This is a genomic window from Sphingomonas bisphenolicum (assembly GCF_024349785.1).
Classification (GTDB): Bacteria; Pseudomonadota; Alphaproteobacteria; order Sphingomonadales; family Sphingomonadaceae; genus Sphingobium; species Sphingobium bisphenolicum.
Map to the genome: position 1 here is coordinate 2727836 of NZ_AP018817.1, position 57311 is coordinate 2785146.

A 57311-nucleotide genomic window follows, 5' to 3' on the forward strand; every position below is an offset into this window, starting at 1 on the left:
CAATATCGCCTGTTCGGGGCGCAGGTGGCGGTCCAGCGAATCGCAGTCGGGATCGCCGACCGCGCCGAACAATATGGCGTCTGCGCGCCTGGCGATCTCCAGCGTTTCGGGCGGCAGCGGATGACCGACCGCCTTATAGGCCGCGCCGCCGACCAGTCCGTCCTCATAGGTCAGGCCATCGATCGCCAGCGCATCGAGCACGCGGGTTGCCTGTGCGACGATTTCGGGACCGATGCCGTCTCCGGGGAACAGGGCGATCAACATGGCGAGACTCCTTATATTGCGTGGCTGCCCCTTATGGAGACAGGAGGTTTCACGCAACCGCCCTTTTCAGCCGGTCGACCAGTCTTTCGCGCGCAGCGAGGATGTCGGCGCGCCGATCGATCAGGATGGAGCGTTCGAGGAAGAAGCCGGTGAGGCGCAGCCCGTCCAATATCTGCGTCCAGTCGCCCATGCCGCCTTTGATCAGGAAGGGGGGCAGCGGCAGCAACCGGGCTTCATAGCCGACCGCCGCCGCGCGGCTGACCGCTGCGGCGCTGCGCGGGCTGACATAGGCCAGGTCGTGCACGTCGCCCCCGACAGCGCAGCGCGTCAGGTCGAGTCCGAAGCCCAGTTCGGCAAGCAGCAGCAATTCGTAGCGCACCAGCGCCACCGCCCAGCCGCGCGCCGCCGGGGCCGCCTCCACCGCGCCCAGCACGCCGTCGAGCGCCTGATGCAAGGCGGGATAGGGCGTACCTTCCGGCAGCGCCGCGGCAGTCAGGGCGCAGCTCCAGTCGATCGCCACCGCCGGCAGCGGTTCAGCCAGCAGCGGCGCGCGGCTCTGCGCCAGTTCGACAGTCAGGCCAGCCAGTTGATCCTCGGTGCGGGCGCGGAAATCGGCCTTCACGATATTGCCGGGAAGCAGCACCGGGCGCAAAGCCCGCGACCGACCGCCACGGACATAGCCCGGCAGCAGGCCATGATCGGGCGTCAGCAACCGCACGATCGCACCATGTTCGCCATGATGGCGCACGGCGCAAACGATCGCGGTGGTGCTGAGGCTGGGCATGGCGCCTGTCTGTACGTTCTAGCATCCCGATAGGAAAGCGGTTCGCCGATCATCCGCTCCGATAGACGCTCTTCAAATTCATGAATTCGTGCAGCCCGAACGGGCCGAGTTCGCGGCCATGGCCCGAGCGTTTGACGCCGCCGAAAGGGGCTTCGGGGGCGGAGGCCAGCATCTGGTTCACCGCCGTCATACCGGCCTGGATGTCGCGGATGAAGCGCGCCTCTTCCGTCGCGTCCGTGGTCCAGACCGACGAACCGAGGCCGAAGGGGATGCCATTGGCGATGGCAATCGCGTCGTCGATGTCCGCGGCCCGGAACAGCATGGCGATGGGGCCGAAAATCTCTTCCCCCATCAAGGCGGGGTCGGTGGGCACATCGGTCAATATGCCGGCGGTCATGTAGGCGCCGGGACCGGGCAGCGTTTCACCACCGATCAGGGTCGCGCCGGCGGCCTGCATCTTCCGGACCTGTTCCTGCACGGTGCGGCGCTGTTCTTCGCTGGACAGTGGACCCATGTCGCTGTCCGGGTCGAAAGGATCGCCGGCCTTTACCGCTGCCATCGCGGCCGAGAAGCGGTCCAGAAAGGCGTCATAGATATCGGTATGGACGATCATCCGCTTGCCGCAGATGCAGGACTGGCCGCTATTCTGGACCCGCGCCGTTACCGCCTGCTTGACCGCCGCGTCGAGATCGGCCGAGGGCATGACGATGAACGGGTCCGCGCCGCCCAGTTCCAGCACCACCTTCTTGAGCGCCCTGCCCGCCTGTTCCGCCACGGCGCGGCCCGCGCCCTCGCTGCCGGTCAGGGTGACGGCGGCGACGCGATCGTCGGCGATGATCGCCGCCACCGCGTCCGAGCGGATCGGCAGGTTCTGGAACAGGCCATCGGGCGCGCCAGCCACGCCCATCATCTCCTGCATCAGCGCGGCGACGCCCTGTACATTGCTGGCATGTTTGAGCAGGCCGACATTGCCGGCGAGGATGCAAGGGGCAAGGAAGCGGGCGACCTGCCAATAGGGGAAATTCCACGGCATCACCGCCAGCACGGGGCCGATCGGCAGCCAGACATAATCGGCCTTGCCGCCAGCGGCCAGCGGGATGCTGCCGCCATCCAGCATGGCGGTGCCGGCTTGCGCATAATGGCGGAAGGCGGCGACGCATTTGTCGACCTCCGCCAGCGCGGATTTCAGCGTCTTGCCCATTTCCAGAGTCGCCATGCGGGCGAGGCGGTCACGGTTATCGTGATAGGAGTCGGCCAATGCGGTGAGAAGCGCGACGCGATCCGCGATGGGGGTGGTCCGCCATGTCGCGAAGGTCGCGGTCGCTTGGTCGAGCGCGGCGTCGATCTGCGCTTCGGTGAATTGTTCGTGAGTGGCGATCTCTTCTCCGGTGGCGGGGTTGATGCTTTTCATGATCGGCTCCGGGGTGATTCGGGTGGGGGAAGGCGATGCGGGCCGCCTTTGCAGGGTCACAACGCGGTCATGGTGCCGAAGTTCACACCGTTCTGGATATGGAAAACGCGAGAAAATGGGGCGAATTGTAACGGCGACGCGATCGCCGCGCGACTGGCGCGCGCCGCCTACGCGCCGGTCAGGTCATAGGCACGCGCCCATGACGCGCCGGGTGGGTCATTGTGACGCGCCAATTGGGTCACAAATTTTTCGGTGTAGGCGAGTGGGGCCAAGGGGCGCGCGCGGATCATCCGACAGGTTAGATCAGAGAAAATCCTACATTGTTAGCCCGTGTAGCCGGTTGTCTGCGGGGGGAATGTAACGGGATGCCGGGTCAAGCCCGGCATCACGGGAGCGGCGTTACTGCAAACGACCAGAGGCAAATATATAAGCATCGTCACCCAGAACTTGTTTAAGGGTCCATTCCTCCGGATGGAGCAATGGTTTATTCGGCCTGATGGATGCTGAAACAAGTTCAGCATGACGCCGTGGAAATCTCGCCACCCCCAAAGCTGCCTTAACCACTCCGCCCGCCCCATCATCCATGAAAATAATCATAGACCTGTTGCGCCACCGCTTTTGACACGCCCGGCACGCGCGCAAGGTCGTCCAGCGCGGCGTCGCGGACGGCGCGGGCGGTGCCGAAATGCATCAGCAGGGCCTTCTTGCGCGCGGGACCGATGCCGGGCACTTCGTCCAGCGACGACACGGTGATCGCCTTGCTGCGCTTGGCGCGATGGGCGCCGATGGCGAAGCGGTGCGCCTCGTCGCGCAGGCGCTGGAGGTAGAAGAGGACGGGATGGTTGACGGGGAAATTGATTTCGCGCCCGTCGAGCATGTGGAAGATTTCGCGCCCGTCGCGGCCATGATGCGGCCCCTTGGCGACGCCGATCATGCAGACATCCTCGATGCCCATTTCCTCCAGCATCGTGCGGGCCGCCGATAGCTGACCCTTGCCGCCGTCGATCAGCACCAGGTCGGGCCATTCGCCGCTGTCGCGATCCGGGTCTTCCTTTTGCGCGCGCCCAAAGCGCCGCTCGAACATCTCGCGCATCATCGCGAAATCATCGTTGCTGGTTTCGGGGTTCTTCATGTTGAACTTGCGATAGGCGTTCTTGCGGAACCCCTCTGGCCCCGCGACGACCATCGCGCCCAGGGCATGCGCGCCCTGAATATGGCTGTTATCGTAGATTTCGATGCGGTCGGGCACGCCCTCCAGCCCGAACGCCTCGACCAGTTCGTCCAGGATCTTGCCCTGGCTGGTCGTTTCGGCAAGGCGGCGGTCGAGCGCCTCCACGGCGTTGCGCTGCGCCTGTTTGATGAGGCGGGTGCGGTCGCCGCGCTGGGGCACTTCGATGCGGACCTTGCCCCCCGCCCGTTCGCTGAGCGCCAGCGCCATCAGTTCGCATTCGGCGGGCTGACGATCGGCCAGTATCAGGCGCGGTGGCGGCACTTCCTCGTAAAATTGCGCCATGAAGCTTTCCAGCACCTCATCCTCCGCCACGTCCGCGGTGTGGACGGGGAAGAAGCTGCGATGGCCCCAATTCTGGCCGCCTCGGATGAAGAAAGCCTGGATGCACATCGCCCCGCCCTTTGCCGCCAGCGCGAAGATGTCGGCATCGCCCAGCCCTTCGGCATTGATCGCCTGCGACCCCTGAATGAAGGTCAGCGCCTTCAGCCGGTCACGGATGACCGCCGCCTGCTCGAAATCGAGCGATTCCGCCGCCTGCTCCATCGCAACGCCGAGCTTCTTTTGCACCGCGGTCGATTTGCCGCCGAGGAAATCCTGTGCATCATTGACCAGTTCGGCATAGCCATCGGCATCGATCCGGTCGACGCAGGGGGCCGAGCAGCGCTTGATTTGATAGAGGAGGCAGGGGCGCGAGCGGTTGGCGAAGAAGCTGTCGGTGCAGGAGCGGAGCAGGAACAGCTTTTGCAGCGCGTTGATGGTGCGCGTGACCGATCCGGCGCTGGCGAAGGGGCCATAATAGCAGCCCTTATATTTGCGTGCGCCGCGATGCTTCTGGACGCGGGGGAAGGCGTGGTCCTCGCGCAGCAGGATGAAAGGGAAGCTTTTGTCGTCGCGCAGCAGGACATTGTAGGGCGGGCGATAGCGCTTGATCAGTTGCGCCTCCAGCAGCAGGGCCTCGGCTTCGCTGTTGGTGGTGACGATGGTCATGCTGCGCGTCTGGGCGACCATGCGCTGGAGCCGGCGCGGCAGGCGATCGACCTGGGTGTAATTGGCGACGCGATTCTTGAGCGCGCGGGCCTTTCCCACATACAGTATGTCGCCGCGCGCATCATGCATCCGATAGACGCCTGGCCGGATCGGCAGCGTCTTGAGCGTGGTGCGGATTGCCTCCACCCCCATGTCGATATCCGGCTGGCTGCCGGTGACGGTGAAGCTTGCCTTGTCTTCGTTGAAGCGGTCGGGAGATTGTGGGCCGGACATGCGGGCAGAGATAGCGCCCCCCGCGTCTTTCGCAATGGCAGGGTTGATAGGAGGCGAAGGCGTTCTATCTATACCGCACCGTACAAAAGACTGCGGCCTATCCACAGATCAACAACCACCAGCATCAGAGGGACCACCCAATGAGCGTAAAAGCCTATGGCGCTTATGCGGCCGACAAGCCGTTGGAAGCCATCGATATCGAGCGCCGCCCGGTCGGCGCGCATGACGTGCAGATCGCCATCGCCTATTGCGGCGTGTGCCATTCCGACCTGCATCAGGTTCGGTCCGAATGGGACGGCACGCTGTACCCCTGCGTTCCCGGGCATGAAATCGTCGGCCATGTAACCGCGGTCGGCGACCATGTCGCCAAGTTCAAGGTCGGCGACGCGGTCGGCGTCGGCTGCATGGTCGACAGTTGCCAGAGTTGCGCCGCCTGCGACGAAGGGCTGGAGCAATATTGCGAGACCGGCTTCACCGGCACCTATAACGGCCCGACCGCCGATGCCCCCGGCCATACGCTGGGCGGCTATTCGCAGAGCATCACGGTAAAAGACGATTTCGTCCTGGAGATCAGCCATGCGCCGGAGCAACTGGCGGCGGTCGCGCCGCTGCTGTGCGCGGGCATCACCACCTGGTCGCCGCTGCGCCACTGGAAGGTCGGGCCGGGCATGAAGGTCGGTATCGTCGGGATAGGCGGCCTGGGCCATATGGGCGTGAAGCTGGCCCATGCGCTGGGCGCGCATGTCGTCGCCTTTACGACATCAGAGAGCAAACGGCAGGACGCGTTGGCGCTGGGCGCGCACGAAGTGATCGTCTCGCGCAACGCGGACGAGATGGCAGCGCATGCAGGCAGCTTCGACTTCATCCTGAATACGGTGGCGGCCAGCCACGATCTGGATGCCTTCACCGCGCTGTTGAAGCGGGACGGCACGCTGACGCTGGTCGGCGTCCCCGAACATGCCCACCCCTCGCCCAATGTCGCGGCGCTGATCTTCAAGCGACGGGCGATCGCGGGATCGCTGATCGGCGGCATCGCCGAAACGCAGGAGATGCTCGACTTCTGCGCGGAGAAGGGCATCACGTCCGAGATCGAGATGATCGCGATCCAGGATATCGAAGCGGCTTATGCGCGGATGCAGAAGAGCGACGTCAAATATCGCTTCGTGATCGACAACGCCACGCTGGCGAGGTGACGGGCAGCAGGCGGTTCCGACTGAGCCGCCTGCTCAAGGCCTGATGACCTTAGACGGACTTTGGCAACATCCGAGGTACGGTCGCCATGTCCCAACAATCCACCCAGTCGGCGATTCACATCGCAAGACGGGATAGTTGGAAACGAAAAGGGCCGGCGCGTTACCGCACCGGCCCTTTTCGTTCAGTCCGTTCGAACCGATCAGTTGATCGTGCCGAGCCCGCCGATGGCGCTATCCACCAGCGCCTTGTCCGCCTTGGCGTCATGGCCCTGGGCGATCAGCACCGCGGCGGCGGCGGTTGCCGCGTTCACGGCCTTGGCGCGGATGGCGGTGATCGCGGCGCGTTCGGCTGCGCCGATCTTGTCTTCCGCCATCTTCTGACGACGGGCGACCAGATCCTCCGCGCTGACCTTCGCGTCGGCGATCAGCCCTTCGGCCTCATGCTCGGCCGCCTTGCGCATGGCGTCGGCTTCGCCAGCCGCGGCGGCCAGCCTAGCTTCATATTCGCCCTTGAGCGCTTCGGCTTCAGCGCGCAGGCGCGAGGCTTCCGCCAGTTGTCCCTTGATCTGGGCGATCCGACCGTCCAGCGCGCCGCCGATCAGGGCGGGCACCTTCTTGACCAGCAGGATGACGATGAAGGCCGCCATCGCCAGGCTGACCCAGGCCGTGGCATCCATGCCGACCGCCTTGGGATCGGTATGGGGTGCGACGCCTTCATGGGCGACGGTGCCGACCGGTTCCATGCCTTCGCTGTGGATCGCCTGGTTCAAGTGCGGAACCTCCGATGCGCTATGGGATGCTGCCTCAGCCATGGGCCAGTGCCGCCTTTACTGCGTTGCGGGCCGCTTCGTCCGACGCTTCCACGCCGGAAATACGCGCCACCATGTCGCGCGCCGCATCGGCCGCGACGGTTTCGATTTCTGCCATCGCGGCTTCGCTGGCGCCCTTGATCCGGGCTTCGGCGGCGGCGATCTTCGTCGCGACGTCCGCATCGGCGGCGGCGAGACGGACTTCCGAAGCCTTGGCGGCTTCGCTCTTGGCCTTGGCCAAAGTCGCCTGGGCCGCGGTGCGGTTGCCGGCGTCACGAACGCGATAGTCCGCTTCCGCTTCGTCGGCCCGCGCGAAGGCGGCCTTGGCGGCATCCAGGTCGCCACTGATCTTCGCGTCGCGCGCGTCCGCCGTGCCCTGCACCTTGGGCACCATGCCGAGGCCAATGACGAAGAAGACGAGGCCGAAGGTCAGCAGCAACCAGAAAATCTGGCTGGAGTAGGTATCGGCAATTTGCGCGATTTGAGGCATTTTACGGTCCGTCCGATCAGAGGGCGGTCAATAAGGGAAGCGGGCAGGATATGGCACGAAGCCGCCCTGCCCGCTCCTAATTTCGTGTGTTAGGCCACGAACACCAGGATCATGGCGATAACGAACGCCAGCAGACCCAGAAGTTCCGCCGCGGCGAAACCGATGAACAGGCGGCCCTGCTGGCCATCAGCAGCGCCCGGATTGCGCAGCGCGCCTTCGAGGAATGCGCTGAACACGTTGCCCACACCGAGGGCGGCGATGCCCGCACCGATTGCGGCCAGGCCAGCACCGAGCAGCTTTGCGGCTTCTGCGTCCATGTCGTAAACTCCCTTGTTAAATCACTAAAAAGTTGAGGAAAATTCCAGGTGAAACTTAGTGCAGATTCTCGGCGTCATTGAGATAGACCGAGGTCAGCAGCGCGAACACATAGGCCTGGATGACCGCGACCAGCATTTCCAGCGCGCTGATGCCGATCATCAGGATGAAGCTGGCGGTGCCGACGGTCAGGCCCAAGGCCGGCGAGGCGTTGGCGCTGTTGATGACGAAGCCTGCGAGCACCTTCAGCAGCACGTGGCCAGCGGTCATCGCGACGAACAGTCGCAGGCCAAGGCTGAACGGACGCACCATGAAGGAGACGAGTTCGATGAAGAAGAGCGGCACCACCATCGCGATCGGCGTGCCGTGCGGCACGAACAGCGAGAAGAAGTGGAAGCCATGCTTCCAGAAACCGACGATCAGCACGATCGAGAAGCTCATGATGGCGAGCACGCCGGTCGCCGTGAAGTGGCTGGTGAAGGTGAAGGGGTGCATCCCGATCAGGCCCAGCGGCAGCAGACCCAGCAGGTTCGCCAGCAGGATGAACATGAAGAGCGAGAAGACGTAGGGAATATATTTCTTGCCGCCTTCGCCTATGTTGGCGACCAGCAGGTTTTTGATGAAGCCGGTCATATATTCGACCGCCATCTGCCAGCGACCGGGGACCAGTTCACGCTTCATCCCGCCGATAACGAAGATCCACAGCACCACAGCGGCGAGCACCATATAGAGCGCGCTGTTGGTGAAGGCGATGTTGAAGCCGCCCAGCGACCAATGATCCGTACCGAACAGGGGTTCGATAGCGAATTGGTGCATCGGATCGATCTTGCCGGATTCTGCCACGTTGACCCCTGTAACGCCTAATGTCTTCGGACCAGGACGAAACTGCCTTATTCTTTGGGCGGCTTCGTCGTCGTCAATCTGATGATGTTCCTGAACGCCGCCACGATCCCGAGACCGAGGAAGATGAGCAGGAGCCAGGGTGTCGTGCCAAGCAGCCGGTCGAGAACCCAGCCGATCAACGCACCACCGACAAGACCGCCGATCAGTTCCGCTAGCACCCGGTTCCCAAGCCGCGAACCATCGTCCGCGGCCTGTTCCGTGGCGCCCTGCCTGACCTTCTCGACATGCTCGGCCTGCGCGATCCGCTCCTCCAAGGAAGCGATCCGCGAGTCCTCGCCCGCCTGGTCCTGTCCGGGTGTGTCCGCTGCCATACATCGTCTCCATCAGGCTTTACAGCCCGTGGCGTTCGGCATGGCGCTTGCGGCTGCACCCGTCAAGGCGAGGCTCCTCTAGAAAGGGTTGGCAGGAGTGTCAACCCCGCGCAAAAGCCGGGAAATCAGCCTTTCGGACTATGATGGGCGACAGACTTGCATTTAGTCATTTTCCTATTTAGCTAAATAAGAATGGACAAGATCTTCAAGGCCCTGGCGTCCGAACCGCGCCGCCGCATCCTGGAATATCTGGCGGTCGAGCCGATGACCGTGGGCGAGATCGCCGACAATTTCGAGATGGCGATGCCGTCCATTTCGCGGCATTTGGCGGTGCTGAAAGAGGCCGGCGTGGTGCGCGAACAGAAGCGCGGGCAATATGTGCTCTATACGCTGGTGGTGGAGGCGTTGACGGGGCAGTTGTATGATTTTTTGGCGCCCTTTTGCGAGCAGGCGCGCGGGATTGTCGAGGCGAGGCCGAAGCGGCGTGGGCGGGATTGAGAGGTCGCAGCGGGCCAAAATAGAAACAGCGCGGTGACCATCGCCACCGCGCCTTTTCTTCATTCTCTAACCCGCTGCAATCAACCAGCCGTCGCGCAATAGCCGGGCAGCGCGATCGCGCCTGCGCCCTTGGTCTGCCAGGCGCCGGCGCCGATGCGATAGGCCTGGCCTTGTTTCACCCGGCTGCTGAGCGTCTGGCAACCGGTGGCGGCCGCGACGTCCTGTACCGTGACGCCGCGCTGGCCCGCCAACTGGGTGTAGGCGGCACGGCGCTTGATGTTGATCGATTCGACTTCGGAGCGAACATCCGCGCCGACCGTCCCGGCGATGCCGAGATAGCCGTCCGCCTGCTCGCCCACCGTGCCGGCCGCCATGGCGGCGGCTACGGGGCCGGACTGGGCGCGCGCGGGCGCGGTCATGATGAAACCGCTGGCCAGCGCAACTGCGGCGCCGGCGGCCAAGATCAGTAGCTTGCGTGTCATTGCGGGAACAACTCCGGATTATTCTGGATAAGATCCTGCGCGTCGCGTTGCAGCTTGACGACGACCTCCTGCTGCACCTTGACGTTCAGGTTGATTTCGATCGGCTTGTCGGGCGCCTTCACCTGAATGCAGCCCCCCAGCGCGGAAGCGGTCAAAGCCGCTGTCATGATTGCCTGTATCTTCATTTCTGCTCCCCGTTTGGCACAGTTTCGCTTTCCGCAGGCTGAACCGCAAGGCCGTTGTTGCTGTTCGCCTTCATCTCCTGCTGCACCTTGTCGCCGATGCTGTTCTGAATGAGCTGCGACGGGTCGATGAAGGATTGGGCGGTGCCGAGCAAGCCGCGGAAGGGCGCCGACACGCGAACGTTGAAGATGAAGGGCAGGCCGATGAAGCTGCGGCTGATGCCCGACGGCGCATCGCCCAACTTGCCGCGATTGACGCCGTTGAATACGACGTTGGTGACCATTTCGCCGTCCAATGCGCCGTCCATCAGGATCGTCAGGCATTTATATTGGAGATCCTTGAGCGCGTCGAACGCCATCTTGCCCATGACGCCAAGCTGTTCGTTGGACACCGGGCCGACATAGGACAGCACGCCGGACTGGCGCGTGGGGTCGCAGGGGATGGTCGGCAGCACGCCTTCGGGCATGATGAGCGGCGGCATACCCTGTTGCCGCGCGACCAGCACGCCGCCGGCCACGCGCCCGCCCTGCGCGTTGAAGATCAGCGGCATGATGCCGTCGAACGTGCCGGTGGCGGAGATATTATCCAACTCCATCGCCTGGATGAAGGCGCCCGCGTCCAGCCCGACCACCCGGAAAGTCAGGTAGCGGTCGACATTGGCGCTGAAATCCATGGTGGTGGGCAGCAGCGTGAGTTCGCCGCCGGAGAAGGGCCAGCCGCCGCCCTCTATCCGCACCTTCTGCCCGGCCTCCAGCCGATAGCGCACGACGCCGTCGCGCACTTCGACGCCCGGATTGACCGACTTGATCCGCACTTCCTGCCCCGGCGCAGTGACCAGACCGATCAGGTCGGTGAAATGGATTTCGCCCGACAACCCCTCCACCGGGCCGAAGGCGGCGGCGAGATTGGCATTGTCGGTGCGGAAGGTGCCGGTCGATGTCACGGCCGACCCGGTCCAGTCGATACGCCCCTGCCCCGCCACGGTCGCGTTCACATTGGCGACGACGCCGAGTGCGAGCGGGGTCACATCCTCTGGCTGTAAACCGGGACCGAAGACAAGGTTGGAGACGATCAGGTCGGCATGGCCCTTCCCGCTCGACAGGTCGTGCGCGATATCGGTGCGGGCGACTGTCGCGCCATTGCGCGGCGCATGGAGCGTGCCGGTCGCGGCGATGCGGCCGTCCTTGAGGCTGAGCCTGAAGTCGGGAACCGAGAGCGGGGTGAAGCGCGCAGGCGCCTGCGAATCGCGCATGGTCATGGCGGCGCTGAAAGCCAGCACGCCCTTGGCAAAGTGCCAGTCGCCCGCGCCCTGTTCGAGGATCAACGGCACGCTGCCGATCTGGCCGCCCGCGCCCGTCACCTTGCCGCCGAAACCGTCTTTGGTCAGCGCGCCGTCCAGAGCCGCGGCGGACAGGCGCACCGGCGCGTCCTGCGGTCCGATCGTGAGGGCCGGATTGGCGAGCGCGAATCCGGTGCGGCCCAGCACGACCCGCGCCTGATCGGCGGTCAGGCGCATCGGGCTGTCCCCGCTGCGGCCGTTCAAGTCGAGGTTGCGGATTTCCGCGCCGCCACTGGTGCCGCCCGACCCAGTCGCGAACATCGCGCCGCCGCCGACCGGACAGAGGGTCTGGCGGGTCTGGCCCAGCGCGAAATTGCCGTAACGCGCCTCGACCAGCGAAACGGGGACGCAAGCGGAGTTGACGGTCAGCGCGCCATTAGCGGCCATGCGCCCTTCGACCGGCAGGCTGAGGCCGCGCAGGCGTCCGTCGGGCAAGGGACCGTCGAGCCGGATTGCGGTGGAAAAGCGGGTCGCGCCACTGGCGTCGGCAGTGAAGCGCACCCGGTCGAGCGCCAGGCGGGCGTCGCCGGCGGCATAGGGATCGACGAATAATTCGCCGCCGAAACCGCCGCCCGGTCGCCGCGCCAGGCGCAGTGCGCCTCTGGGCAAGCCGCCGCCGTCCGTGGTCAGCGCGCCGTCCAGCGACCAGTCGAGCCCGCCCATCTTGCCCGGCCAGGCCAAAGTGGCGAGTGCCCCCGATGCGAGGCCGACGCGCGCGCCGCTACGCGCGTCGAAACCGGCATCGGTAATGACGACGCTGCCCCTGCCCTGTTTCTGCACCAGCGCAAAACGGGTGTGGAGGCGATTGGCGACGCCGGCCTGTTCGACCGCGTCAGCCAGACGCGCAGCGAGCGGACCCAAAGGCGTTCCGACGGCAGCGGCGCGTAAACCGGCCAGGGGATCGCGCCCGGCGAGATGGATATCCTGCCCCGACAGCGCGCCCTTCAGGCTCGTCCCTTCCGCGCCGACGACCCAATCGCCGGTCAACAACGCGTCGCGCAGCAATGTCCCGCGTCCCGTGACCGCCTTCGCGCCCAGACGAACCTTGCCGCCCGTGCGTGCGGCGGTGCCGTTGAAATCGATGCGGCCATCGGGCGACGCCAGGACGAGGCCATTGCCCTTGAACGCTTCGCCCGAAAGGTCGACATGACCGCTCCAGCGGTCGAGCGCCTGCCCAAGGCTGAGGTCGATGGCCGCGACGGGCCGGGCGATCGCCGCCCCCGCGCCTCGACACGCAACGGCGTCGGCGCGCAGCGGACCGGACAGACGGGGCTGCCCCTGCCGCATCGCGACATCGAGCATGGCCGTCGCCTGCGTCAGGCCACAGCCCGCCAGCGACGCGCGGGGCATCGCCGCGGCCAGCTTGCCGCGGAAGCCCGACTGGAGATTGCCGTTGCCGTCAATCTGCATACCCACGCGCCCAGCGTCGGTATCCAGTGTCAGGCGCGCGTCGGCGAGCGCCACGATGATGTCGGGCAGACTGAAGGGCGCAGTCGAATCGGGGTCGCGGAACTTGTCGAGTTCGCCCAGACGCAGGACGCCGTCATGCAGGGAGCCGCGCATCCGCACGCCCCCTGCCCGCACCGCCGCGACCTGCGGCGTCAGGCCGACAAAGGCGATGTCGACCTCCACCCAGCGTGCCGTCAGATCCGGCCTGGCCGGATTGCCCAGCACGATATTCTCGATCCGCTGGGTGCGCAGGCCCACGTCGACCAGATCATAATTGGCCTGCACCCCGCGCCGGTTGAGTTCGCGACTGACGAAATTCTCCGCAATCGGCGCGCGCTGCGTCCACAGCGCCACCAGCACCAGCGCCAGCGACCCGGTGCCAACGCCGAGCCAGCGCAGCCATGCCCGGCGAACCGTCTCTTCGCCGTTCTGTTCTTCCATGCTTATGGCCAACCCCGGCTTGCTGCGACACTGATGGTCCGTAACGGGACCATAACGTCTTCAGCCTCTTAAATATCCTTGCTCCACGATTCCGCAACGCATAGCGTCGCAAAGCCGGTGAAGGGGATGAATGTTTGTCGGAACAGGACGAAAAAGCCCCGCATGACGGCGCCGGCCATCGCGCCCGGTTACGACAGAAGCTGGCGGACGGCGGCGGCGAGGCGCTGCACGATCACGAGCTGATCGAATATCTGCTGGCGCTCGCCATACCCCGGCGCGATACCAAGCCGCTGGCCAAGGCGCTGTTGCGCGAATTTGGCGGGATCGGCGGACTGATGAGCGCGGACTGGCAGGCGATCGCCCGCGTGCCCGGCATGGGCGACACCAGCGTCGCCGCAATCAAGATCGTGCAGGCGAGCGCGCTGCGGATGCTGCGCAACGACGTGGCGGCGCGGCCGGTACTGGCAAGCTGGCAGGCGCTGCTCGACTATCTGCGCGCCGACATGGCGCATCTGCGTGTCGAGCGGGTGCGGGTATTGCACCTCAACAGCCGCAACATGCTGATCCGCGACGATCATATGGGTGACGGATCGATCGATCAGGCGGCCATTTATGTGCGCGAGGTCATCAAGCGGGCGATGGAACTGGGGTCGGCAGCGCTGATCCTGGTGCATAACCACCCGTCGGGCGATCCGTCGCCCAGTCGGCAGGATATCGACATCACGCGGCAGATCGTGGAGGCGGGCAAGCGGCTGGGCATCAGCGTGCACGACCATATCATCATGGCGGCGAGCGGTCACGCCAGTCTACGGGCGCAAGGCTTGTTATAGAGCGCGTAATAGCCACGCGGCGCGACCAAGCAGGCGGCAGCGGAAATAGGATTTCCGCTGCTTAACTTCGCACATTTCCCGCTCATCTTGTCATTTCGTTGCGCGATCGCGATCCTATCGGAAAGCCATGCGCCCAGAGAATGACAGGCACATCATGCCATGACGCGGGAGAATAGGACAGACTTTGATGTCCGTCCCATTCCAGACGACCTCAGCCGTCGAAGCCAAAATTGAGGAATTCCGGGACCGGGCCGTTCCAGCCGTCGTCCGGGCCGTCATCGGCCTGTTCGTTGCGGCGGCGCGGCGGCGGGGCGGATGCGGCGCGATCGGGCCGCAAACCGCGCGAACGATCATCACGAGGCCTGTCTTCCCGCGGCGCTTCGTCGCGGGGGCGCTCTTCGCCGGCGCGATCTTGCCGGGGCCTCTTTTCGTTTGGCCCATCTTCGCGCTGCCTGTCTTCGCGCGGTTTGCGCTCCGAACGGGCGCCGCGGCCTTCGCTGCGCTTCTCTTCGCGCGCAGGTTCGGGGCGCTCTTCGACGGTCGGCGCGTTGATATATTCGATCTTCGTGCCGATCAGCTTCTGGATATTGTCGATCGCCTCGGCATCCTCCGTCGTGACGAACGTATAGGCGGTGCCGGTCGCGCCTGCACGGCCGGTGCGGCCGATGCGATGCACATAATCGTCCGGGTGCCAGGGGGCGTCATAGTTGAAGACGTGACTGACGCCCTTGATGTCCAGTCCGCGCGCGGCGACATCCGACGCGACGAGGATGTTCACGGTGCCGTCGCGGAACCGCTCCAGTTCAGCGATGCGCGAGCCCTGGTCGATATCGCCATGAATCTCGCCCGACTTGAAGCCCGCACGCTGCAGGCTCTTGTTCAGGTCGCGCACGGTCGTCTTGCGATTGCAGAAGATGACCGCGCTGGTCACGTCCTCGGCTTCCAGCATGTCGCGCAGCGCATCGCGCTTCTTGCGCGAATCGACCTTCACCAGCCGCTGGGTGATGTTGGTCGATGCGGTGGCTGGGCGCGCCACTTCGATCGACTTGGGGTTGGACAGGAATTTGTCGGCCAGCTTCTTGATGACCGGCGGCATGGTTGCGGAAAAGAGCAAAGTCTGGCGCTGCACGGGCAGCTTGGTGCAGATTTCCTCGATATCCGGGATGAAGCCCATGTCGAGCATCCGGTCGGCCTCGTCAATCACCAGCAGCGAACAGCCGTTGAGCATGATCTTGCCGCGACCGAACAGGTCCATCAGGCGGCCCGGCGTCGCGATCAACACGTCGACGCCCTTTTCGAGCGCGGCCAACTGGTCCCCCATCGACACGCCGCCGATCAGCAGCGCCATCGAAAGCTTGTGATATTTGCCGTATTTCTCGAAATTTTCCGCGACCTGCGCGGCAAGTTCGCGCGTCGGCTCCAGGATCAGCGAACGCGGCATCCGCGCGCGGCTGCGGCCATGGGCGAGGATGTCGATCATCGGCAGCACGAAGCTGGCGGTCTTTCCCGTCCCCGTCTGGGCGATACCGATAATGTCGCGCATCATCAGGACGGAGGGAATCGCCTGCGCCTGAATGGGGGTGGGCGTGTCGTAACCGGATTCGGTTACGGCCCTGAGCAATTCGTCGGAAAGGCCGAGATCGGCAAAAGTCATTCAATGGTCCGGGAACAGGAGGCTTATCCGTCCTGCGCGGATGCGAGACGGAAATCGGCCGCGCATTGCGGAAATATCGGCCTCTTGTCAAGAAAATCGCGCGGTTGCCGGGCTGTGGCGACCGATCAATCTTCTTCTTCGACCGGGATCAGGCGACGAAAACTGTCGATTGCGCAGCTCAGGCCGCTGCGCGCCTGCAATTCGTCGCGGCCCGAACATAGCGATCCATCCTCGTCCGGTTCGACATAGAAGCCGGAATAGAAGCCGATTGAGTCGCAGCCTTTTTCCAGCCGCGCCCGATAGCGATGATTGTCGGCGAGAATCAGGTCCACGCCATTGTCCACAACGATGTTGGCGCCCCGTATCGAACGCAAGGCGACACAGCGCGGCCCCTTCTTTTCCTGCCATGCATCGCGCGCATCGGGCGCGATCCGGGCGGGCGCGCGCCCCTTGCGCACCATCGGCACGCGAATGATGACGCGCTGCTGGATAGACAATTGCGCCCATTGGACCGGATCGCCGGTCGATGCGGAAAGCAGCAGCAAAATGGAATGAACCAAGACGGACCCCTTTATGGGATGCGGATGCTATCGAGCGATGGTTGAACCGTCGATGAATTCCGGGGCATAAGCCCGTCCCATGATTGGACAAGATAGCATCGACCGCTTCATCGCCCTGCTCGGCCCCAAGGGGGTCGTCACCGATCCCGACGACATCGCTCCCTGGGTGAGCGACTGGCGCGGCCGTTATCATGGCGCGGCCGCCGCCATCCTGTCGCCCGCCTCCACGCAGGAGGTCGCCGCGACCGTAGCGCTGGCCGCGGAACTGGGCGTGGCGCTGGTGCCGCAGGGCGGCAATACGTCGATGGTGGGCGGCGCGACGCCACCGGCGGACGGGTCGGCGCTGATCCTGTCGCTGCGGCGGATGAACCACATTCGCATCCTGTCGCCGGACGACAATCTGGCGGTATGCGAGGCGGGCGTAATCTTGAGCGTGTTGCACGACGCGGCCGAGGAACAGGGCCGGCGCTTTCCGCTGAGCCTGGGCGCCAAGGGGTCCGCGACGATAGGCGGGCTGGTGTCCACCAATGCCGGCGGCACGCAGGTCTTGCGCCACGGGACGATGCGCGCGCTGGTCGAAGGGATCGAGGCGGTGCTGCCCGACGGCAGCATATTCGACGGACTCGACGCGCTCAAGAAGGACAATCGCGGCTACGACATCAAACAGTTGCTGATCGGCGCGGAGGGGACGCTGGGCGTCGTCACCGCCGCAGCGCTGCGGCTGGCGCCCGCCATCGCCGCGCGGGCGGTGGGCTGGGTCGGGGTGCAGACGCCCGCGGACGCGCTGGCGCTGCTGCGGCTGGCCGAAACCATGCTGGGCGACAGCGTGGAGGGGTTCGAGGTGATCGCCGACGAGACGCTGGGCTTCGTGCTGGGGCATATCCCCGGCACCCGATCGCCGATCGAGACGCGCACGCCCTGGCATGTGCTGATCGAGGTCGACCATGCCGACCTGTCCGAACCGGGACCGTCAGAGCGGCTTGAGGCTGCGCTGGCCGAGGCGTTCGAGCGGGGCATTGCGATCGACGCGGCGCTCGCCACCAACGAAGCACAGGCCGACGCCTTCTGGCGCATCCGCGAGGCGCTGTCGGAATCGGAAAAGGCGCAGGGTCCGGCGCTGCAATATGACATCAGCGTGCCGGTGGCGAAGATGCCCGCCTTCATGATCGACGCGGCGGCGGCGGCCAAAGCGCGCTTCCCCGGCACCACCGCCTCTTCCTTCGGCCATCTGGGCGATGGCAACGTCCATTTCCACGTGCGCGCGCCCAAGGGGACCAGCGACGGGCCGGCCTGGATTGCCGCGCAGGGCCAGGCGATCAACGCCTTCGTCCATGATGCGGTGGTCGCCGCGGGCGGCTCCATCTCCGCCGAACATGGCATCGGCCAGATGAAGCGCGCTGAACTGGGGCGCCTCGCCAGCCCGGCGCGGATCGGCGCGTTGCGCGCGATCAAGGCGGCGTTCGATCCCCGCGGGCTTTTCAATCCGGGCAAGCTCATTCCGCTGCCCGACGAAGGTTGAGGACTTCAGGCTGAAGACCGCCCGCCGACAAACCGATTGCCTCCGACCGACAAGGCCATTATCGCCCTGCCCCAATATTCAGCCCGCGGTGCGCAGGTAAAGGCGGCCGCAAATTGACAGAATGGACCCGGACCATGGCCAGCGCGCCCGCCAACAACCTGCCGATCTTCTACAATGATCTCCTTCCGCTGAGCAGCGTGGACCATGTCGATTATCGCACCCGTCAGGTCGAATCGGCGCCGTTCCTGACGACGCAGCACGCCATTCCGCTGACGATCGACGAATTCGTCCCGGCCCAGCGCTTCGCCCCGATCATCTTTTCGGCCGGTGGCGATCCCGTGCCGCTGCTGCTGATGGGCCTCAACGAAGGCGTCAACACCTTCGTCGATGACGAAGGCAAGCTGCGCGGCCCGGCCTATGTCCCGGCCTATGTCCGCCGCTATCCCTGGATGCTGGCCAAGCTGCGCCCCGACAGCGAGGATCTGTCGCTCTGCTTCGACCCCACCAGCCCGGCGATCGGCGCGTTCGACGACGGCCAGCCGCTGTTCGAAGACGGCAAGCCCAGCGAACTGACGCAGGGGGTGATGAAGTTCTGCGAGGATTTCGAGCAGGCCGCGGCGCGCACCGGCCAGTTCGTCCGCGACCTGCAGGACATGGACCTGCTGATGGACGGTGAAGTCGCGATCCAGACCCCGGTCGCCGAACAGCCCTTCGTCTATCGCGGCTTCCGCATGATCAACGAGGAAAAGCTGCGCGACCTGCGCGGCGACCAACTGCGCAAGATCAACCAGAACGGTATGCTGCCTTTGATCCACGCGCATCTTTTCTCGCTGCAGTTGATGCGCGACATCTTCGAGGCGCAGGTCGGCCAGGGCAAAGGTCCGATAGCCCTTCCCGCCGCCGCGGCCGAGCCGGCATCGGAAGTGGCCGGCGCCTGAACGAGAAATTAACCCGAAAGGGTTTGAAAAATTGATGGAAAGGGCATCGCATCCCCCTTGTAAGGCGATGCGACCTGCCCTATCTATCAATCATGCGATGCACCTGCCCCCCTTTCGGGTGTGTCGTATGGGCGCCTCCCCCTTTGGAGGCGTCTCCTCCCTGAACCTTGGCCACCCCATGCATCGCATGGGGTGGTTTTTTATGTGGGAAACCGGCGCATGTTCTGCATGAAATGGTTTTACAGGCCCCGGCGCAGACACGCCAGTTTCGCTTGACGCAGCCGGCAGCCATGCCTAAAGGCCACCCCCTGCCGACCGCCTAACGCGGTCCATGGCCCCTTCGTCTAGCGGTTAGGACGCGGCCCTCTCACGGCTGAAACACGGGTTCGATTCCCGTAGGGGTCACCAATCAAGCGATTTGTCGCTTTGATATTCTTTGATTTTCAGAAATCGCTGCCACGGCCATTCCACATGCTGATCGGGACGTTCCGGTAGGACCGCGCGATATGAACCTGCCTATCTTACGTCCAGGATGCACAATAAAACATCCCGTATATGGCACGAACTTCATTCCACTTATCGTTGACCGAACGACCTTTTTTCGGCTCGAATAAGCGCATAGCGTCGCCGTCTAGCCAGCGCACCCCATCAGCAACGGCGAGCGCTGGCTTGGAATGAAGGCCAGGGCATAACACTCCAATCATGTCCGCGACGGCGGCAAGTCGCCTTTCCGCCTTCGGCCGACATCCGAAGCGCGGCGGCGCTTGCCACTGCCCCCCTCCCCCGCCAGCCCCGGCGCGACGCCAAAATCCAGCTCCCGATCTTCCGCCATCATCGCCGCTGAAAGGTTGGTGACAGCTTGCGTCCCTAACTGCACCGACAAAGCCGGTGCTCATCTGGCGCAGGACAATGGCCCGTCTGGACAGGCAAGAGACAGCATGAACGACATCTGGCAGCATATCGTCGCCGACTTTTCCAATATCGGATCGCCGTCCGCGCTCGCCGCCTTCGGTCAGGTGGTGCTGATCGACATCATGCTCGCGGCCGACAACGCCATCGTCGTCGGCGCGCTGGCAGCCGGCCTTCCGCCCGCATCGCGGCGCAAAGTGATCGCGATTGGCGTCATCGCTGCATTGGTGCTGCGCATCGCCTTCGCCCTGCTGGTCACCCAGTTGATGCAACTGGTCGGCCTCGTCTTCGCGGGTGGCCTGCTGCTCGTCTGGGTCGCGTGGAAGATGTGGCGCGAACTACGCTCGGGCGGCGCGGCAGAAGAAGGCGATGACGTCGCCGGCAAGGCCGCGCCCAAAGGCTTCGCGCAGGCCGCCTGGGCTGTCGCCATCGCCGACGTCTCCATGAGCCTGGACAATGTGCTGGCCGTCGCCGGCGCCGCCCGCGAGCATCCCGGCATTCTGGTGATCGGACTGGTCCTGTCGGTCGCACTGATGGGCATCGCCGCCAACTTCCTGGCCCGCGTCATCGAACGCTATCGCGCCATCGCCTATGTCGGTCTTCTCGTCATCCTCTATGTAGCCGGCAAGATGATCCATGAAGGCTTCATCGATCCCGCGACGGGATTGATGACGCTCTTGTAGGGCCGCGTCACTGCGCGGGTTGCTCCAGCGCCACCCCACGACCGCGATCGGCGATGTTCACGATCCGGCGCAGCAGGGCCGGTGCGTCGGCCTGCGTGCGGATGCCGTTGCGGTCGCCCGCGGCCACCAATGTCGGCGCGGCGATAGCGCCCGGCAGGTCATCTGTCGCCAGAATCGGAAGGCTTTCAGTCCCCGCCGCGCGACGCTGCATTCTGCCCTTGAGTGGCGGTCATAGCCACTATGCGGCCATTGCCAATGCCGGTCCCTCGCCGCCGCCCCAGAGTGAGTGGACCAGAACGATATGTCGTGAGGTAATGGGACGCAGCCGGGTGCGTCATGAGCTCAAATGAAAGTCGTGATTATGAAATTTGGCGGGCCCGGCAGCTCCCAAAAAAGTGGTGCTAAACACCTGACTTTAGTAAGAATTTCTGCTTTCTCGTTGTTGTCACCGTATGCGTTTCTGACCCATGACGAGACGCCCGGTCCGGAGATGCGGTTCGAGTTTTCCGTCGAGCAGGACGGCACGACGATCACCACCACCAGCAATCATATCAACGGCAAGAAGACGGGCTTCACCCAGTTTGTCTGGCCCGAGGCGCCGGATAGGTTCGACGGCTATGGCGGCGTCCGTTGGGAAGCGCCCGCCAATATGCGTCTCAAGATCATAATGACCACGGCTGGCGGCACGCCGGCCGAAGGGATCGCCGCCTGGGGCGCGGAACTCGTCACGCCGGAGACGGAGACCAGCTGTCACTATTTCTGGTCGTTCGCGCGCAATTTTCGCCTGGATGAACCTGGATTTGACGAAATCCTGAGCAGTGCGATCGGCGGCGTGTTCGAAAATGAAGACGGCACCATGATCGCGAAGGTACAGGCCAATATGGGATCGGAGACCGATCTGATCGCGCTTCGCCCCGTAGTGCTGCCGACCGACAATGCCGCGATCCGTGCGAGGCGGGTGATGCAGGCATTGTTGAAGAAGGAAGAGCTTGAAGGGACCGGGCCGGAGTCCTGACCGGCGCTTTCATGCAAACATGCTCGCGCCAGCGCCAGCCGGGTATGGCCGACAGACGGTGGAGTCTGCCGGCCATCGGAGCGTCTATCTTTGTTCGCCCCTGAAATCAGACCGAATAGGCTGCGGTGGTCCTGGCGGCGATGTCCTCGGCGGTGACGCCGGGGGCGAGTTCAACCAGCTTGAACGGGCTGTCATGGTCCGAACGCTGGAAGACGCACAGATCGGTAATAATCATATCCACGACATTCTTGCCGGTCAGCGGCAGGGTGCAGGCCGGGATGAACTTGGGATCGCCATTCTTGGACGTGTGCTCCATCACGACGATGATCTTCTTGACGCCTGCGACCAGATCCATCGCGCCGCCCATGCCCTTGATCATCCTGCCGGGGATCATCCAGTTGGCGATGTCGCCATTTTCGGCGATCTCCATCGCGCCCAGCACGGTCAGGTCGATATGCCCGCCGCGGATCATCGCGAAACTGTCGGCCGAACTGAAATAGGCGGTCTGAGGCAGTTCGCTGATCGTCTGCTTGCCCGCATTGATAAGGTCCGCATCCTCCTCGCCCTCAAACGGGAAGGGGCCGATGCCCAACATCCCGTTTTCCGACTGGAGCGTAACCTCGACGCCGGCGGGGATATGATTCGCAACCAGCGTCGGAATCCCGATGCCCAGGTTCACATAGAAACCATCCTTGAGTTCCTTCGCCGCACGCGCGGCCATTTCATCACGTGTCCATGCCATGATTATGCGGCCTCCCTCTGGCGAACGGTGCGGAATTCGATTTTCTTCTCATAGGGCGCGCCGAGGATCATGCGCTTCACATAGATGCCGGGCAGATGGATGCTGTCGGGATCGAGGCTCCCGACCGGTACGATCTCCTCCACTTCCGCGACGCAGATCTTGGCGGCGGTCGCCATCGGCTGATTGAAGTTGCGAGCGGTTTTGCGGAAGATGAGGTTGCCGCTCTCGTCAGCCTTCCAGCCCTTGATGATGGCGAGATCGGCGAAGATGCCGCGCTCGAGGATATAGTCCTGCCCGTCGAACGTCTTCACTTCCTTGCCCTGCGCCACCTCCGTGCCGACCCCTGTCTTGGTGTAGAATCCGGGTATGCCTGCACCGCCAGCGCGGCAGCGCTCAGCCAGCGTGCCCTGCGGACAGAATTCGACTTCCAGTTCGCCGGACAAATATTGCCGCTCAAATTCCTTGTTCTCGCCGACATAGGACGAAATCATCTTCTTCACCTGCCGCGTCCGCAGCAGCTTGCCCAGGCCTTCGCCGTCGATCCCGGCATTGTTCGATGCGATCGTCAGCTTCTGGACACCATTGTCACGGATCGCATCGATCAGCCGTTCGGGAATGCCGCACAGGCCAAAACCGCCCGCGCAGATCTGCATGCCGTCAAAAAGCAGGCCCTCCAAGGCCGTGGCCGCATCGGGGTATATCTTTTTCATCTATGGGCTACCTCGCTTGATTGAGAATGCGTTCTGCCAGCACGAGATGCGGCCGGTCGATCATCTTGCCGTCGAGCTTGAGCGCCCCTGCGCCGGGATTGGCGGCGAACGCGTCCACGACCGCACGCGCATGGTCCAGTTCGGCTTCCGTCGGTGCAAAACCGCTGTTGATCGCCGCCACCTGCGCGGGATGGATCGCCATCATGCCGGTGAACCCGTCCCCCCTGCCCCGCGCGATGTAGACGGCAAGGCCATCGGGATCGTCGATCCGGGGATAGACGGTCTCGACCGCGGAAACGCCCGCGGCGTGCGCGGCGAAGAGCGTGAGGCTGCGCACCATCTCCAGCGGCTGGGTGTAACGTCCGTCCGCCTCGCGCGAACGCGATGCGCCGATCGCGGCGGGCAGGTCTTCGGCCCCCCATGTCACGCCGCAAAGATGGTCGCTGACGGCGCGGTAGCTGCCTAGCTCGAAGATGGCGGCCGCCGTCTCCGTAGCGATCGGCAGGATAGGCGGAACCGGCGCGCCACCCGCCATGGCCAGCAGTGCTTCGATGCTGGCCGCGCCTTCCGCCTTGGGCAGCAGCAATCCATCGGGCCGGGCCGGCAACACGGCATCCAGGTCTTCACGCGTCAGACCGCCGTCCAGAGGATTGACGCGCACGAAGGCGGTGCCGGTGCGTGGTTGGCCGAGCCAGTCGCGGATCGCGTCGCGGCCGAAGCCCTTGCGTTCCGGCGCGACCGAATCCTCCAGGTCGAGGATGATCGCGTCGGCTCCGCTGGCGGCCGCCGTCTCGAAGCGTTCGGGCCTGTCCGCGGGAACGAAGAGGAGCGAGCGCAATCTCATGCCCCGGCTCCCTTCAGCAAGGCCATGCGCAGGCATTGGCAGACGATTTCGTCGCGCTGGTTGATCAGGCGATGGGTGAAGGTGACGATGCCCGCACCCGGCCGTGATTTGCTGGGCTTGAGTTCGGTGATCTCGGTTTCCGCGCGCATCGTGTCGCCGAGAAATACGGGTTTGGGATGGACGAGCTTATCATAGCCAAGGTTCGCGATGAGCGTACCCAATGTTGTGTCCCCCACCGACAGGCCGATCATCAATGCGAAGGTGAAGGTACCGTTGACGAGGATCTGGCCGAATTCCGACGCCCTCGCCGCCTCTGCGTCGATGTGCAGCGGTTGCGGGTTATGGGTCATCGTCGAGAAGAGAAGATTGTCGGTTTCGGTGACGGTGCGGCGAACCTCGTGGACGATGCGGTCGCCAACCTGCCATTCGTCGAAATGCCGTCCTGCCATGTCAGTTCTTCCTTAACTTCGCACTATTCCCGTCGATTTCGAATTTCTGATCGGGACTTGGGAATGTAATTATTTGGCCGATAGCCCACGCGTGGGCGCGCCATAGGACCATGCCATATCGGCGATGGTGTAGGACAAGATGTTTGCTAGTCGGCCTTGTCTATCTTCACCAGCAGCGTGCCCTCGCTCACCTGCCCGCCTTCGGCGGCGTTGAGTTCGGCCACGGTGCCATCGAAGGGCGCAGTCAGGCTATGTTCCATCTTCATGGCTTCGAGCGTCACCAGCTTCTGGCCTTTCGTGACGCTGTCGCCCGCCACAACGGCTACGGCGATGATGCGGCCGGGCATGGGAGAGAGGATCGCGCCGTCCGACGCGCCGCCCCCTGACACGCCTGCCACGCGCCAGGGCGCCAGGCGCCAGACCTGGCCGCCCTGCGCGACCAGCACATCGTCCTTGTCGTCTTGGGCCTCGCCCTGCCGCGGATCGAACGTGACCGTGATCGCCGCGCCGTCGAGGAGGAAGCGCGCCTCCCGCTTCAGCGGCGCATTGAGGCGGAAGCCGGAAAGCCCATCGGCCTCCACCAACGCGATCGCGGCGTCGGCCAGCGCTTCGTCGTCGGGACGAGCAGGCGGCATCAGCGCATCGCCTTCGCGGCCGATCAGTCCGGTGTCGAGCCGCGCCGCGACGAAATCAGGGTGCTCCAGCGCCTTGACGAGGAAGCCTGCATTGGTGCGGAGCGGCCAGATCGCCGTGTCGTCGAGCGCGGCTGTCAGGGTTTCGCGCGCAGCATCGCGCGTTGGACCGTGTGCAATCACCTTGGCGATCATCGGATCGTAAAAGGGCGAAATGACGGCCCCCTGTTGCACGCCCGTGTCGATGCGACAGCCTTCGCCCAGTTCGAAGGTTTCCAGCGTGCCGATGGACGGGAGGAACCCCCTGATCGGATCCTCGGCATAGAGCCGCGCTTCCATCGCCCAGCCGTTGATCGACAAATCCTCCTGGCGCCTGGGCAGTGGCTCCCCCGACGCTACGCGAAGCTGCCATTCGACCAGATCCTGGCCGGTAATCTCTTCCGTCACCGGATGTTCGACCTGGAGCCGGGTGTTCATCTCCATGAACCAGATGCGGTCGGCGCGCAGCCCTTCCGATCCATCGGCGATGAACTCGATCGTACCGGCGCCGACATAGTCGACCGCCTTGGCCGCCCGCACCGCCGCCTGGCAGATGGCAGTCCGGGTATCTTCGTCCATTCCCGGCGCGGGGGCTTCCTCGATCACCTTCTGGTGGCGGCGCTGGAGCGAGCAGTCGCGTTCGAACAGGTGAACGACATTGCCGTGGCTGTCGCCGAACACCTGCACCTCGATATGGCGCGGATTGGTGACCCATTTTTCGAGCAGCACCTGATCGTTGCCGAAGCTGGACGCCGCCTCGCGCTGGCAGGAGAGAAGCGCGTCGGCGAAGTCGGCCGCGGCGTCTACCTTGCGCATCCCCTTGCCGCCGCCGCCGGCGACCGCCTTGATGAGGACGGGATAGCCGATCGCGTCAGCCTCCGCCTTCAGCCGTTCGGACGCCTGGTCATCGCCCAGATAGCCGGGCGTGGTGGGAACGCCCGCCGCCTGCATCAGCGTCTTGGCGGCGTCCTTGAGGCCCATGGCGGTGATCGAGGACGGGTTGGGTCCGACCCAGATCAGCCCGGCGTCGATCACCGCCTGCGCGAATTGCGCATTTTCGGAAAGGAAGCCGTAGCCGGGATGGATCGCCTGCGCGCCCGTCGATTTCGCGGCAGCGATGATCCGGTCGCCCAGCAGATAGGATTCGCGCACGGGCGACGGGCCGATATGCACGGCTTCGTCGGCCGAGCGGACATGCAGCGCGTCAGCGTCCGCGTCCGAATAGACGGCCACGGTACGGATACCCAGACGGCGGGCGGTCCGGATGATCCGGCAAGCGATTTCGCCGCGATTGGCGATGAGAAGGGATTGCAGCATCGACATCACATCCTGAAGATGCCGAACTGCGCGCGGTCGGGGACCGGGGCGTTCAGCGTTGCGGCGAAGGCGAGGCCCAGAACATCGCGGGTCTGGGCGGGATCGATGATGCCATCATCCCATAGCCGTGCGGTGGCGTAATAGGGATTGCCTTCGTCTTCATATTTCTGGCGCACGGGGGCCTTGAAGGCTTCGGCTTCCGCCGGCGACCATTTGGCGGCGTCGCGATGGACGGTCGCCAGCACGCTGGCCGCCTGTTCGCCGCCCATCACGCTGATGCGGGCGTTGGGCCAGGTGAAAAGAAAGCGAGGATCATAGGCCCGGCCGCACATGCCGTAATTGCCCGCGCCAAAGCTGCCGCCGATCAGGACGGTGATCTTGGGCACCTGGGCGGTGGCGACCGCCGTGACCAGCTTGGCGCCGTTCTTGGCGATCCCCTCCGCCTCATATTTGCCGCCGACCATGAAGCCGGAGATGTTCTGGAGAAACAGCAAGGGTATGCGGCGCTGGCAGGCGAGTTCGATGAAATGCGCGCCCTTGACCGCACTTTCGCTGAAGAGGACGCCATTGTTGGCCAGGATCGCGACCGGCATGCCCCAGATATGGGCGAAACCGCACACCAGCGTCGTGCCATAGAGCGGCTTGAACTCGTGAAACTCGCTGCCGTCGACGATCCGGGCAATGACTTCGCGCACGTCATAGGGCGCACGCACATCCTGCGGCACGATGCCGTAGAGGTCCGTCGCGTCATATTTGGGCGGGCGCGGATCGCGCAGGTTGAGGTCGGGCGTCAGGTCCGGCTGAAGCGTCGAGACGATATCGCGCACGATGGTCAGCGCATGTTCGTCATTTTCCGCCAGATGATCGACGACGCCGGACTTCCGGGCGTGGAGATCGCCGCCGCCCAGATCCTCGGCGGTGATGACTTCGCCCGTCGCCGCCTGCACTAGCGGCGGGCCGGCGAGGAAGATCGTGCCCTGGTTACGCACGATGATGGTTTCGTCCGACATGGCGGGGACATAGGCGCCGCCGGCGGTGCAACTGCCCATGACGCACGCGATCTGCGGAATGCCGCGCGCCGACAGATTGGCCTGGTTGTAGAAGATGCGGCCGAAATGCTCCTTGTCGGGAAACACCTCCGCCTGGTTGGGCAGGTTCGCGCCGCCGCTGTCGACCAGATAGATGCTGGGCAGGCGGTTTTCGAGCGCGATCTCCTGCGCACGCAGATGCTTCTTGACCGTGACGGGATAGTAGGTGCCGCCTTTCACGGTGGCGTCGTTGCAGCCGATCATCACCTGCCGCCCGGACACGCGGCCGATGCCGGCGATGAGGCCCGCGCCGGGCACTTCGTCACCGTACAGCCCATTAGCAGCGAGCTGGCCGATTTCGAGGAAGGGGCTACCGGGATCGAGCAGCCGCTCGACGCGCTCGCGGGGCAGGAGCTTGCCGCGGGATGTGTGCTTGTCGCGCGCGGATTGCGAGCCGCCCTGCGCGGCGGCCGCGACCTTCGCACGCAGCTCTGCGGCGAGGGCCAGATTATGCGCGGCGTTGGCGCGAAATCCCTCGCTATCCGCAGAGAGCTTCGTATCGAGAACAGGCGCGCTCATGCCCCGATCAACTCCCGGCCGATCAGCATGCGGCGGATTTCGTTGGTCCCGGCACCGATGTCGAGCAGCTTCGCGTCGCGCATATAGCGTTCGACCGGCCAGTCCTTGGTATAGCCCGCGCCGCCCAGAGCTTGTACCGCCTCCAGCGCGGTCGTCATCGCATTCTCGCTGGCCAGCAGGATGGCCCCGGCCGCGTCGAAACGGGTGGTGCGGCCCGCGTCGCAAGCGCGCGCGACGGCGTAGACATAGGCGCGCGCGGAGTTGAGCGCGACATACATGTCGGCGACCTTGGCCTGCATCAACTGAAAGGCGCCGATGGGCTTTCCGAACTGCTTGCGCTCGCGGATATAGGGCAGGACCACATCGAGGCAGGCCTGCATGATGCCGAGCTGGATGCCCGACAGCACGGTCCGCTCATAATCCAGGCCTGACATCAGAATGCCGACGCCGCCGTTGAGCGGCCCCATGACATTCTCCTCCGGCACCTCGCAATCGTCGAACACCAGTTCGGCGGTCGGCGATCCGCGCATGCCCATCTTGTCGATCTTCTGGCCGATCGAGAAACCCTTCATATCCTTTTCGATGATGAAGGTCGTGATGCCCTTCGACCCCTCGCCCGTCTTGGCATAGACGATCAGCGTGTCGGCATAGGCCGCATTGGTGATCCAAAATTTCGTGCCATTGAGGACATAGCGATCGCCGCGCTTCTCTGCCTTCAGCTTCATCGACACCACATCCGACCCCGCGCCCGCTTCGGACATGGCGAGGCTGCCGACATGGTCGCCCGAAACCAGCCTGGGAAGATATTTCGCCTTCTGGGCGTCATTGCCCCAACGCCGGAGCTGGTTGACGCAGAGATTGGAATGCGCGCCGTAGGACAGGCCGATCGACGCGGAGGCGCGGGCCACTTCTTCCTGTGCAACAACATGCTCCAGATAGCCGAGGCCAAGGCCGCCCCATTCCTCCTCCACAGTGATGCCGTGCAGGCCGAGTGCGCCCATTTCGGGCCACAGCTCGACAGGGAACCAGTCCTTGGCGTCGATCTCGGCGGCCAGCGGCGCGATCCGGTCGGTCGAATAGCGGGCGGCGCTCTCGCGGATCATGTCCGCATTCTCACCGAGTGCGAAATCGAAATCTGTCATGAGCCTCTCCTTTGCCGCGAGTGCTATCTTATTATCGCAACAATCGAAAATTGATATTTTTAGCTACACATCATAGACTAAATCTATGATCGACCGCTACCAGCTCCGCTATTTCCTCGCTGTCATCGACAATGGTAATTTCTCCCGCGCTGCCGCGCAATGCAACGTTTCCCAGCCGACATTGTCGGTCGGCATATCGAAGCTGGAACGGACGATCGGAACGCCGTTGTTCCTGCGGACGAACCGGCGCGTACAGTTGACCCAAGCGGGCGCCCGGTTCCTCATCCATGCCCGCAAGATCGAGAGCGAATTCAACCTCATCTCGCAGGAGATGGCGGATGCGAACGGCGCGGCGCTGGTGCGCGTCGGGATGTTGAAGAGCATTCCGGGCGATGTCCTCGCGCAGATCGTCGCCACATTGCACGTGATCGATCCCCTGAGCCAGATCGAGTTTGTCGAAGGGACCGAACGCGAACTGACAGGCCATCTGGCCCGCGGGCGCGTCGACTGTGCCCTGACATTGGTCGGGAGGGGCGCGGACCGTTTCCTGGAGGAACCGCTTCTCAACGAAGGCTACAGTCTGGCCATGGCTCTGACGCATCCCCACGCGGACCAGTCCGTCATCCGGGCTGAGGCGCTCAACAATGACGTGATGATCGTCAGGCGGCACTGCGAAGCGCTTTCCGAAACGAGCCGCCACTTTACCGAGCGCGGAGTCAGGCCGCATTTCGCCTATAAGGCTACGAATGACGAGCGCGTGATGCAGCTTGTTGCGGCGGGCCTGGGCCTCACTGTGATGCCCGACAGCTATCGCGCGGACAATGTCGCCCGGCCACGCCTTGAAGGCTTTACCCTCAGGCGCACGATCGGACTGGTCTATGAAGCCTCAGCCGAGTCCTACGCCGCGTCCCCGCCGCCAATTATCCAATCCATCCGGCGCGTTTTTCAGTCGCCGCGCTGACCGATGCCTCGGGGATCGATGCAAAGCCATTTTGCACCCTGCCCCAAGGTCAGGCCCAAAAGCCGGGATGCCAGTTTCGTGAGAAGATTGGAGGTTGATCGATCGACACAGCGCTGGAACTCGATGATATCAGCGATCTCGGTTAGCGCGGGCTGACGTCGCCCCCGCCGCGCGGGCTTCAATACGCTTTTGATCTCATCGATTTCCATGAGATGGGAAGGTCGACGAGCCGTTCCACCTTTGCCCGTTTGAAGATGCTATGGACATAGCCGCGCACCCGCTTGGCGGTCTCGATCGATCCTCTTGCCTCGATCCTTCGCAGCGCGCGCAGGATCGCCTCGCTTCCTATGTCGCCGACCGGCATGGTTCCAAATTGCGGATAAAGATCGCGTTCCAGGCGATTTCTGACGCGTTTGTAATTCGCGATTGACCAGGCCGGCTCCATGTCAGCCAGCCACTCCTCGCCGAGTTTGCGGAAGGTCGCCTCCGCCGCTGCACTGCGTTGCAACTTCACCTTCTTTTTCTCGATGGCAGGGTTTTTGCCCTGTGCGAGAAGTTCGGCGGCCTTTGTGCGAGCCTCCCGCACGGCGACCAAACCGAGCTCAGGAAACTTACCCAGGGTCAAAAGGCGCTCGCGCTCGCCGAAGCGATATTTGAAGCGCCATGACTTTCCTCCCGCTGGCGAGACGATCAGGAACAAGCCTTTCGAATCAAACAATTTATAATCCGCGATGCGGGCTTGGCGTTTGCAACTTATTGTGTGTGAGTGCCATCGGAAAAATACCCCAAAATCGGAGCTCCGATACCCCCAAATCTACCCCTCGATTCGCGAACAGTTTCAAACTGCTACGGACTATTCTGAACGCTCATGGCTGTATAATCCTTTGTTTTACAAGGGATTATTGATAGCATGGAATAGTGCTGGATGGTAGTTTTGGTGGGCCCGGCAGCAACCGAAATTGCCTATTAAGTTGTTGAAAATAAACACATTTTTTGAACACACTGCGATCGTGCCCGCAATTATGCCCGCAGCTAAAATCCGGTCCGCAAAAGGCAACTTTCTCCTTATTTAACAATATTTTACCTCTACAACCACCCTTCCTCCCCTTCTTGTCTGGCGGTATTCAGCTAGGTTGCGAAATTGGTTGGCCCGAGCCTTGACAATACCAAGTGATTATCTCTGGCTCTTTGCGGAACATCGCGCAGGTATCGGATCAGCGCAAGTGGACGTTTTCATGTCAGGATCAGCCCGATCAGCGTTCCGCTTGACCGCACTTGGCGGCTTGCAGTATCTTGATTTTTATCGGAAAATATGCTACGCGCGTTCGCTGTCCGCTGAGGACAGAGCGACTTCGCAGAAGTTCGCCGCAAAGCGGCTTCGCTCTGTCCTCAGCGGACAGCGAGGCGATTTTTTTCGATCATTATTTCAATGGTATAGATTGCTGTCACCTGCACGTTCATTGACCGGAAACCGTTACGCACGTATCTGAGGAAGCATGATCCAGATTGGCCATTATGATGTTCTGGAGCGGCAGCGCGAAAAGCAGCGCTCGCGCGACCAGGATGATCGCGACCTGCGCAGTGGCGCAGTGTCGATGGACCAACTCGCGCATCAGAACGGCTTCTTCGACGGCCTGCCGATCCGCCGCGCCCGGATAGGTCGGCGAGGTTCTGTCGCTATTTGACGGACGGCCATCTCCCGCCTCGGGCGGTACTCGACATAGCAAAAATCCTCGGCGACGATGACCGTGCATTTGTCGTAGGCGGTCAGGCGCTGAACCTTTGGGCAGAATATTATTCGGAAGGCGCAGCCGAACTTCTGGAATTCAGACCCTACACGTCGAAGGACATCGACTATTTCGGGCAGCGGGTCGTTGCGGAAAAGCTGGCGGCAGGCCTGGGCGGGAGCATAGACGTGCCCTCCCCCGATGACACCACGTTCCAGACGGCCATCGTGCATGCGACGGTACAGGGCATCGATATCGATATCGACTTCCTCTCCCACGTCAAAGGCGTCCAGCGCGGCCTTGAGGCGGGCGTCGTGGATCTCCTCCTGCCCTACGATCATGAAGGTAAGGAAGCGGAGCTGGCCATCCGGCTCATGCACCCCCTCCATTGCCTGCAAAGCCGTGTGGCTAACGTGATCGATCTTGGACGCAATGACGGCACTTCACGCCGCCAGCTTGCAGCGGCACCGATCGTACTGCGGGAGTATATCGCGCAAAGCCTCACTGACGGGGAGGAACGCGAGGCGATCGACATCCTGCGAGCATTGTTCGAATATCTTCGATCGGATATCAACGGACGCAAGGCGCATCGGATCCTCCGTTACGATCCAATCGACATATTGCGTCATTTCCTTGCCGACGAGCGGCTTGATGCACGCTGGCGGGAAAAGAGCCTTGCAGGCATGATCGCGCAGCTCGAAGGGAAGCGCACATTCCTCGGACGCATGCTGACTGCACTGGGGCGACCGGACAGCGAATTATCCACGCCTGATTAATCGGCGAGTCGCCACATCCCTTGGCTTCGGCGTCCGATCCCACTGAGACTGGCTTTAGATCCAATAGCCTCTTGCCGACGGAACAGATTGGCAACATAAACTTCCGATGCCCGGAGAGAATATAGACATCGCATCCTTAGAGGCCATGCTCGCGGCGACCGCCCCGCCCCGAACGCCGGCCCAGATCTTCGAAGCCTGCCCCGGCATCGTGCAGCGCATCGAAAGCCTTGAGCCTCTCCAGGCAATCGCGACCTTCTCAGCCCTATCCACTGAACCAGGCTTTGGATCGAACCTTGTCCGACTGGACATGGCCACACGCCTCGCGCTTGCCAGAGCACAAGGAGACAACAGTCCCAGCCGCTCCAGCCTTTTTCGTCTATTGAACAGTGACTTGGCCGATTGCGGGGTCAGCCTGCTAGAAGACCCGCCGGAACATTTCTTCATGTCGACGATCGCCACGCGCCGGGGCCCCTATCGGCTGTTTCAGGGCATATGGGAAAAGGCTGCGGCGTTCAGCGAAGACATGCTGGAAGCCTTTGGACAGTTGCCGCCGTCGCGCTGGGGGGCGGCTGCGTTCGACAGCGCCTACGCCTTGCTCACGCTTTCGGACCTCCTGGCCCATCGGGCAGGGCTGAAACACAATATCGTCGCTGAGGATAAGTCCGCGCAGAAACTCGAATTGCCCAAGGAGCGTCAACTTTCGCCCCTCGCGACCAGGGTACTCATCAGCTGGGCTGACCTCGAACGACTGGAGCTGACGGAAAACGATCTGGCGCCCTTTTTTCTTGACCCCGAGCTTAGCGATGATTTTCTCCATGCAGAGCCGGGCGACAGCGAACTGGAGCGCCAGCCACTCATCGCCTTTGCAGAAGGCATATTGGTTGTTGCCCCCCATAATCTCTCCACGGCGCTTCGCGCCCACCTTATCGAAACGGCTGTCGCAAATGGCGCGAGCGAGCAACTTCGCATGCTCCTGCTCGATGCACAAAGCGAGCGAATCGCTCTCTCGGGCTTCGCGCAGCTGTGGAAACAGCCCGTCGAAATCGTCGACGGACATCCCATCCGGCAGCTTCTATTCGAAAGCGCGGCAGGCTGCCCGCTGCACATCCTGCAGATCGTCGACGGATTCGATGGTGTACCTCCTGCGCGGTTTGGTCCGACGAGCGCATCCCAATCCATGGAAGCCATGATCGGCGACTCGGTCGCCTTCGCCCATGAGATGATGGCGAAGCGCGCCGAGTTTCGCAAAGGTCTCTCGATCGTCCTGCTGGGCGGCTGGGGGAGGTCAGGGAGCGTCGCACTCGCTTCAGTCGAGATACCAGACTGGGAGGTTATCGCCCTTGAACCTGCAGATGCGTCGGCGATCGCCTTTGCAGGGATAGGCATGCCAGTGGACATGTACCGCCTGCATGAACAGCTACGGATGGTCGAAGCCCAGGGCTTTTTTCCGCGGGCTCCCAATGGCTGGATGAACCTGTGCGCCCTATGGCAGGAAACAGATCAGAATCTGATCCCTGAGCATCTCTCGGAGATAGAGCCTCCGTTGGATTTCAACTATCCAGGCAATCTCCTGCTCTCGATCCGGACAGAAGCGGTACAGAAGGAAGGGCGCTGGGCTTTTCCGCTCCCCAACGGCCGGTACGAAATTGTCAGCCGGTTAGACCGCGAGGATTATTTCGAGACGGCCAAGCCCTCCTACATCGCGACGAGCGGCCTGCGCAGACGCGAGCTTCTCGGGGTCGTCGTCGGCAGGCGACCGGTTTGGCTGGAAGCCATCCCGGCCAAAAGGGGTGGCCGTTCGTTTGACACATATGAGACCTGGAAAGCCGCGATTCACTGGCTGGAGGTCGCCCTACCCAAATTTGACGCCCAGTATCCCGGTCTCGATCGCAAGCCCGTTTCAATCCTGCTGGAGATCGATTGGCCGCCCGACCGCCTGGGTAACTCCGTCGACGATGCCACGGTTCTCACCTCCATCACGACGACAATGGATCGAGATAAGCGCAGCGCCATTTTGCATATGGCTCCTGAGTGGCAGCATGGGCTTCACCGTGCCAATAATTTTGCCGAGATGGTGCTCGCAGCTTCGATGCTTGAAATCGTGTCGACGCTGGCGGGCGGGGTCGCCGGGCGCGAAGAACTCCTGGCGTTCATGACCGCCGTGGTCGGATCGGACGATATAAGGTGGCGCCATTCATTCGTCGCGGATCGGCCACTCTCGATGCTCAAAGCGCACGGACTGATCGATGATTTCAACGAAATACCCGATTCGGCCTCCGCGCTGGCCCGGTGCGGTTCCACTTTTCTCTCGCGTGATCGCTCGCTCGGTTTCCATATCGTCGGGGCCGACCAGTGCTTTTCGTTTCTGATGGAGCACCATGGCGCCCTGATGGATCGCCTCATCAGCAACATCCGCGGCTTCGATCGAGTCGCGCTTGTTGACGCGTCCATAAGGCGGCTGACAGCTGCTCTTGCGGAAGAACAAATGTGGCAGATTTCGGCGCGGGCCATGCGCGCCGCTTACGGCGCAAAGAAGGATTTCGATCAAAGCCTTAAGCGGCGCAGCGAGATCAACGCCGTCATACGCGGCGCCTCAATCCTCATTGAGATGGGTTCCTGCGAGGCAGCCTTGAGCGATGGCGTGCATCCTGGTGCAGCGGACATCGACGATTTGCTCGCACAGGCACTCCTCATTTTCCAAACTGCGGAGATAGTTCCGCCCTTTCGCGCCGGCTTTCTCGACGCGGAAATCAAGATCAGCCCGACCGGCAACTTGCTCTACGATCATGATTTCACGCGAACAGCCTTGGTTTCCAGTGTGCATGCGCACCATTTTGAACACCGTCAAAGTGCGGATAAGGCTTACCGATCGCTGTTCGAGACGGGAGCGACCGATACCGCTCTTACGCCGGCGTTGGAGGCAGCCGTGCAGGCCGAATATGCTCTCTCTTTCGATCAGTTTGCCTCATTCAGTGGGGCGTGTGCCAAGCTGGCGATTGATAGCGGCAACGCTGTGTTGAAGAAGAGATGGTCAGAACTGCTGTCTGCCTTGGCTGATCTGGAAGGCTATGTGGCCACCGATCTTGCGCCCGCGCTGAAGCAGCTGACGCTGGGATCGAGAAGCAGCTGGTCCTCATATCCGAAGGGAGCCGGTCCGTCCGACTTCGATGTGAGCCGGTTCGACCGGCATTTCTCCCTCATTCGCAGACCGATCGTAGCCCTGGACGCGACGGATGATCCGTATCTACTCGTCTCACCCGTCCTGATTGAGCGAGCAGCGCTTCACAATCTTGCCGGCGCATTACAAGGAGGGCTCCAGGGCAGGTTCTGGAGCAGTCCGCAAATGCGCTCCTTCGTCGGCGCGATGGCGGAACGAACCGGGCTAGATTTCAACGTCCGGGCGGCGGAGGCAGCGAGGCAATCGGGTGCCCGGGCGTTCGACTCCGTGCCGCTGAGCGACGCTCTCCAGCATAAGGGAACAGACACCGTCAAACGCCTTGGAGATATTGATATCCTCGCTTTCAGCCAGGATGGCCTTCATGCCTGGGTGATCGAGGCGAAGGACATCCGATTCTGCAGAACGCTTGGAGAAACTACCAGCCGGCTGTCTGAGTATCGCGGCCAGACTGACAGCCGGGGACGCCGTGACAACCTGCGCAAACATCTTGATCGTGTCGACTATGTGCGGGCACATGCCGCCGATCTTGCTAAGCGCTATGCCTTGCCGGCTACCCCCACAATCCATGGTCTTGTTCTCTTCGACAGCCCACAACCGATGAAGTTCATGCCGCGACATGCGTCGCCTGACGCTCAGTTCATGATGCTGGATGAACTCGCGTCATTCGAATGGTCGCCAGGCAAGGAAGGGCGATAGCGTTTCCATTACCGATCTCGGGCGTCAGCTTACCTTGTCGCTGCCGTTGATGCGCTCCATGATGGCCTTGCCCGCTTTGAAATGAAGCCGGTCTTTGGCAGGCACTTCAACGGCTCCGCCTGTCCTTGGATTGCGTCCGGTGCGGGCCTCATAGCTCCTCACCGAGAACGCACCAAAGCCCCGTAACTCAACACGCCCCCCAGCGTTAATTTGAGCTATGATGCTGTCGAAGAAGAGATTTACGATCTTGTCGACATCCGCGTCCGCCAAACCGGGAAAGTCTTCCTTCATTTTTGCGATCAGCTCGGATTTGATCATTGTCCCCCCAAGGTCCGGCAGGGTCGCTCGGTCACCTACCTTGCCATCTGCTTTGCCAGAAGGGCAGCCGCAGACAAATCAAAACCACCATCTCCATCCTTGATGATGCCGTCCTGCATCGGACGGAAGAGAGAAGTGAGAACGATTGTCTCATTGGCGGGGTCGACCGTGGTGTCTTCCTTCAGCGCCATGAAAGTTTCGGCAAAGGCACGCTTTTCGTCAGCATCGAGAGATAGGTGACGCTCGCTAAGGAAGATGCGATACTGCATCTTGGTCGCCCAAAGGATCAGCGAGGTCATCAGCAGCACGCCCGCCACGGTCAGCGGTCCCTTTGCCGAGAACACTCTTGAGCAGCTTGGGGTCTTCCCAGGCAGACAACTGACCTTGGCGAAGCTGTCAGCAATGTAGTCCCCCGCCAGCCAGGGCACACCTAGCCCCAGAATCACAGCGACGACTGCGGCAATCCAGAAGTTTCGAAGCGCCTTGCTCGCGCGCGCTCTGTGAGATTTCGCCCGTTCCTCCCAAAGAGCAACTGGTGCCCTGAGGCGCAATTGGGTGTAGAAGAGATCCTTCAGCGCTTCGAAGGCGTCGTCCCGCTTCTTCTGCTTTTCCTCCGCCAGCCGATCAAGTCTGGCGATACGTATGTCTGCCTCGGCGAAACGGCGCTCTACCTCCAGCTCGATTTCAGATCGCCAAGCTCGATAATTCCTTGTGCGCCCGCGCTCGGCACCCACGAAAATTGCTCTTAGTTTCATGGCGTGCTGGCCGATTCGATCCCGGGTCGCCCGGAGGCTGGCGCCATGCTGCGCATTAACCTGAACCGCCTCGCCTACTGTACCGTCGAGCGCCTTCAAGACCGCTGTGGCACGAACCCTGGCGGACCTGAGGCCATCGGACACAACTTTATGGCCCGGCACGACCGAAGCTGCGTGGGCAGCTGCGATCAGCAATTCACCCCGCTCCATCGGCGCTCTTAATACTTCAGGGCCGTTACGGTTCAACGGTACGCCAGCCTCAATCGCAGCGTAACGAAAATAGGCAGCGACGGCGTCCTGTGAACGACCCGTATGATACAAGCCGAGGACCAAACGTCCTTCCACGCTCTCCGACGGAGGCGGAAGGATGTTCGAACGACGGAACGACGCCCTGCTGAACGAATTGAATTTGCCGGCGTCATCGACAAGTTTGCCAAGCTGATCGAGGGACTTCGCCAAACTGGCGCCATTGTGGCTCACCTGCCCGATCTGAAACGTGAGTTGGCCCGCTAGGGAGGGGAGTTCTGCCAGAAACGACAGCCATTCCGCTGTCTCATGATCAATGTATGATCCAATCGTCTTGCGACTAGCTCGTTCGATGTTTGGAACGCTATTATACTGAATTATGTACGCTTCTTGCCCCACGCCGATGCCCCCTTTATTCGGACGAAGTGCTTAGCTTTTCCAGCTACGCCAATAAACCCTCCAGCGCCCTAATCGGTTGACCTGCTCAGGTTCACCGGTGCCGTCCCGATCCTGAAGGGAAAACTGTCCCGCCGAACCGACGCCTGAGATGGTGGGCAACGCTGATGGCATACCCCCGCTGACGGTCAGAATTGGGGCTGTGATAGACGCCCACCGCCGTCCAATAGCTGCCCGTCGATGCCAGGGCTGTAACGAAAATCCAGCGGGCCGTGTTTGTATTGAAACATGGATCATAACGCAGCCAACGGCGAACGTCCTCGGGCCGACGTTCCAACATTTCAGCGATTTTGGGCACCCACCAGCTGTTGATCTGGAGAGGTCCCAGATCGTGGCTACCATCCCGGTTCGGCACCGCAGCACCAATCCATCCTCCTTCCTGGTCGCGCAGTCCCCACAGGGTCACTTCGAGCCATTTCCGTCCACCCGCTGCTTGCCTGATGCAACTGGCGACCCTCCGTTCATCGGCCGCATCATGACCTGACGTTGCTGCAAGACCCTCCGATTGCCAGATGATCAGCGCCATCAGGGCGGCTATCCGCTTACCGATCGTGACCATGCGATCGCTCCTCAATGTTCCGGTCTGTGGCACGGTCCTCCGCCTTGGGCGCACGGGCTTGCCTATTCGCCGCAAGTGCCTGCAAATGACGATCGAGGGTCTCGAACAGCGATCGGGCATTGCCTGCAAGACGTCCGGCAATTCCGCGGTCCGGCTCTCGCTGATCGAGTTTGCGCGCGAGCGCCCTACCCTCTTCCTTCCGCCGCTCCTCAACCTGTTCGAGCCTTAGACCCTTCAGCCGTGCCTCGTTCCGTGCGGCAAAGCGCCTGCTGTGATCGCGCTCCAGACGGCCCAATCCTTCGAGCGCCGATGTCTTCTCGCCGGACCGCTCTTCGAGTTTTGCGACGAGCTTCCTGGTGTCTTCCGTCCAGAGTTTGACACCGTACCGGGCGCGCGTGATGGCGGTATAAAAGTTCTGCCCATTGACGAGCGGGGAGGCCACAGGGGCCAGCACATAGACGCGGTCATAGGTCTTCGACTGGGCGGAATACACCGTCTCCGCATAGCCATGGTCCCAAGTGGAGTGGCGTCCAAGATCGATCTGCTGGACCCGATCCCCGCGGTCCCAGCGAACCGTCGCCATGATGCCATCGAGCCGCTCCACCGTCCCGCGTTCCGCGTTTTTGAGATCAAGCTCCTTGGTTGCCAGCCGCCACTGAATGCGATCGCCAGCGGCGAGGTTGCGATGCTCGGAAAGGAACACGTTGACCTGCGCCGCGTTGCTCGTTCGGGGATCCCAATTGTGGATGCGCCCCTGCTCATCTGCCAATCGCACAAGCTGTCGGCCCTTCGCATCGCGGACCACGGAGACGACCCTATATTCGCCGTCACGCGCGAGGCCAGCACCGACCTGATCGCGGTTGAATTTCAGAACCTGGCCGCCGGAATAGAAGCGGGCCATCTGCTTCTCTTGGTCGCTGAGGCCGGCCGGCGTCAGCACCCCAAGTCGGGTGTCCTCGGCTGCGACGACGCCTTCCCGTTGCAATGTCTCGCGGATCTGACTGTTGACGATGAGGCGTGTCGCATTCTCCAGAACGAGGATATTCGTGGTTGCCCGGCTTTGAGGCTTGAGGCGCGTCCATTCTCTCACCAGCCCCTTGGCCAGTTCCTCCGCATCGCCGCCGCTGACCACCTTATCGAGATGGCCCAGCGAACCGGCATAATCACCCGCCCGCGCCTGGGTGACGGCAAGCTTCATCGCCCTGGTTTCCTGCCGCCGCGATTCAACCAGTTCGGCAGTCGCGAGCCCAAGCTTCTGCATCAGCCAGAATGCCTTTCCCTGCTCGATCGCGCCGGTCTGCCGATTGTCACCGAGCAGGATAAGCCGCGCGCCGGTCATGCGGCTGATCTCCAGCACTCGCAGCGCCTGGCGGTTTCCAAGCTGCCCCGCTTCATCGAGGATCAGGACATCCTTGCTGCTCAGGCCATGCCCGCCGCTTGCCAACAGGCTGGCGACGGTTCGGGACGCAATCTCCGCGCGATCACCCAGTTCAGCAGCAGCAGATGACGTCGGCGCAAGCGCCGTCAGCACCATCCCCGGATGCGCGGCGTCCTTGAGGGAGCGAACCAGCATGGATTTCCCGGCCCCGGCCACACCACGCACTGCCGTTATCCGATCTCCCGACAATGCCATGTGCACGAGGGCCTGCTCCTGCGCAGGAGATAGGCCAGCACGTTCCAGAACGGGCAGCAGCCGGTCTGCGCTGGCTACCTCTCTGCCGTCTCCCAACGAGAGCGCGAGATGCTGGGTCAGCGCCTGTTCCAGCCTTACCGTCCTGCGGCTGGTTCGCCCTCGCGTGAGGATTGCGTCGCCGGTCTCCCCCCGAGTAGCGAGCAGTTTGCGGCGGCTTTCATGGTCAATCAGGAGCGGTCTCAGGTCTTCGAACCGAACCTCTCCCACATGGGAGGCAAGGCCTACGGCAATGACGCGACCAAGTGGATTGACCGCCTCGCGCCCTTCCGATTGCCTGATCCCGAACAGGGCCGCCCGCGCTGCGTCGGCGGGTTCCACCGGGACGGGGCGCTCACCAGCCTCCATGGCCTGGGCGAGGACAGCTACAAGTTTGGGCTCATAGGGGATGAGCCGTGCATCCCAGCGATCGTGCAGCTCGTCCAGCCCGACTTTCACCTTTGGGCCGCGCGTTTCGTAAAAGCTCTGCCTACGCGCGGCCTGCCCGGAAAGGCCATGCTCAGCGGCATGAGCGTTGATCTGCTCGGCACGCTGCGACATCTCTTTGATCAATGCCTTTGGGACGCCCCTGATTTCGAACAATCCTCGGCGCGGATCGAAGTCGATCTCAAATCCATATTCCCGCAAATGGTGGGCAAGGGCGTTACGGTAGATTTGGCCGCTGGCCATCTGCTCGGCATACATGGCCCGCGTTTCGAGACTGGCCATCGGGTTGCCCGGATCGCGGTTCGTCATGTTGAGGATCACGATATGGGTATGCAGATGGGGGTCGAGTTCGCGGCTGGCATGCTCAGTAAAGCGTGCCCACAGGAGCCGCCCCGTCGTCTCATGAACGATTTTCCCTTCTTCCCGGCGGCGCAGCTGGGCATGTTCTTCAAGATAGGAAAGCGCTGCGTCGACAGCCTTCTCATGCGCCGCGACCATCCTCTCATCGCGAAGGGCAAGCGCCATGATCGATACGGATTTGGGGGCGCTGATCGCAAAATCCCATCCGGGATGGTGGTCGATCCCGTCTGCCCGCCGACGCCCTAACTGCTGGTCGTCGACAGCGCCGCTGAGCAGCGCATTGAGCTGCGCGGAATCCACCTCTCCGTGCAAACCAAGCTCGCCAGCGAGCGCTCCGCCCCAGGAAGATGTCTCCGCATCTCCCTTCGTGTAATAGTCCCCGACGGTGTAATAGCGGGCGATGTTGCCCGGGGAGCCCTTGAGGCGGCGCGGATGCATCATGCCGGCCTCGCATCGTCACGCTCACCGTTGGAACGGCTATGCTTGTGGAGGTTGAAACCACTCCTTGGCCCAAGGAGCTTGGGCGGTTCGGCGTTCGAGGTGTCCCCATCCTGCTTCGGAATTTCGTTGCCCTTATGCGCAGGCGGTTCACCCGCAGTTGCTTCTTCGGGTGAGCTGCCGTCCAAGGGCAGCTGCGGTGTGGGCGGCGCTTCCTTTTCGGCGCGACGGCGCTTTTTCTGCGACACCTTTTCGGGGTGGGGTGGAGCGTTGCCCTCGTCGAACCTCCTCGCAGGTTCCGTTCGCTCGACGAACGCCGGCTCAATCGTTGGCAGCCCATTGTACCGATCCCGGAAATGAACGACGGGCAGATTTCTTCCGAACCGGAGAAACCCAGACAGGTTGGGAAGGTTCGTGACCTCAGTGTGCATGACCAGCGGGCGGGTGACCTGCATGCGGGAGAGATTGACGCCGTCCCGCATGTCGTTGACCCCATAGGACATCCCCTCATTGGCCTCGACCTGCTCGACCTGGCCCAAATTCTCCGAAACGTGCTTGGCGGTGGGGGTATCGTTCGCCCGCAGCGCCACCCAGGTCGAACAATAGCCGGTGATCGCGGCCGCGTCCTGGATGCCATAGGTTGCCTCCAGCTGCGGGTAGGACTGGAACCCCAATATGCCGCATCCGCCATATTTGCGGGCGCGCGCCAGGAAATCGCTGAGCGACGGCAGCCTTTGGAGCGTCGGCAACTCGTCGATGACGCAGTAGAGGCGGCGCTTCTGATCAGGCGGAAGGCTCATGATCGCGCTGATCGCGATGTCGAGCCAGACCGTCACGAGCGGTCGCAGGGAAGGGAGTTGATCGGCTTTCACCGTGATGAAAAGCCAGCTGTCATCCTCTTCATTGGCCACCCAGTCGCGCACCGAGAAGCCATCCAATGTGTCGTCGAGATAAGAGAAGCTGCGCATGACAGAAGCCAGCTCCGCGCGAATACCGGCGGAGGTCCGGTCCCCCTCCATCGAGATGAAGGCGGCGGCATCCGTTCCTTCGGCGAAGGCAGCCAGTGTCTTCAAAGGACTGCGCAAAAGCGTGTCGAGCAAGACCGAAATGAGCATCTGCTTGTTCTTCGCAAGCTTGCGGAAGACGGCGACCAACGTACCTCGCGCCGCCTTCGCCCAGAACGGATCGCCCCCCTTATCCGGTATCGTCGATTCCGCAATTTGATCATAATGATAGTCGCGCGGCACATCGACCCAAGGGGACCAGCTGTCGGCTCGGGCGTCGAGCGGGTTGAGCAATATGTCATGCCCGGGCCGGTAGAATTTCTCGACGAAGGTACCGGCCGTATCGAACACGATCGCCCGGCAACCTTTCCCACGCATCCCCGCCAGCATCTTGACGATGATGTTGGTCTTGCCTGTTCCTGGCGCCCCGCAGATCAAGATGTGCTCAGGCTCAAACTCTTCAGGGACCGGCACGCCGCCGATGGCGAAGCTTCCCCGCTTCGATCGCCACAGCAGGCGGCGGAGCTGCCGGGCCGTCCCGAACCGGGCGCCGCGGATGAACTGATTGGAACCAAGTCCCTTCCCCGTTCGCGTGAAATAAAACCAGGCCCACAGAAGCATAAGCGCTGCGAAGGCACCTGATAGCGCGGCGCCATAGATCAGATGCTGCTCCATCGCCTGCATGGTCTTCTTCGCGATAGGAGAGGCCAGCAGCGCGTCCGAGTTCGTCCAGTATTGGCGCCCAGCCGGGGTCCTGAACAGGATCGGCGCACCACCCGGCACGTCGCTTTTCAGCGTAGCTTCGGCGATCTTCATCGCGACGAAGCGCTGATAGTCGCTGGATTTTTCGAGCACATACCATATGATGCCACCGACCCAGATCGCGAGACCGGCAATCGAAGTCTGGAAGAAGACCTGGGTGGTCATCCTCACATTGTGGACGATGGCCTGGCCACCCCGGGTCCAGGAGCCCAAAGTGTCGTTGCGAAAGATGCTCATAGCGCACCATCCTCGGGCGCGAGCAGGCCCCTTTCGAGGAGCAGGGCGCGGGCATCGTCCATGCCCTTCTGGAGGATGTCGGGGCGCCGCGTTCCGACCGATGCGGCCAAAATGGCGAACACCTGAATGAGGGTCGCCTGCACCTCATCGAAGCGACCATGATAACCGCCGGCATCAATGCCTTCGAAGCGATCAAGGATGTCGCGGACATATTCGGGGAGGCTGAGCCGCGCCGATCGGGCGCCGGCGACGAGACGCCCGTGGAGAGCGTCCTTCAATCTGATATTGATCCTGGGCAAGCGCCGAACTCCTGTTCGTTGCCTGTCCAGATGGGGTGAAGCCCGGGCGTTATACGCCGATTTTCAGGCGATCTCAACGCCTTACGATGAGCAAACGCGGCACCGACATGGTGCCAAAGCTTATCAGTCACTTAGCCCTGAATTGCCTTCATATGGTGACCATTTGGTGCCAGCTCCCTATGAAGAAAGCGACATCGGCACCGGCTGGCACCTGGCCGAAACCCGCAGAAAACCTAGCGATTCGCGCCCGCAGCACCCGTGCGTACGGTGCATTACAAAACGCCCCGGGCGTGAGTACCCCTTTCGCAGCGCCCCGCCGCTGCGCCAGCCTCGTGCCGGAAGGCGCGGGGCTTCCCCGAAGGGGTCTCTCTCCCCGGCGGCACGCCGGCCGATTCCCCGATTGTCGCAACGAGTTGCGTTCATGGCCATGATCCTCGATATTGGAATTGGCGGGCAGACCATCCGACTTGAAAGGATGATCAATGCCAAAGTTGAATGACCGCGACCGGCTTGCCGACCTCGAAGCGCGCCAGACGAAAATTGCGGAAGAGATCCTTGATGCCCGCCGCGCTCTGCGCGGCAAATATGCCTCCATCCTGAGCGATATGGCGGTCGAGAAGCTAAGCGAAAAAGACTTTCGCGAGCTCGTCCAGCACGCGATCCGGCTGGGTGGACCAGCCTCTATTACTGCGCTGAAGGGCATTGCACCGACGGCAAAATCTCAACCGGAAAAGCGCCCGTAGGGCGTCCCTGCGACGAGCACGGCGAAGCCGCGCGCAGAAGGCCCGCGTTCCTTGAGAGCGCGGCATCGTTGCCCGACGGGACGGGCGCGCAGCGCCTGTCCTTGAGGGCAACGACATAGAGCGACAGACAAAAAAAGCGGGAGCTATCGGGCATGACCCCGACTGCTCCCGCATCCTTCGTGACTTCAGGAAGCCCAGTGCGCAGGGCCTCCATAAAGCGAGAGCAGCACCGGCGCGACACCGATGGAACGCATCACCCTTACCAGTTGAGCCTGAACGCCGCTTCCTTCCGCGACGATCGCCTCGACGGGTCGCAGCCGCGCAATCTGGTCGTTGCGCACGAACCCGGCGCGGTTGCCCCACCGTGCCTTGTCGATGCCCAGCTTCACCACCGGCGTCTTGGTCTTTGCCGCCCATGCCTCGGCAATCGCGTCGCCGCCGCTATTCTGCGCGGTGGTGAGCAGCACCATCTGGGGCCGGGTCGCCTTGGCCCTCGACAGCGCCTTCCAGATCGGCTCGGAGTCCGCCCACTGGCTACCGCCCGAGAACACGACCAGCGGACCTTCAGGATGATGCTGTCCGATACGGCGCTGGCGGCGCGCGGCCAGATAGTCTGACCCGTTGATGACGCTCGCAGTCCGCTTGGAAGACACCAGCGTCGCCCTTGGCGCAGACCAGGGTTTGCCGGTTTCGTTATGATACACCGCCGCGGCATGGTCCCGCATACAGGCCAGTGCGTCCGCAGCCTCGTCGAGAAACGCCAGTTCCTCGTGCGCGCGCTCCAGCTCTATGGAATGGATTTCGCTGCCATCAGCCTGCCGGAGAAGGTCGCGCATTTGCCTTGCTGCGCCGTCGGCTTGACCCGCCGCCTGATCGCTCACTCGGTGGAAACTGTGGACGATGCCCCATGCGATGCGTCCTGCCACTTTGTCCAGCCTGCTGTCCCGCAGAACATCGAAGAGCGTCGTGACTATCAGCTCGACCGCGAGTTGGACTTGCGTTGCGTCAGGCATTTGCTCGGTGCGTCCATCGTCGTCCCTGCTGACCCGGACGCCATCTAGGTCCGTCTCGAATGCTTCAACAAAGCTGTCGGACGTGACCGCGCTTTCGTCGGCAATGAAGGCTGCAATCTCGGTGAAGCTGCGGACGGAACGGAATGCCTTGGTCATGAGAACCTCCTTTGATTGAAAGAGGTCTTCCCCCTGCACGGGCTCCGAGTGACGGGGTCAAGGATCGGGGCGCAGCCCCGACCGCAAAGCGGCGATGGGGGTCACGATTTTTTTCGGCATGCGCCCCGGTAGGCATGAACGGACTGCCGCCCGCCTGCCGAAAAAAATGGTGGGGCCCCGTCGTCCTTGAGGCCGGCGCTGTTCCCGTGCCACGATTAAAAGACTTGAGAGAAGAAGTGTGGCAGCGCCCCAGGGGGCTCGACGCCCCCTGGGGCGCTATGATCCTCGCGCGACATGTGCCCAAGCGCCCATCTGACAGTGCCCAGGCACCTGCATCGACAAAAAAACGGACCGCTCGTCCAAATGGCTGCGGTCCCGAGGTCGATCTGGACGTCGTCGTCCGCCGTCAGATCGGCGGCCGGTAGGCGTCGTAAGGGTTGCCTTCCGCGAGATGGCCGAACGGGGTCATGAGATAGGCCCCCTCCTCCCGCCCGACTGCGCAGATCACGTAACGCGGTTCCCCTGATGCTGCGTCCTGGCATTCCATAAGGGCGAGATTTCCATCTTCCGCAGCCCGAAGAAGCGTCTGGAAGTTAGCGCTAAGATAGTCAGGTATCGCCATGCTATCCTCCCTCATTGGCCCCCGCGGGAAGCGCGCGTTGGGAACCTCACGGCGTCAGCGGCCTGGTCTGCCTTGCGCAACGCGTGGATCGGAACATTGGCCTGGCGGAGCAGCTGGTAGAGATTGGCCTGGACGCCTGAACCCTCGCAGAGCACTGCCTCGACCGGCTTCAAATCAAGGATCTTGCGATTGCGGGTAAAGGCGGTCTTCCGCCCGGTTCCATATAGGCCATAGCGCACGACGGGCACTTCAACGCCGGTGCGAGCAGCCCAGGCCGCAGCAATCTGGTCCACGCCGCGACGCTGCCCGGTCGTAACCAAAGTCATATGGGAAACCCGCGCGTGGATGGCGTCGAGACGCGACCATATCGCCTGCCAGTCGTGCCAGTCGGCAGGACCGGTGACAACCACGATCGGCCCCTGTGGCAGGTGCCGTTCTCGCTGTTCCAGCTGTCGGGCACGTAGGAAGTCGACCGCAGCGATCTGGCTGGCGCTTGATGCAGAAGAGGCTCGCGTGCCTTTAGCCGGCGACCAAGGCCAGCCTGACTGCGCCCGGTACATTTCCGCGGCATAGTCGCGCATGCATTCAATGGCCTGCCGCTGCTCGGCGACCGACTGACACTGAAGCTGCTTTTCTTCGAGCGAGCGGGCATAGATCTCGCTACCTTCAGGGTCTCGCGCCAGTTCCCCCAATTCCCTTGCATAGCTGTCCTCGCGCTTTTCGAGTTTCCCGGCGAGAAAGTGGAAGCTGTTGACGAAACCCCATGCGATATCGGGTGCCAATGGCTCCAGACGAGTACCGGTGAAGAGGTCGAAGATCGCAGCGATGATCCCGCCGCATTCGGCCTGGGCCGCGATTGGCTCCGGCATCTCATGCTCCGCGGGCGCGTCTCCGGGCTCGGCGATTGTAAGCGGCATTGGGTCGCCAAAGGCCGCCTGATACTCCGGCGTCGCGACCATTTGTGCGTAGAGGGTGGGCAAGTCAGCAAATCGATCGATGCTGTGGCGCAGGGCAGTAGCCATGATGCGCATCCTTTCCAAAATCGGCAGACAAAAAGAAAGGCCGGAGGAGGCTGTGCTCCCCCGACCCATGACGCACAAAGACCTCAGTGAGGCACTTCGTCGTCGAAATCACTTCCGCCCATGTAGCTGCCATCCATGCCGGCGGTGCTCGCACCGAACCCGCCCATGGCTTCGCCGCCCATCGCCGGACGTTCCGAACGCTGGCCGCCGCCAAAGCCACTCAGCGCATCCCGACGGCGCCATGCGACCCGATAGCCTTCAGCGTCGCTGCCGAAGAGAGCGATCGGCAGCGGTTCGGCCAGGCTAGGATCGTCGAGCGATCCCTGGAGGAAGCATTCGCCGGTTTTGTTGGCGGTCGCCTCCCACAGCGCACCGATCTGTACCCAGCGCTGCCCGACATTAAGCGCGACGATCTCGAAGACCGGCGCGCGCTCATTGGTGCTTTCGACAGGCCGGAGCCCCAGGCGCGGCAAGTCGATCGAACGGGTCGCGATATGTCCGATAAGACGACCGTTCACGGGCTTGATTTCACCGATATTCATAACCTCAACTCCTTGGAAAAGCCGCTCTCGACCATCCGAAAGCGACACTCTCCAAGATCCTTCTCCCCTCTCACACGCGGCGCGTTCGTCCAGCCCGACCGCCGTTCCCGGAGGAGCCCTCCTCGCCCCGACCGCCAGCCCGGCCGTCGCCTCAAAGAGCCAGACAGATTCCGCACGCCCCTCGCCATTCTGATTGACTGGCCAGAAAATTGCCGCCGATCTGGCGGCGATTGCAGGTGCGCAGGCACAGTGCGCCCGATATCCTCCAATCTGGAGGCATCACTGTGGATCATCCCCCAAAACGCGAATTGCCCGACGAGCTTGCAGAGGTTCGAGATACGCTGGTCAGGTGCCTCGAAGTCTCGACCGATACGATATGAGCGCCTGATCGGCGCGCCCTCAACTATGGAACAATGGTATATGATGACCGGCCGTGGCCCAGACGGCGAGAAACTTGAAGGTGCGGATCAGCATTGACCTGCGCACAGGTTTCTTCTCCAGGAGGAACACACGCCGCGCGGTGGTCAATGGGCAAATGCACCATGCTCCCAACTAACGGCTTCAAACCCGGGATCGGAGCCACTAAAGCAAACGCCTCTCAATCTATAAGGATGCGACATGAACAATAGCGATCTGGCCGAAGCCCTTGCCGGCGAACATGGCCTGACCAAGGCGGATGCCCGCAAGTACGTCGATGCCGTCTTCGCGCAGATCACCGGAGCCGCTGCCAAGGGCGAGGAAGTCTCGCTGAACGGCTTCGGCAAGTTCAAGGTCAAGGACAGCCCGGCGCGCGAAGGTCGCAATCCTTCGACTGGCGCGACCATTCAGATTGCCGCGTCGAAGAAGCTCACCTTCACGCCCGCCAAGGCGGTGAAGGATCAGCTCAACGGCTGATGTTCCTGGAGGCGTCCCGAATGCGGGACGCCTCCACTTCCTGAAGGTTCCGCAGGAAAGCTTTCCTCGCGTTGGGATTAAAAGACGGCTTCCTCGCAGAACCACAGTTTCGGGACAAAGCGACCATTCCTTACGGCCCAACTGCATGACAGATTTCGGTGCATAACCCGCCGTCGGTTAGCGGCCCATAATCGTTCGTCTCGACGTTCTCCTGATCGACCCGAAAGCAATCGCTTGAACGGCCATCGGTCAAGGCGCCCGCAATAGAGCTGCGCGACTGCTTCCACGATGCGGCTGAAGGTAGCCCTGAAGGTTTTCAGTGCGATCCTCGTGCGGGGATGATAGTCACCCGGCATGACCCTACATTCGACGGAAATCCCAGGCAAATCAATGGATGAAGGTTGGTCTGAAACTGAACGCGTAGCTTCACTCGAAAGCTACGGAATCCTGGATACCCCGCAAGAAGCCGACTTTGATGTTATCGTCAGGCTCGCGGCTGAAACCTTTACAGCGCCGATTGCCGTCGTCAATTTGGTCGCGAGTGATCGCCAGTGGTTCAAGGCCGAAGTCGGCATAGGCGTGCGCGAACTGCCTCTCGATGTATCGATCTGCGCCCACGCCATTTTGCAGAATGATTTTCTCGTCGTGCCTGACACGCTTGAGGATCCTCGCTTCGCGTGCAACCCCTTGGTGACGGCGGAGGGCGGCCTGCGCTTTTATGCGGGCGCAATCCTGCGGGACAAAATGGGGTTGCCGATCGGCACGATCTGCGTGCTGGACCGTGCGCCGCGCCCTGATGGTATCACATCCTACCAACGCCACGTGCTTGAGGTTTTGGCGCGGCAGGTCATGGCCCAACTGGAACTTCGTAAAGCCCTTCAGGCCCAAGCTTCACGGGCTGAGGAATTACGCGTCGAGGTCGAACAGCGTGCTCGCGTTGAGAAGGCATTGAGAGCCATACGGGAGCGTTATCGCCTCGTGAGCCGGGCGACGAACGATGCCATCTGGGACTGGGATTTCGCCACCAATCACGTCACATGGAACCAGGCTCTGGAAGCGACACACGGCCATAGGCTCGCCGATATCGAGCCAACGGGAGAGTGGTGGATCGAGCATATTCATCCCGACGACCGCGATCGTGTCCATCACAGCATTCATGTTGCCATCGATGGTGAGGCCGAAAGTTGGTCGGACGAGTATCGTTTCCGCCGCTTCGACGGCAGCTATGCCGCTATTCTCGACCGTGGACACATCATCCGCGATCCGGAAGGCAAAGCGGTCCGGATGATCGGTGCCATGCTCGATCTGACGGAGCAGCAGCGCACCCGCGCCGAACTGATGTTGAATGAGGAGCGGCTGCGGCTCGCCACGCAGGCTGCTGAGGTGGGTTTCTGGGACGTGGATGTCGTGCATGACATTCTCATCTGGCCGCCCATCGTCAAAGCCATGTTCGGGATTTCAGCCGATGCGCCGGTGTCCATGGCGGATTATTACGCAGGTTTGCACCCTGATGATCGAGATACGACGGTGAAGGCCTATGCCCGATCCGCTGATCCAAGCCAACGCGCGGTTTACGATGTTGAGTACCGCACCATCGGCAAGGAAGATGGGTACGAACGTTGGGTAGCAGCCAAGGGCAGAGGCATTTTCAGCGAGGATGGTCAGTGTCTGCGCGTCATCGGCACCGCTATAGACGTCACCGAGCGCAAACGGGCGGAAGTGCGGGTTCTGGAGCTGAACGAGCATCTGGAACGGCGCGTAGCGCAAGCGATTGCCGAGCGCGAGCAGGTCGAGGAAGCTCTGCGGCAATCCCAGAAGATGGAGGCGGTCGGCCAATTGACTGGCGGAATCGCGCACGACTTCAACAATATGCTTGCCGTCATCGTTGGGTCACTCGATCTCCTTTGCCGCCGCCTTGGCGACGACGACGCGCGCGCGAAGCGATATGTCGACGCAGCCCTGGAAGGTGCAGGACGCGCCGCCACTCTAACCCAGCGGCTCTTGGCTTTCTCACGCCAGCAGCCGCTCAATCCCGAGGTGTTGGATGCCAACAAGCTTCTCCCTGGTATGTCTGAACTACTCACCCATTCTTTGGGAGCAGATGTGCGCTTGGAAACCGTCCTTGCTGCTGGACTGTGGCGCACGCATGCCGACCGCAATCAGCTTGAAAATGTCGTTCTCAATCTCGCCGTGAACGCGCGCGATGCGATGCCCGAAGGGGGGCGACTGACGATCGAGACGCAGAATGCGCACTTCGACGAACGCTATTCGGCAGCGCATCTTGGTGTTCCGCCCGGGCATTATATCCTGATCGCCATTTCCGATACCGGCTGCGGTATGCCGCCGGAGATTATTGCCAAAGCCTTTGATCCCTTCTTCACGACCAAAGAGGTCGGTAAGGGCACAGGGCTCGGGCTCAGTCAGGTCTATGGGTTCGTCAAGCAGTCGGGTGGCCACGTCAAAATCTATTCGGAACTGGGTCAGGGGACGACCGTCAAAATCTACCTCCCGCGCTTCATAGGCGACGAGCTCGAGGCCGAACCGCTTTCACCCACTGACCTTCCATTGGGCGAGGAACAGGAGGTCATCCTCGTAGTCGAGGACGAAGCGGCGGTGCGCCAATTCAGCGTCGATGCGTTGACCGAACTTGGTTATCACGTGCTCGAAGCTGATGGCGCTGTGGCGGCGCTACAGCTCATCGACGCGCATCCGGAAATCACGCTGCTCTTCACAGACATTGTCATGCCGGACATCAACGGCCGTAAATTGGCAGACGAAGCCCAACGCCGGCGACCCGAACTCAAGGTTCTTTACACTTCGGGCTACACCCGCAACGCGGTTGTGCATAATGGCGTGATCGATCCGGGCGTGGAATTGATCGGCAAGCCTTTCACCATCGAACAGCTCGCCACCAAGGTCAGGAACGTTCTGGAATCCTGATTGCAGAGACATCAGCGCCGGTGCGACCGCCCAGGCCGGCAATTCGTAAGCGGCGGCGGCCCGCTGTCGGGGGCGGGCTAGCGAAATAAGATGCCCCGCTCGGCGATATCATTGCGGATAGTGACGGCGGCGACCCCGGCCTCGCCCATTGCATGGCTGATCTGATCGAGACCTTTGGCAACATCTCCCGCCGCGTAAAGGCCAGGAATGGAGGTACGCTGATGATCGTCCACGATGAGACACCCATCGCCGGTGCCTTCCGCGCCGATCGCCGTCGCCAGCTCGGACCGGATAACCGAGCCCAGCGCTGTGTAGACGCTATCGAATTCAAGCTCGCCGCGCGGCGTCGGTACAACAATCTTATCATCTTCGGTCCGCAGCGGTGCGCAGGGGCCATCGATCAGTACTACACCTGCCATAGCGAGCCGATGCTTCTCGTCATCTGAGAGGTCGTGCTCCCCATCGGTAGCGATCAGCGTCACATCGCGCGTATACATCCGCAGGAAAATTGCTTCCTTGAAGCCGTGGGTACGGGTGCCCAAAACACCAACCCGCTTATCGGTGACCTCGTACCCGTCACATATCGGGCAATAGCGAAGCAGTCCGCGGCGTACCGCTACATCGTGGATGTCCGGTGCGATCTGGGGGCGATTGTTGACTACGCCAGTGCAGAGCAGGACAGTGCGCGCAGACCATTCACGGCCCTGTGCACGAGCGACAAAACCCCCTTCGGTCCTCTCCAGTCTCTCGATCAAACCTTCGGCTACAACCGCCCCAAATTCTGCAGCCTGATCCCGCATCAACCCAAGAAGTTCGGTGCCAGCTATCCCGCCTGGGTATCCCGCATGATTGTGCGTCCGCGGGATCATGGCCGCTCTGCTATGCCCCGCATCGACGATCGCGATCGAAAAATGAAAACGCGCGAGATAAATGGCGGCCGTTAGCCCTGCGGGTCCTGCGCCGATAACAAGACAGTCAAGCGGCTCTTTCATTGGGTGCGCAGACGGCGATGCGGCATGCCGGTCCCCTGTTCAAGACAACCTTGCTGGAACTCGTGGCCCTGGCACGGGTTGCAAAAACAGGTAGCTGTGAAAAGGAAGCGCAACATGGCAGATGATAAATCTCAGCGCGGAGGCTCCGACCGCCGCACTGTCGCCGGCGGCGAGGACTATGAGGTCGACTATTTCGCCCGAAAGCATGGTCTAACTGCCGAGCAGGCCCAGGATCTCATCGACCGATTTGGCAATGACCGCGCGACGCTGGACGCTGAGGCGGCAAAGCTCACTAAGGAATGAGCCTAATGGGGTCGGCCAAGGCCGACCCCGATTTCATGGCAGGTTTCTATGGGTTCCCAAGACAAGCAGGCCGCAGCCACTTCGCCCAAAGCTGGTGACCGTCCGGCCTTGTTGATCCTGGATATGGTCAATTGCTTTGATTTTGAGGGGGCCGAGGCCCTGGAGCCCGGGGCTCTCGAAGCGGCACGGCGAATAGCTCGGCTACGTCAGGAGTTTCGCGCGCACAGTTGGCCAGTCGTATACGTCAACGATAATTTTGGCGAATGGCTTTCAGAACCTTATGAGCTGGTAGCACGCGCGCTCGAAAAGGATAATCCGGTCACGGAAATGTTGAAGCCGGGACACGGCGACTTCTTCATCATCAAGCCGCAATTTTCCGGTTTCTACGCGACCAACCTGCCTGCTGCTACCACAGCTAGGCGTCAGCAAGCTGGTGCTGAGTGGAATCGCGACCGACATCTGCGTCCTGTTCACCGCAGGTGATGCCCATATGCGTGAATACGACCTGTGGGTGCCTCAAGATGCCGTGGCTGCCGAGAGCGATGAACGGGGCCGATGGGCCCTGGAGATCATAGCCCAGAGCATGGGAGCCGAAACGGCTGCTACGTCGCAGAAATCCCTCGGCGAATGGCTTGCTGACCTGACGCAGTAGCGGAGGTTCTTTCGAACCCAATTGTTTCTCGCGCGTTTCCATTCAAAGCAAATCGGCGAGAGGCATCGGCATGCGGCTGCTTAAAGATAACGGACTTACGATCGCCCTCCTGGCGCTTTTTGCCGTTTGCATTGCCGGGCAATATATCGCGGGCTGGTATGTCGAGCTGGAGGATGCCCGGCGCCATGCCCAGCCTGGCCTGACGCTCTTCGCCTATGCGGCAAGTCCGCAATTCCTTTCTTCGGTGTTCGAGAATTGGGAGAGCGAGTTCCTGCAGATGGCAGCCTATGTCGTGCTTACGGCTTTCCTGATACAGCGCCGATCGGCGGAATCGAAGGACCCGGATGCTCCCCCTCGCGATAATGATCTGGACCGGAAAGCCCAGGAACACGGCGCACCGTCGATCCTGCGCAAAGGTCCGCTTTGGCGCGCGATATACGCTCGCTCCCTGGGCTTGGCTTTGATCCTGCTGTTTGTTGCGTCATTCACGCTTCACTGGATCAACAGCGCGCATGCCTCAGCGCAAGAGGCCCTGGAGCATGGGGAAACACCTAAGACCGTGCTTGCATATCTTGGCGATGCGCAGCTTTGGTTTGAATCGTTCCAGAACTGGCAGAGCGAATTTCTCTCGACTGCGGTGCTGGTGGTCCTTTCCATATTCCTGCGCCAGCGAGAATCTCCGGAATCAAAGCCGGTGGCAGCGCCGAACGCGCAGACTGGAGAATAAACGGCCCGAACGAGGCACGGGGTGACAACAGTTACGAACAACGGAGCCCCGACATGGATACCGGCTGACGGCGCTTCTTTCCCTTAATGAAAGGGAACGCGGTTCCCTCTCGAGATTTAGAAGCTTCTTGATCGGAGCGGATATGGCACGGGCGACGATGGCGAAGGCAACCTCTGCAGAAGAGCGGCTCGCGAGATATCGTGAAAAGCGGGATTTTACGCGTACTGCGGAGCCTTCTGGTGCCTCCGAGCCGACCTCAGGTAATGGCTTCGTTGTGCAGAAGCATGCCGCGACCCGCCTGCATTATGACTTCCGCCTCGAGCTGGACGGCACGCTGGTCAGCTGGGCAGTGACCCGAGGGCCAAGCGCCAACCCCGACGACAAGCGATTGGCTGTCCGCACCGAAGACCACCCGCTCGACTATGCCCGGTTCGAGGGGACCATTCCCAAGGGGGAGTATGGCGGCGGCACCGTGATGCTTTGGGACAACGGCACCTGGGATCCAGTCCCGGGCAAGGATCCCACCAAAACCCTGGCCGAAGGTCATCTGCATTTTACGCTGCATGGCCGCCGCATGAAGGGCGAGTGGATCATGTTTCGCCTCAAGCCGCGAGGAAAGGAGAAGGGCGAAAACTGGATCCTGCGTAAGGTCGAGGACGAGTTTGCCGGTGGCTCGGACGACCTCATTGGCATCCATCTCACGAGCGTCGACAGCGGACGCACCATGGAAGAAATCGCCGCAGGCGAGCCGATCCGGAGACAGGGCGGCAAGGCTAAAGCTCCGGCTACGACGCCGAAATCATCGACCGCTGCAGCCCGAAAGGGCAAGAACAAGGGCAAACTCCCGCCATTCCAGCCTGTCCAGCTTGCGGCTCTCGTCGATCACGTGCCACCTGGCGATCGCTGGCTGCATGAGTTGAAATATGACGGCTATCGAACGCTCATCGCCGTCGGTGGCGGGGAAGGACGGGCCTATACCCGGTCGGGTCTGGACTGGTCGGATCGGTTCGCAGATATTATCACAGAGGCTGCACAGCTTGACGTTGGAAGCGCGCTGATCGACGGTGAGGCGGTGGTGACGCTGCCTGATGGCCGGACCAGTTTTCAGGCGTTGCAAGCCGCTCTGAAGGATAACCCTGGGACCATCGACTATTTCGCGTTCGACCTGCTGGAATTGAACGGCGAGGATCTCACCAGCTTGCCGCTGATCGAGCGTAAGGAGAAGCTGGCGAGCATTCTTGAGGGCCACAAGGGTCGGCTGCGCTATTCAGATCATATCGTCGGCAACGGTGAAAAGCTGCTGACCAGCTTTTGCGAGGCGGGGCTGGAAGGGGTCATATCGAAACGCGTCGACGCTCGATATAGCGGCTCGCGGAGCGGTAGCTGGGTCAAGACCAAGTGCATCCGTCGGCAGGAGTTCGTGATTGTAGGCTGGACGCCTTCCGACAAGCAGCGAGGGTTCCGCTCGCTTCTTTTGGGCGTAAACGAGGATGGAAAGCTGCGCTACGCCGGCAAGGTCGGCACGGGATTTACCGGCGATGAGATAGAGCGTCTTCTAGAAATCATGGCACCTCTCGCGCGCAAGGAGCCGACGGTTCAGGCTCCGCGGTCTGCTGTGCGCGGTGCCCACTGGATCGAAGCGAAACTGGTTGCCGAGATTGCCTACCTAGAGTTTACCGATGAGGGGCTGCTGCGCCATCCCAGCTACCTTGGGCTTCGAGAGGACAAGAAACCCGAAGCGGTCGTGATCGAGAAGGAGGCCCCGGTGGCGGTTGCAACGGCGGCGCCCGCGAGCACGGTGAAGGTGAGCAACCGAGACCGGGTGATCTTTCCGGAGGGCAAGCTCACCAAGGGTCAGCTGGCAGACTATTACGAAGTGGTCGCACCGATCATGCTGCCCTGGGCGGGGAGCAGGCCCATCAGTCTCGTGCGTTGCCCGCAAGGCCGCGCGAAGAAGTGTTTCTTTCAGAAGCATGATGCGGGCAGCTTCGGCGATGACGTCAAGCACATCGGCATTCGCGAAAAGGACGGGCATGAAGAGGCCTATCTCTTTATCGACGCGCCGGCAGGTCTGCTGACCTGTGTGCAGATGGGTACGATCGAGTTCCATGGCTGGGGCGCGCGGATCGAGGACGTCGAAAAGGCCGACAGGCTGGTTTTCGATCTCGACCCCGATGAGGGCCTTGGCTTCAAGGAAGTGGTCTCGGCTGCCTTCAACATGCGGGACTTGCTGGGTGAGATGGGACTTACGACGTTCCCGATGGTGACGGGCGGAAAAGGGGTTCACGTGATCGCCCCGCTCACCCCGTCAGCCGAATGGCGGGTGGTGAAGGATTTTGCCCATCGGTTCGCGCAAGCCGTGGAGCAAGCGCAGCCGGATCGCTACACCGCCGCTTTGTCAAAATCCCGGCGGACCGGCCGCATTTTCATAGACTACCTGCGCAACCAGCGCGGCGCGACGGCTGTCATGCCCTATAGCGCCCGCAGTCGTGAGTTTGCGCCGATCGCCGTTCCTCTGACATGGGACGAACTGCATGATCTCGACAAGCCTTCGCACTGGCACATCGGAGACGGAGCCGAAATGCTGAAGCGCGCGTCGTCAAAGAACCTCGCGCACTGGGGACGGGCCGACCAACTGTTGCCCGATTTGTAAGAGTGCCCTCCTCACCTCGGGCTCGGTTCAGACAAGAAAAAAAGGCCAGCGGGGCCGGCCTTGAAGTTTGGAGAGGATGCCTGAAAGGCAGAGGTATACTGCATGTGCGAACATATTGTGCAAGTGCGAATTACGTTGGTGCGCAAACGGTCATGTTCCACACGATAAAGGCATGCAGCCACGGCCTAGCTTGAGCTGAAACAAATTCGGC

Annotated in this window: 51 protein-coding genes, 1 tRNA gene and 1 pseudogene (1 of these 53 cut by a window edge); 19 read left to right on the forward strand and 34 right to left on the reverse strand. The window is 62.2% G+C overall.

The genetic code is table 11. The features are described from left to right. The 4 genes from leuB to uvrC form a co-directional block, all read right to left on the reverse strand. Nucleotides 1-264, reverse strand: partial view of a 3-isopropylmalate dehydrogenase gene (leuB, locus tag SBA_RS13530; protein ID WP_261934812.1) — the beginning only. Its footprint begins 780 nt before the window's first position; the window shows 264 of its 1044 coding nt (coding positions 1-264); the start codon lies at nucleotides 262-264; its stop codon lies beyond the left edge, outside the window. A 49-nt stretch (nucleotides 265-313) separates the two neighbouring features. Continuing rightward, entirely contained in the window at nucleotides 314-1048 is a 735-nt protein-coding gene (gene recO, locus SBA_RS13535; protein WP_261934813.1) for a DNA repair protein RecO, read from the reverse strand. Between the two features lie 49 nt (nucleotides 1049-1097). Then, nucleotides 1098-2462 (reverse strand): NAD-dependent succinate-semialdehyde dehydrogenase, encoded by a 1365-nt coding sequence (locus tag SBA_RS13540; protein WP_261936734.1) that lies wholly within the window; start codon nucleotides 2460-2462, stop codon nucleotides 1098-1100. A gap of 574 nt (nucleotides 2463-3036) precedes the next feature. Then, nucleotides 3037-4950 carry an excinuclease ABC subunit UvrC gene (uvrC, locus tag SBA_RS13545; protein ID WP_261934814.1) on the reverse strand — a complete coding sequence of 638 codons (1914 nt, stop codon included), beginning with the start codon at nucleotides 4948-4950 and terminating at the stop codon, nucleotides 3037-3039. A 140-nt stretch (nucleotides 4951-5090) separates the two neighbouring features. Here uvrC and SBA_RS13550 point away from each other — a divergent pair, with 140 nt between their 5' ends. Continuing rightward, nucleotides 5091-6143, forward strand: coding sequence for an NAD(P)-dependent alcohol dehydrogenase (locus SBA_RS13550; RefSeq protein WP_261934815.1), 1053 nt, complete (start codon nucleotides 5091-5093; stop codon nucleotides 6141-6143). Nucleotides 6144-6343: 200 nt separating this feature from the next. Here SBA_RS13550 and SBA_RS13555 read toward each other — a convergent pair whose 3' ends face one another. The 5 genes from SBA_RS13555 to SBA_RS13575 form a co-directional block, all read right to left on the reverse strand. Further along, entirely contained in the window at nucleotides 6344-6955 is a 612-nt protein-coding gene (locus SBA_RS13555) for a F0F1 ATP synthase subunit B family protein (RefSeq protein ID WP_261934816.1), read from the reverse strand. Then, the gene (locus SBA_RS13560) at nucleotides 6948-7442 is read right to left on the reverse strand and encodes a F0F1 ATP synthase subunit B family protein (RefSeq protein ID WP_224549788.1); all 495 of its coding nucleotides are present in this window, start codon (nucleotides 7440-7442) and stop codon (nucleotides 6948-6950) included. The genes SBA_RS13555 and SBA_RS13560 overlap by 8 nt, the downstream gene beginning before the upstream one ends. A gap of 89 nt (nucleotides 7443-7531) precedes the next feature. Continuing rightward, nucleotides 7532-7759: a F0F1 ATP synthase subunit C gene (locus tag SBA_RS13565; protein WP_006961951.1), complete on the reverse strand. Its 228-nt coding sequence runs from the start codon at nucleotides 7757-7759 to the stop codon at nucleotides 7532-7534. Nucleotides 7760-7814: 55 nt separating this feature from the next. Continuing rightward, the gene (locus SBA_RS13570; RefSeq protein WP_261934817.1) at nucleotides 7815-8600 is read right to left on the reverse strand and encodes a F0F1 ATP synthase subunit A; all 786 of its coding nucleotides are present in this window, start codon (nucleotides 8598-8600) and stop codon (nucleotides 7815-7817) included. 47 nt (nucleotides 8601-8647) lie between these two features. Further along, nucleotides 8648-8971 (reverse strand): AtpZ/AtpI family protein, encoded by a 324-nt coding sequence (locus tag SBA_RS13575; protein ID WP_261934818.1) that lies wholly within the window; start codon nucleotides 8969-8971, stop codon nucleotides 8648-8650. Between the two features lie 192 nt (nucleotides 8972-9163). Between SBA_RS13575 and SBA_RS13580 the strand changes: the two genes are divergently transcribed. After that, complete coding sequence (locus tag SBA_RS13580; protein ID WP_261934819.1) at nucleotides 9164-9469, forward strand: metalloregulator ArsR/SmtB family transcription factor; 306 nt, start codon at nucleotides 9164-9166, stop codon at nucleotides 9467-9469. A gap of 80 nt (nucleotides 9470-9549) precedes the next feature. Here the strand turns inward: SBA_RS13580 and SBA_RS13585 are convergent, their stop codons facing one another. Genes SBA_RS13585 through SBA_RS13595 form a run of 3 tightly spaced genes read right to left on the reverse strand, consistent with a single transcriptional unit; the run spans nucleotide 9550 to nucleotide 13363 of the window. Continuing rightward, nucleotides 9550-9951, reverse strand: coding sequence for a YdbL family protein (locus tag SBA_RS13585; protein ID WP_261934820.1), 402 nt, complete (start codon nucleotides 9949-9951; stop codon nucleotides 9550-9552). Next, entirely contained in the window at nucleotides 9948-10136 is a 189-nt protein-coding gene (locus SBA_RS13590) for a YnbE family lipoprotein (RefSeq protein WP_066601632.1), read from the reverse strand. Before SBA_RS13590 ends, SBA_RS13585 begins: the two co-directional genes overlap by 4 nt. Then, the gene (locus SBA_RS13595; RefSeq protein ID WP_261934821.1) at nucleotides 10133-13363 is read right to left on the reverse strand and encodes a YdbH domain-containing protein; all 3231 of its coding nucleotides are present in this window, start codon (nucleotides 13361-13363) and stop codon (nucleotides 10133-10135) included. Before SBA_RS13595 ends, SBA_RS13590 begins: the two co-directional genes overlap by 4 nt. A 134-nt stretch (nucleotides 13364-13497) precedes the next feature. Between SBA_RS13595 and radC the strand changes: the two genes are divergently transcribed. After that, on the forward strand, nucleotides 13498-14193 hold the full coding sequence (gene radC / locus SBA_RS13600; RefSeq protein WP_261934822.1) for a RadC family protein: 696 nt from the start codon (nucleotides 13498-13500) through the stop codon (nucleotides 14191-14193). Between the two features lie 211 nt (nucleotides 14194-14404). On the opposite strand, the gene SBA_RS13605 is transcribed toward radC, so the two are convergent. After that, nucleotides 14405-15847, reverse strand: a complete 1443-nt coding sequence (locus SBA_RS13605) for a DEAD/DEAH box helicase (RefSeq protein WP_261934823.1) — start codon at nucleotides 15845-15847, stop codon at nucleotides 14405-14407. 125 nt (nucleotides 15848-15972) lie between these two features. Continuing rightward, the gene (locus SBA_RS13610; RefSeq protein WP_261934824.1) at nucleotides 15973-16407 is read right to left on the reverse strand and encodes a hypothetical protein; all 435 of its coding nucleotides are present in this window, start codon (nucleotides 16405-16407) and stop codon (nucleotides 15973-15975) included. Between the two features lie 79 nt (nucleotides 16408-16486). Here SBA_RS13610 and SBA_RS13615 point away from each other — a divergent pair, with 79 nt between their 5' ends. The 4 genes from SBA_RS13615 (at nucleotide 16487) to SBA_RS13630 (ending at nucleotide 20456) form a co-directional block, all read left to right on the forward strand. Then, nucleotides 16487-17926, forward strand: a complete 1440-nt coding sequence (locus SBA_RS13615; RefSeq protein ID WP_261934825.1) for an FAD-binding oxidoreductase — start codon at nucleotides 16487-16489, stop codon at nucleotides 17924-17926. Nucleotides 17927-18060: 134 nt separating this feature from the next. Further along, nucleotides 18061-18864, forward strand: coding sequence for a SapC family protein (locus SBA_RS13620; protein ID WP_261934826.1), 804 nt, complete (start codon nucleotides 18061-18063; stop codon nucleotides 18862-18864). Nucleotides 18865-19197: 333 nt separating this feature from the next. Beyond that, nucleotides 19198-19272 (forward strand) — tRNA-Glu (locus SBA_RS13625). A 530-nt stretch (nucleotides 19273-19802) separates the two neighbouring features. Then, nucleotides 19803-20456, forward strand: coding sequence for a YjbE family putative metal transport protein (locus tag SBA_RS13630; RefSeq protein WP_261934827.1), 654 nt, complete (start codon nucleotides 19803-19805; stop codon nucleotides 20454-20456). Nucleotides 20457-20463: 7 nt separating this feature from the next. On the opposite strand, the gene SBA_RS13635 is transcribed toward SBA_RS13630, so the two are convergent. Further along, the gene (locus tag SBA_RS13635) at nucleotides 20464-20667 is read right to left on the reverse strand and encodes a hypothetical protein (protein ID WP_261934828.1); all 204 of its coding nucleotides are present in this window, start codon (nucleotides 20665-20667) and stop codon (nucleotides 20464-20466) included. Nucleotides 20668-20802: 135 nt separating this feature from the next. Between SBA_RS13635 and SBA_RS13640 the strand changes: the two genes are divergently transcribed. After that, nucleotides 20803-21471 carry a hypothetical protein gene (locus SBA_RS13640; protein WP_261934829.1) on the forward strand — a complete coding sequence of 223 codons (669 nt, stop codon included), beginning with the start codon at nucleotides 20803-20805 and terminating at the stop codon, nucleotides 21469-21471. 106 nt (nucleotides 21472-21577) lie between these two features. On the opposite strand, the gene SBA_RS13645 is transcribed toward SBA_RS13640, so the two are convergent. From SBA_RS13645 to SBA_RS13675, 7 genes are all read right to left on the reverse strand, one after another. Next, nucleotides 21578-22213, reverse strand: a complete 636-nt coding sequence (locus tag SBA_RS13645) for a CoA transferase subunit B (RefSeq protein ID WP_261934830.1) — start codon at nucleotides 22211-22213, stop codon at nucleotides 21578-21580. Nucleotides 22214-22215: 2 nt separating this feature from the next. Then, nucleotides 22216-22923 carry a CoA transferase subunit A gene (locus tag SBA_RS13650; protein ID WP_261934831.1) on the reverse strand — a complete coding sequence of 236 codons (708 nt, stop codon included), beginning with the start codon at nucleotides 22921-22923 and terminating at the stop codon, nucleotides 22216-22218. Between the two features lie 7 nt (nucleotides 22924-22930). Then, nucleotides 22931-23767: an HpcH/HpaI aldolase/citrate lyase family protein gene (locus SBA_RS13655; RefSeq protein WP_261934832.1), complete on the reverse strand. Its 837-nt coding sequence runs from the start codon at nucleotides 23765-23767 to the stop codon at nucleotides 22931-22933. Next, nucleotides 23764-24216 (reverse strand): MaoC family dehydratase, encoded by a 453-nt coding sequence (locus SBA_RS13660; protein ID WP_261934833.1) that lies wholly within the window; start codon nucleotides 24214-24216, stop codon nucleotides 23764-23766. The genes SBA_RS13655 and SBA_RS13660 overlap by 4 nt, the downstream gene beginning before the upstream one ends. Nucleotides 24217-24362: 146 nt before the next feature. Further along, a complete protein-coding gene (locus SBA_RS13665; RefSeq protein WP_261934834.1) occupies nucleotides 24363-26204 on the reverse strand; it encodes an acetyl/propionyl/methylcrotonyl-CoA carboxylase subunit alpha in 1842 nt (613 codons plus the stop codon). 5 nt (nucleotides 26205-26209) lie between these two features. Continuing rightward, the gene (locus tag SBA_RS13670) at nucleotides 26210-27811 is read right to left on the reverse strand and encodes a carboxyl transferase domain-containing protein (RefSeq protein WP_261934835.1); all 1602 of its coding nucleotides are present in this window, start codon (nucleotides 27809-27811) and stop codon (nucleotides 26210-26212) included. Further along, the gene (locus tag SBA_RS13675) at nucleotides 27808-28953 is read right to left on the reverse strand and encodes an isovaleryl-CoA dehydrogenase (protein WP_261934836.1); all 1146 of its coding nucleotides are present in this window, start codon (nucleotides 28951-28953) and stop codon (nucleotides 27808-27810) included. The genes SBA_RS13670 and SBA_RS13675 overlap by 4 nt, the downstream gene beginning before the upstream one ends. Nucleotides 28954-29038: 85 nt before the next feature. On the opposite strand from SBA_RS13675, the gene SBA_RS13680 reads away from it, so the two are divergent. Beyond that, nucleotides 29039-29914, forward strand: a complete 876-nt coding sequence (locus SBA_RS13680; RefSeq protein ID WP_261934837.1) for a LysR family transcriptional regulator — start codon at nucleotides 29039-29041, stop codon at nucleotides 29912-29914. Nucleotides 29915-30092: 178 nt separating this feature from the next. On the opposite strand, the gene SBA_RS13685 is transcribed toward SBA_RS13680, so the two are convergent. Beyond that, entirely contained in the window at nucleotides 30093-30614 is a 522-nt protein-coding gene (locus SBA_RS13685) for a tyrosine-type recombinase/integrase (protein WP_261934838.1), read from the reverse strand. 796 nt (nucleotides 30615-31410) lie between these two features. Here SBA_RS13685 and SBA_RS13690 point away from each other — a divergent pair. The 3 genes from SBA_RS13690 to SBA_RS13700 all read left to right on the forward strand — a co-directional run bounded on the left by SBA_RS13690 (nucleotide 31411) and on the right by SBA_RS13700 (nucleotide 36291). Next, on the forward strand, nucleotides 31411-31599 hold the full coding sequence (locus tag SBA_RS13690) for a hypothetical protein (protein WP_120249901.1): 189 nt from the start codon (nucleotides 31411-31413) through the stop codon (nucleotides 31597-31599). Further along, nucleotides 31596-32417: a hypothetical protein gene (locus tag SBA_RS13695; protein ID WP_261934839.1), complete on the forward strand. Its 822-nt coding sequence runs from the start codon at nucleotides 31596-31598 to the stop codon at nucleotides 32415-32417. The genes SBA_RS13690 and SBA_RS13695 overlap by 4 nt, the downstream gene beginning before the upstream one ends. Before the next feature lie 145 nt (nucleotides 32418-32562). Beyond that, nucleotides 32563-36291 carry a hypothetical protein gene (locus SBA_RS13700; protein WP_261934840.1) on the forward strand — a complete coding sequence of 1243 codons (3729 nt, stop codon included), beginning with the start codon at nucleotides 32563-32565 and terminating at the stop codon, nucleotides 36289-36291. 24 nt (nucleotides 36292-36315) lie between these two features. On the opposite strand, the gene SBA_RS13705 is transcribed toward SBA_RS13700, so the two are convergent. The 6 genes from SBA_RS13705 to SBA_RS13730 all read right to left on the reverse strand — a co-directional run bounded on the left by SBA_RS13705 (nucleotide 36316) and on the right by SBA_RS13730 (nucleotide 43841). Next, nucleotides 36316-36609, reverse strand: coding sequence for an HU family DNA-binding protein (locus tag SBA_RS13705; RefSeq protein ID WP_120249898.1), 294 nt, complete (start codon nucleotides 36607-36609; stop codon nucleotides 36316-36318). 35 nt (nucleotides 36610-36644) lie between these two features. Beyond that, nucleotides 36645-38009: a DUF6161 domain-containing protein gene (locus tag SBA_RS13710; protein WP_120249897.1), complete on the reverse strand. Its 1365-nt coding sequence runs from the start codon at nucleotides 38007-38009 to the stop codon at nucleotides 36645-36647. 91 nt (nucleotides 38010-38100) lie between these two features. Continuing rightward, a complete protein-coding gene (locus SBA_RS13715) occupies nucleotides 38101-38625 on the reverse strand; it encodes a lytic transglycosylase domain-containing protein (RefSeq protein WP_261934841.1) in 525 nt (174 codons plus the stop codon). After that, on the reverse strand, nucleotides 38609-41542 hold the full coding sequence (gene mobF / locus SBA_RS13720; protein WP_261934842.1) for a MobF family relaxase: 2934 nt from the start codon (nucleotides 41540-41542) through the stop codon (nucleotides 38609-38611). Before mobF ends, SBA_RS13715 begins: the two co-directional genes overlap by 17 nt. Then, nucleotides 41539-43542 (reverse strand): type IV secretion system DNA-binding domain-containing protein, encoded by a 2004-nt coding sequence (locus SBA_RS13725; protein WP_120249895.1) that lies wholly within the window; start codon nucleotides 43540-43542, stop codon nucleotides 41539-41541. Before SBA_RS13725 ends, mobF begins: the two co-directional genes overlap by 4 nt. Further along, nucleotides 43539-43841: a hypothetical protein gene (locus SBA_RS13730; protein ID WP_069335627.1), complete on the reverse strand. Its 303-nt coding sequence runs from the start codon at nucleotides 43839-43841 to the stop codon at nucleotides 43539-43541. Before SBA_RS13730 ends, SBA_RS13725 begins: the two co-directional genes overlap by 4 nt. Nucleotides 43842-44323: 482 nt before the next feature. Between SBA_RS13730 and SBA_RS13735 the strand changes: the two genes are divergently transcribed. Then, nucleotides 44324-44584: a hypothetical protein gene (locus tag SBA_RS13735; RefSeq protein ID WP_120249894.1), complete on the forward strand. Its 261-nt coding sequence runs from the start codon at nucleotides 44324-44326 to the stop codon at nucleotides 44582-44584. 185 nt (nucleotides 44585-44769) lie between these two features. Here SBA_RS13735 and SBA_RS13740 read toward each other — a convergent pair whose 3' ends face one another. From SBA_RS13740 to SBA_RS13755, 4 genes are all read right to left on the reverse strand, one after another. Further along, nucleotides 44770-45792 carry a DUF2493 domain-containing protein gene (locus tag SBA_RS13740; protein ID WP_261934843.1) on the reverse strand — a complete coding sequence of 341 codons (1023 nt, stop codon included), beginning with the start codon at nucleotides 45790-45792 and terminating at the stop codon, nucleotides 44770-44772. A 367-nt stretch (nucleotides 45793-46159) separates the two neighbouring features. Continuing rightward, nucleotides 46160-46375, reverse strand: coding sequence for a DUF6117 family protein (locus SBA_RS13745; protein WP_120252030.1), 216 nt, complete (start codon nucleotides 46373-46375; stop codon nucleotides 46160-46162). An 11-nt stretch (nucleotides 46376-46386) separates the two neighbouring features. Then, nucleotides 46387-47397 carry a DUF2493 domain-containing protein gene (locus SBA_RS13750; protein WP_197716435.1) on the reverse strand — a complete coding sequence of 337 codons (1011 nt, stop codon included), beginning with the start codon at nucleotides 47395-47397 and terminating at the stop codon, nucleotides 46387-46389. A gap of 83 nt (nucleotides 47398-47480) precedes the next feature. Beyond that, nucleotides 47481-47939, reverse strand: a complete 459-nt coding sequence (locus SBA_RS13755) for a DUF736 domain-containing protein (RefSeq protein WP_099232352.1) — start codon at nucleotides 47937-47939, stop codon at nucleotides 47481-47483. 618 nt (nucleotides 47940-48557) lie between these two features. On the opposite strand from SBA_RS13755, the gene SBA_RS13760 reads away from it, so the two are divergent. Together SBA_RS13760 and SBA_RS13765 are read left to right on the forward strand one after the other, a co-directional pair. Then, on the forward strand, nucleotides 48558-48833 hold the full coding sequence (locus SBA_RS13760; RefSeq protein WP_120249892.1) for an HU family DNA-binding protein: 276 nt from the start codon (nucleotides 48558-48560) through the stop codon (nucleotides 48831-48833). 354 nt (nucleotides 48834-49187) lie between these two features. Beyond that, nucleotides 49188-51773, forward strand: a complete 2586-nt coding sequence (locus SBA_RS13765) for a PAS domain-containing protein (protein WP_261934844.1) — start codon at nucleotides 49188-49190, stop codon at nucleotides 51771-51773. A 77-nt stretch (nucleotides 51774-51850) separates the two neighbouring features. Here the strand turns inward: SBA_RS13765 and SBA_RS13770 are convergent, their stop codons facing one another. Further along, nucleotides 51851-52765 carry an NAD(P)/FAD-dependent oxidoreductase gene (locus SBA_RS13770; RefSeq protein WP_261934845.1) on the reverse strand — a complete coding sequence of 305 codons (915 nt, stop codon included), beginning with the start codon at nucleotides 52763-52765 and terminating at the stop codon, nucleotides 51851-51853. A gap of 114 nt (nucleotides 52766-52879) precedes the next feature. Here SBA_RS13770 and SBA_RS13775 point away from each other — a divergent pair, with 114 nt between their 5' ends. The 4 genes and pseudogenes from SBA_RS13775 to ligD all read left to right on the forward strand — a co-directional run bounded on the left by SBA_RS13775 (nucleotide 52880) and on the right by ligD (nucleotide 57100). Continuing rightward, entirely contained in the window at nucleotides 52880-53068 is a 189-nt protein-coding gene (locus SBA_RS13775; protein WP_120249889.1) for a DUF3606 domain-containing protein, read from the forward strand. 123 nt (nucleotides 53069-53191) lie between these two features. Further along, a pseudogene (locus SBA_RS13780) lies at nucleotides 53192-53720 on the forward strand (cysteine hydrolase family protein). A 70-nt stretch (nucleotides 53721-53790) separates the two neighbouring features. Beyond that, nucleotides 53791-54447 (forward strand): DUF6766 family protein, encoded by a 657-nt coding sequence (locus SBA_RS13785; RefSeq protein ID WP_120249888.1) that lies wholly within the window; start codon nucleotides 53791-53793, stop codon nucleotides 54445-54447. Between the two features lie 142 nt (nucleotides 54448-54589). Continuing rightward, entirely contained in the window at nucleotides 54590-57100 is a 2511-nt protein-coding gene (ligD, locus tag SBA_RS13790) for a DNA ligase D (RefSeq protein WP_120249887.1), read from the forward strand. Nucleotides 57101-57311: the final 211 nt, after the last annotated feature.

Coding starts and splice junctions, on each gene's coding strand:
- recO (WP_261934813.1), bottom strand. CDS start 1,048: ATGCCCAGCCTCAGCACCACCGCGATCGTTTGCGCCGTGCGCCATCAT.
- uvrC (WP_261934814.1), bottom strand. CDS start 4,950: ATGTCCGGCCCACAATCTCCCGACCGCTTCAACGAAGACAAGGCAAGC.
- SBA_RS13550 (WP_261934815.1), top strand. CDS start 5,091: ATGAGCGTAAAAGCCTATGGCGCTTATGCGGCCGACAAGCCGTTGGAA.
- SBA_RS13555 (WP_261934816.1), bottom strand. CDS start 6,955: ATGGCTGAGGCAGCATCCCATAGCGCATCGGAGGTTCCGCACTTGAAC.
- SBA_RS13560 (WP_224549788.1), bottom strand. CDS start 7,442: ATGCCTCAAATCGCGCAAATTGCCGATACCTACTCCAGCCAGATTTTC.
- SBA_RS13565 (WP_006961951.1), bottom strand. CDS start 7,759: ATGGACGCAGAAGCCGCAAAGCTGCTCGGTGCTGGCCTGGCCGCAATC.
- SBA_RS13575 (WP_261934818.1), bottom strand. CDS start 8,971: ATGGCAGCGGACACACCCGGACAGGACCAGGCGGGCGAGGACTCGCGG.
- SBA_RS13580 (WP_261934819.1), top strand. CDS start 9,164: ATGGACAAGATCTTCAAGGCCCTGGCGTCCGAACCGCGCCGCCGCATC.
- SBA_RS13585 (WP_261934820.1), bottom strand. CDS start 9,951: ATGACACGCAAGCTACTGATCTTGGCCGCCGGCGCCGCAGTTGCGCTG.
- SBA_RS13590 (WP_066601632.1), bottom strand. CDS start 10,136: ATGAAGATACAGGCAATCATGACAGCGGCTTTGACCGCTTCCGCGCTG.
- SBA_RS13595 (WP_261934821.1), bottom strand. CDS start 13,363: ATGGAAGAACAGAACGGCGAAGAGACGGTTCGCCGGGCATGGCTGCGC.
- SBA_RS13605 (WP_261934823.1), bottom strand. CDS start 15,847: ATGACTTTTGCCGATCTCGGCCTTTCCGACGAATTGCTCAGGGCCGTA.
- SBA_RS13615 (WP_261934825.1), top strand. CDS start 16,487: ATGATTGGACAAGATAGCATCGACCGCTTCATCGCCCTGCTCGGCCCC.
- SBA_RS13620 (WP_261934826.1), top strand. CDS start 18,061: ATGGCCAGCGCGCCCGCCAACAACCTGCCGATCTTCTACAATGATCTC.
- SBA_RS13630 (WP_261934827.1), top strand. CDS start 19,803: ATGAACGACATCTGGCAGCATATCGTCGCCGACTTTTCCAATATCGGA.
- SBA_RS13635 (WP_261934828.1), bottom strand. CDS start 20,667: ATGCAGCGTCGCGCGGCGGGGACTGAAAGCCTTCCGATTCTGGCGACA.
- SBA_RS13640 (WP_261934829.1), top strand. CDS start 20,803: ATGAAAGTCGTGATTATGAAATTTGGCGGGCCCGGCAGCTCCCAAAAA.
- SBA_RS13645 (WP_261934830.1), bottom strand. CDS start 22,213: ATGGCATGGACACGTGATGAAATGGCCGCGCGTGCGGCGAAGGAACTC.
- SBA_RS13650 (WP_261934831.1), bottom strand. CDS start 22,923: ATGAAAAAGATATACCCCGATGCGGCCACGGCCTTGGAGGGCCTGCTT.
- SBA_RS13655 (WP_261934832.1), bottom strand. CDS start 23,767: ATGAGATTGCGCTCGCTCCTCTTCGTTCCCGCGGACAGGCCCGAACGC.
- SBA_RS13660 (WP_261934833.1), bottom strand. CDS start 24,216: ATGGCAGGACGGCATTTCGACGAATGGCAGGTTGGCGACCGCATCGTC.
- SBA_RS13665 (WP_261934834.1), bottom strand. CDS start 26,204: ATGCTGCAATCCCTTCTCATCGCCAATCGCGGCGAAATCGCTTGCCGG.
- SBA_RS13670 (WP_261934835.1), bottom strand. CDS start 27,811: ATGAGCGCGCCTGTTCTCGATACGAAGCTCTCTGCGGATAGCGAGGGA.
- SBA_RS13675 (WP_261934836.1), bottom strand. CDS start 28,953: ATGACAGATTTCGATTTCGCACTCGGTGAGAATGCGGACATGATCCGC.
- SBA_RS13680 (WP_261934837.1), top strand. CDS start 29,039: ATGATCGACCGCTACCAGCTCCGCTATTTCCTCGCTGTCATCGACAAT.
- SBA_RS13690 (WP_120249901.1), top strand. CDS start 31,411: ATGATCCAGATTGGCCATTATGATGTTCTGGAGCGGCAGCGCGAAAAG.
- SBA_RS13700 (WP_261934840.1), top strand. CDS start 32,563: ATGCTCGCGGCGACCGCCCCGCCCCGAACGCCGGCCCAGATCTTCGAA.
- SBA_RS13705 (WP_120249898.1), bottom strand. CDS start 36,609: ATGATCAAATCCGAGCTGATCGCAAAAATGAAGGAAGACTTTCCCGGT.
- SBA_RS13715 (WP_261934841.1), bottom strand. CDS start 38,625: ATGGTCACGATCGGTAAGCGGATAGCCGCCCTGATGGCGCTGATCATC.
- mobF (WP_261934842.1), bottom strand. CDS start 41,542: ATGATGCATCCGCGCCGCCTCAAGGGCTCCCCGGGCAACATCGCCCGC.
- SBA_RS13725 (WP_120249895.1), bottom strand. CDS start 43,542: ATGAGCATCTTTCGCAACGACACTTTGGGCTCCTGGACCCGGGGTGGC.
- SBA_RS13735 (WP_120249894.1), top strand. CDS start 44,324: ATGCCAAAGTTGAATGACCGCGACCGGCTTGCCGACCTCGAAGCGCGC.
- SBA_RS13745 (WP_120252030.1), bottom strand. CDS start 46,375: ATGGCGATACCTGACTATCTTAGCGCTAACTTCCAGACGCTTCTTCGG.
- SBA_RS13750 (WP_197716435.1), bottom strand. CDS start 47,397: ATGGCTACTGCCCTGCGCCACAGCATCGATCGATTTGCTGACTTGCCC.
- SBA_RS13755 (WP_099232352.1), bottom strand. CDS start 47,939: ATGAATATCGGTGAAATCAAGCCCGTGAACGGTCGTCTTATCGGACAT.
- SBA_RS13760 (WP_120249892.1), top strand. CDS start 48,558: ATGAACAATAGCGATCTGGCCGAAGCCCTTGCCGGCGAACATGGCCTG.
- SBA_RS13765 (WP_261934844.1), top strand. CDS start 49,188: ATGACCCTACATTCGACGGAAATCCCAGGCAAATCAATGGATGAAGGT.
- SBA_RS13770 (WP_261934845.1), bottom strand. CDS start 52,765: ATGAAAGAGCCGCTTGACTGTCTTGTTATCGGCGCAGGACCCGCAGGG.
- SBA_RS13775 (WP_120249889.1), top strand. CDS start 52,880: ATGGCAGATGATAAATCTCAGCGCGGAGGCTCCGACCGCCGCACTGTC.
- SBA_RS13785 (WP_120249888.1), top strand. CDS start 53,791: ATGCGGCTGCTTAAAGATAACGGACTTACGATCGCCCTCCTGGCGCTT.
- ligD (WP_120249887.1), top strand. CDS start 54,590: ATGGCACGGGCGACGATGGCGAAGGCAACCTCTGCAGAAGAGCGGCTC.